This is a genomic window from Micromonospora sp. II (assembly GCF_001709195.1).
Taxonomy (GTDB): Bacteria; Actinomycetota; Actinomycetes; order Mycobacteriales; family Micromonosporaceae; genus Micromonospora; species Micromonospora chalcea.
Map to the genome: position 1 here is coordinate 1 of NZ_LYXF01000029.1, position 44,549 is coordinate 44,549.

38 protein-coding genes, 1 tRNA gene and 1 pseudogene are annotated in these 44,549 nt (G+C 73.2%); 13 read left to right on the forward strand and 27 right to left on the reverse strand.

Features of this window, described 5'->3' with window-relative positions; genetic code table 11:
• The 5 genes from A8711_RS16820 to A8711_RS16840 form a co-directional block, all read right to left on the reverse strand.
• A partial coding sequence (locus A8711_RS16820; RefSeq protein WP_069088771.1) for a penicillin-binding transpeptidase domain-containing protein occupies window positions 1-1,244 on the reverse strand: 1,244 nt, incomplete at its 3' end.
• Window positions 1,241-2,731 (reverse strand): FtsW/RodA/SpoVE family cell cycle protein, encoded by a 1,491-nt coding sequence (locus tag A8711_RS16825; protein ID WP_043327622.1) that lies wholly within the window; start codon window positions 2,729-2,731, stop codon window positions 1,241-1,243. The genes A8711_RS16820 and A8711_RS16825, both read right to left, overlap by 4 nt.
• 28 nt (window positions 2,732-2,759) lie before the next feature.
• The gene (locus tag A8711_RS16830) at window positions 2,760-4,205 is read right to left on the reverse strand and encodes a PP2C family serine/threonine-protein phosphatase (protein WP_069088772.1); all 1,446 of its coding nucleotides are present in this window, start codon (window positions 4,203-4,205) and stop codon (window positions 2,760-2,762) included.
• Window positions 4,202-4,687, reverse strand: coding sequence for an FHA domain-containing protein (locus tag A8711_RS16835; protein WP_030500489.1), 486 nt, complete (start codon window positions 4,685-4,687; stop codon window positions 4,202-4,204). Before A8711_RS16835 ends, A8711_RS16830 begins: the two co-directional genes overlap by 4 nt.
• A 6-nt stretch (window positions 4,688-4,693) precedes the next feature.
• On the reverse strand, window positions 4,694-5,482 hold the full coding sequence (locus A8711_RS16840; RefSeq protein ID WP_026267912.1) for a DUF3662 and FHA domain-containing protein: 789 nt from the start codon (window positions 5,480-5,482) through the stop codon (window positions 4,694-4,696).
• A gap of 209 nt (window positions 5,483-5,691) precedes the next feature.
• Between A8711_RS16840 and A8711_RS16845 the strand changes: the two genes are divergently transcribed.
• The 4 genes from A8711_RS16845 (at window position 5,692) to A8711_RS16860 (ending at window position 8,457) form a co-directional block, all read left to right on the forward strand.
• A tRNA-Leu gene (locus A8711_RS16845) sits at window positions 5,692-5,777 on the forward strand.
• A gap of 71 nt (window positions 5,778-5,848) precedes the next feature.
• Window positions 5,849-6,958, forward strand: a complete 1,110-nt coding sequence (locus tag A8711_RS16850; protein ID WP_051611303.1) for an NAD-dependent epimerase/dehydratase family protein — start codon at window positions 5,849-5,851, stop codon at window positions 6,956-6,958.
• On the forward strand, window positions 6,955-7,761 hold the full coding sequence (locus A8711_RS16855; RefSeq protein ID WP_069088773.1) for a WecB/TagA/CpsF family glycosyltransferase: 807 nt from the start codon (window positions 6,955-6,957) through the stop codon (window positions 7,759-7,761). Before A8711_RS16850 ends, A8711_RS16855 begins: the two co-directional genes overlap by 4 nt.
• 93 nt (window positions 7,762-7,854) lie before the next feature.
• Window positions 7,855-8,457 carry a hypothetical protein gene (locus A8711_RS16860; protein ID WP_069088774.1) on the forward strand — a complete coding sequence of 201 codons (603 nt, stop codon included), beginning with the start codon at window positions 7,855-7,857 and terminating at the stop codon, window positions 8,455-8,457.
• Here the strand turns inward: A8711_RS16860 and A8711_RS16865 are convergent.
• From A8711_RS16865 to A8711_RS16875, 3 genes are all read right to left on the reverse strand, one after another.
• Window positions 8,425-8,823, reverse strand: coding sequence for a hypothetical protein (locus A8711_RS16865; RefSeq protein WP_069088775.1), 399 nt, complete (start codon window positions 8,821-8,823; stop codon window positions 8,425-8,427). The two genes, A8711_RS16860 and A8711_RS16865, sit on opposite strands and share 33 nt — an antisense overlap.
• A 136-nt stretch (window positions 8,824-8,959) precedes the next feature.
• Window positions 8,960-9,181, reverse strand: coding sequence for a DUF397 domain-containing protein (locus A8711_RS16870; protein ID WP_043327627.1), 222 nt, complete (start codon window positions 9,179-9,181; stop codon window positions 8,960-8,962).
• A complete protein-coding gene (locus A8711_RS16875; protein WP_043327628.1) occupies window positions 9,151-10,032 on the reverse strand; it encodes a helix-turn-helix transcriptional regulator in 882 nt (293 codons plus the stop codon). Before A8711_RS16875 ends, A8711_RS16870 begins: the two co-directional genes overlap by 31 nt.
• A 610-nt stretch (window positions 10,033-10,642) precedes the next feature.
• On the opposite strand from A8711_RS16875, the gene A8711_RS16880 reads away from it, so the two are divergent.
• A complete protein-coding gene (locus A8711_RS16880; RefSeq protein ID WP_030500482.1) occupies window positions 10,643-10,930 on the forward strand; it encodes a hypothetical protein in 288 nt (95 codons plus the stop codon).
• A gap of 97 nt (window positions 10,931-11,027) precedes the next feature.
• Window positions 11,028-11,480: a hypothetical protein gene (locus tag A8711_RS16885; RefSeq protein ID WP_104112595.1), complete on the forward strand. Its 453-nt coding sequence runs from the start codon at window positions 11,028-11,030 to the stop codon at window positions 11,478-11,480.
• Between the two features lie 24 nt (window positions 11,481-11,504).
• Here the strand turns inward: A8711_RS16885 and A8711_RS16890 are convergent, their stop codons facing one another.
• Together A8711_RS16890 and A8711_RS16895 are read right to left on the reverse strand one after the other, a co-directional pair.
• A complete protein-coding gene (locus tag A8711_RS16890; protein WP_083297033.1) occupies window positions 11,505-12,350 on the reverse strand; it encodes a PASTA domain-containing protein in 846 nt (281 codons plus the stop codon).
• A gap of 98 nt (window positions 12,351-12,448) precedes the next feature.
• On the reverse strand, window positions 12,449-13,114 hold the full coding sequence (locus A8711_RS16895) for a PASTA domain-containing protein (protein WP_069088776.1): 666 nt from the start codon (window positions 13,112-13,114) through the stop codon (window positions 12,449-12,451).
• Window positions 13,115-13,218: 104 nt separating this feature from the next.
• On the opposite strand from A8711_RS16895, the pseudogene A8711_RS16900 reads away from it, so the two are divergent.
• Window positions 13,219-14,451, forward strand: a pseudogene (locus tag A8711_RS16900) (hypothetical protein); the annotation flags it as partial.
• A 478-nt stretch (window positions 14,452-14,929) separates the two neighbouring features.
• On the opposite strand, the gene A8711_RS16905 reads toward A8711_RS16900, so the two are convergent.
• Window positions 14,930-16,408, reverse strand: a complete 1,479-nt coding sequence (locus A8711_RS16905) for a hypothetical protein (RefSeq protein ID WP_043327630.1) — start codon at window positions 16,406-16,408, stop codon at window positions 14,930-14,932.
• A 252-nt stretch (window positions 16,409-16,660) separates the two neighbouring features.
• Window positions 16,661-17,242 (reverse strand): YceI family protein, encoded by a 582-nt coding sequence (locus A8711_RS16910; protein ID WP_043327631.1) that lies wholly within the window; start codon window positions 17,240-17,242, stop codon window positions 16,661-16,663.
• A 101-nt stretch (window positions 17,243-17,343) separates the two neighbouring features.
• On the opposite strand from A8711_RS16910, the gene A8711_RS16915 reads away from it, so the two are divergent.
• A complete protein-coding gene (locus tag A8711_RS16915) occupies window positions 17,344-17,835 on the forward strand; it encodes a MarR family winged helix-turn-helix transcriptional regulator (RefSeq protein ID WP_043327632.1) in 492 nt (163 codons plus the stop codon).
• 263 nt (window positions 17,836-18,098) lie between these two features.
• On the opposite strand, the gene A8711_RS16920 is transcribed toward A8711_RS16915, so the two are convergent.
• The 9 genes from A8711_RS16920 to A8711_RS16960 all read right to left on the reverse strand — a co-directional run bounded on the left by A8711_RS16920 (window position 18,099) and on the right by A8711_RS16960 (window position 32,733).
• Window positions 18,099-20,675, reverse strand: a complete 2,577-nt coding sequence (locus tag A8711_RS16920; protein ID WP_069088777.1) for a helix-turn-helix domain-containing protein — start codon at window positions 20,673-20,675, stop codon at window positions 18,099-18,101.
• A gap of 101 nt (window positions 20,676-20,776) precedes the next feature.
• Window positions 20,777-21,925, reverse strand: coding sequence for an acyl-CoA dehydrogenase family protein (locus A8711_RS16925; protein ID WP_043327634.1), 1,149 nt, complete (start codon window positions 21,923-21,925; stop codon window positions 20,777-20,779).
• Between the two features lie 118 nt (window positions 21,926-22,043).
• A complete protein-coding gene (locus A8711_RS16930) occupies window positions 22,044-23,576 on the reverse strand; it encodes an acyl-CoA carboxylase subunit beta (protein WP_069088778.1) in 1,533 nt (510 codons plus the stop codon).
• A 186-nt stretch (window positions 23,577-23,762) separates the two neighbouring features.
• A complete protein-coding gene (locus A8711_RS16935) occupies window positions 23,763-24,683 on the reverse strand; it encodes a hydroxymethylglutaryl-CoA lyase (protein ID WP_043330791.1) in 921 nt (306 codons plus the stop codon).
• A gap of 26 nt (window positions 24,684-24,709) precedes the next feature.
• On the reverse strand, window positions 24,710-26,047 hold the full coding sequence (locus tag A8711_RS16940; RefSeq protein WP_069088789.1) for an acetyl/propionyl/methylcrotonyl-CoA carboxylase subunit alpha: 1,338 nt from the start codon (window positions 26,045-26,047) through the stop codon (window positions 24,710-24,712).
• Between the two features lie 77 nt (window positions 26,048-26,124).
• Complete coding sequence (locus A8711_RS16945; protein WP_069088779.1) at window positions 26,125-26,739, reverse strand: TetR/AcrR family transcriptional regulator; 615 nt, start codon at window positions 26,737-26,739, stop codon at window positions 26,125-26,127.
• A gap of 58 nt (window positions 26,740-26,797) precedes the next feature.
• Entirely contained in the window at window positions 26,798-29,644 is a 2,847-nt protein-coding gene (locus tag A8711_RS16950) for a hypothetical protein (RefSeq protein ID WP_043327637.1), read from the reverse strand.
• Window positions 29,637-31,430 (reverse strand): HSP90 family protein, encoded by a 1,794-nt coding sequence (locus A8711_RS16955; protein ID WP_069088780.1) that lies wholly within the window; start codon window positions 31,428-31,430, stop codon window positions 29,637-29,639. The genes A8711_RS16950 and A8711_RS16955 overlap by 8 nt, the downstream gene beginning before the upstream one ends.
• Before the next feature lie 163 nt (window positions 31,431-31,593).
• Complete coding sequence (locus A8711_RS16960) at window positions 31,594-32,733, reverse strand: FAD-dependent monooxygenase (protein WP_069088781.1); 1,140 nt, start codon at window positions 32,731-32,733, stop codon at window positions 31,594-31,596.
• Window positions 32,734-32,823: 90 nt separating this feature from the next.
• Here A8711_RS16960 and A8711_RS16965 point away from each other — a divergent pair, with 90 nt between their 5' ends.
• Genes A8711_RS16965 through A8711_RS16975 form a run of 3 tightly spaced genes read left to right on the forward strand, consistent with a single transcriptional unit; the run spans window position 32,824 to window position 35,159 of the window.
• Window positions 32,824-33,423, forward strand: coding sequence for a TetR family transcriptional regulator (locus tag A8711_RS16965; RefSeq protein WP_069088782.1), 600 nt, complete (start codon window positions 32,824-32,826; stop codon window positions 33,421-33,423).
• A gap of 15 nt (window positions 33,424-33,438) precedes the next feature.
• Window positions 33,439-33,969, forward strand: coding sequence for a SigE family RNA polymerase sigma factor (locus A8711_RS16970; RefSeq protein ID WP_064448007.1), 531 nt, complete (start codon window positions 33,439-33,441; stop codon window positions 33,967-33,969).
• Window positions 33,966-35,159 (forward strand): hypothetical protein, encoded by a 1,194-nt coding sequence (locus tag A8711_RS16975; protein WP_069088783.1) that lies wholly within the window; start codon window positions 33,966-33,968, stop codon window positions 35,157-35,159. Before A8711_RS16970 ends, A8711_RS16975 begins: the two co-directional genes overlap by 4 nt.
• A 55-nt stretch (window positions 35,160-35,214) precedes the next feature.
• Here the strand turns inward: A8711_RS16975 and A8711_RS16980 are convergent, their stop codons facing one another.
• The 4 genes from A8711_RS16980 to A8711_RS16995 all read right to left on the reverse strand — a co-directional run bounded on the left by A8711_RS16980 (window position 35,215) and on the right by A8711_RS16995 (window position 39,681).
• Window positions 35,215-36,117, reverse strand: a complete 903-nt coding sequence (locus A8711_RS16980) for a sulfurtransferase (RefSeq protein ID WP_043327642.1) — start codon at window positions 36,115-36,117, stop codon at window positions 35,215-35,217.
• Between the two features lie 89 nt (window positions 36,118-36,206).
• Window positions 36,207-38,303, reverse strand: a complete 2,097-nt coding sequence (locus A8711_RS16985; protein WP_124779038.1) for a hypothetical protein — start codon at window positions 38,301-38,303, stop codon at window positions 36,207-36,209.
• 158 nt (window positions 38,304-38,461) lie between these two features.
• Window positions 38,462-38,908 carry a hypothetical protein gene (locus tag A8711_RS16990; RefSeq protein ID WP_043327643.1) on the reverse strand — a complete coding sequence of 149 codons (447 nt, stop codon included), beginning with the start codon at window positions 38,906-38,908 and terminating at the stop codon, window positions 38,462-38,464.
• A 2-nt stretch (window positions 38,909-38,910) separates the two neighbouring features.
• Entirely contained in the window at window positions 38,911-39,681 is a 771-nt protein-coding gene (locus A8711_RS16995) for an SGNH/GDSL hydrolase family protein (RefSeq protein ID WP_043327644.1), read from the reverse strand.
• Between the two features lie 254 nt (window positions 39,682-39,935).
• Between A8711_RS16995 and A8711_RS17000 the strand changes: the two genes are divergently transcribed.
• Entirely contained in the window at window positions 39,936-41,429 is a 1,494-nt protein-coding gene (locus A8711_RS17000; RefSeq protein ID WP_069088785.1) for a hypothetical protein, read from the forward strand.
• Between the two features lie 19 nt (window positions 41,430-41,448).
• Window positions 41,449-42,852, forward strand: a complete 1,404-nt coding sequence (locus A8711_RS17005; RefSeq protein WP_069088786.1) for a PQQ-like beta-propeller repeat protein — start codon at window positions 41,449-41,451, stop codon at window positions 42,850-42,852.
• On the opposite strand, the gene A8711_RS17010 is transcribed toward A8711_RS17005, so the two are convergent.
• Window positions 42,836-44,014, reverse strand: coding sequence for a WD40 repeat domain-containing protein (locus A8711_RS17010; protein WP_064448012.1), 1,179 nt, complete (start codon window positions 44,012-44,014; stop codon window positions 42,836-42,838). The two genes, A8711_RS17005 and A8711_RS17010, sit on opposite strands and share 17 nt — an antisense overlap.
• Window positions 44,011-44,541 (reverse strand): SigE family RNA polymerase sigma factor, encoded by a 531-nt coding sequence (locus A8711_RS17015; protein WP_043327648.1) that lies wholly within the window; start codon window positions 44,539-44,541, stop codon window positions 44,011-44,013. The genes A8711_RS17010 and A8711_RS17015 overlap by 4 nt, the downstream gene beginning before the upstream one ends.
• Window positions 44,542-44,549 lie beyond the last annotated feature (8 nt).

Genomic DNA, 44,549 nt, shown 5'->3' on the forward strand with positions numbered 1-44,549 from the left:
ATGTCGCGCAGGTCGGCCGCGACCTGACCGCTGATCGGGCGGCGCAGCTCGCGCGGCTGGGCGGGGTCGTAGACGGTGGTGCGGTCCGGCCCGAGCAACTGCTTGACCAGGTACGGACGCATCTGCTTGCCGTCCTTGTTCGCCACCGCGGCCGCGATCAGCGCGCCCTGCAACGGCGTCATCCGCACGTTGTTCTGGCCGATCGACGACTGGGCGAGCGCCGCCGGGTCGGTGCTGCCGTCCGGGTTCTGCATGTCGCCGGTGCGGCTGGCCGCCACCGGGAGGCCACCCTCGCCGAGCTGGCCGACGGTGAGGTCGTCCTGCTCGAAGCCGAACTGCTTGGCCTTCTCCTTCACCTTGTCCGCGCCGAGCCGCACGCCGAGCTGGGCGAAGCCGGTGTTGCAGGACTCGGTGACCGCCTCGCGCAGCGTCACCTGCGACTCGGGGCAGATCGACGGCGCGGCGTTGCGGATCGGCTGTCCGGCGCCGGGCGCGGTGTAGCTGGAGCCGGCCGGGATGCGGGTCTGCTGGCCGACGCCGTTCTCCAGCGCGGCCGCCGCCATGATGATTTTGAAGGTGGAGCCGGGCGGCAGCGTCTCGGACAGCGCCCGGTTCGCCAGCGGCCGATCCTTGTCCTTCTCCAGCGTGTTGTACGCCCGGTCCGCCTCGGTGCTGTTGTGGCTGGCCAGCGGGTTCGGGTCGAAGCTCGGCATGGAGACCAGCGCCTGCACCGCGCCGGTACGCGGGTCGATCGCGATCGCCGCGCCCTTCGTCGCGCCCACCTGGTTGTCGTTCAGCTGCTTGTACGCCGTCTCCTGGGCCCGCTTCGACAGCGTCAGCACCACGTTCCCGCCACCGGTCTCGTCACCGGTGAACATGTCCTTGATCCGGTTGGCGATCAGCGCGTCGCTGGTGCCGGCGAGGAAGTCGTTCTCCACCCGCTCGATACCGCTCGCGCTGCCGTTGACCGGCTTCCAGCCGAGCACGTGCGCGTACATCTCGCCGCCCGGGTAGGTCCGCTGGTACTTCAGCTCACCGCCGGTCTCCTTGCTGAGCGCGTACGCGGTGCCGCCGACCTCGATGTTGCCGCGCTTGCGGTCGTACTCGGCGACCTGAACCCGGCCGTTGTAGTCGCTGTTGCGGTATTCGTCGGCCTTGTAGGCCTGGATCCAGTTCAGGTTCGCGAAGAGGAGCCCGAACAGGACCATCACGACCACGCCGACGCGGCGCAGAGGGGCGTTCACGGTCGGATCACCTCCGTCGGGGCGCCGTGCAACTGCTCGGGTGGACCACCGGACGGCCGGGCCGCCGGGCCGCCACCACCGGTCACCGGTCGGCGGGCACCGTCGGAGACGCGCAGCAGCACCGCGATCAGCAGCCAGTTCGCCATCAGCGAGGAGCCACCGGCGGACAGGAACGGGGTGGTCTGGCCGGTCAGCGGGATGAGCTTGCTGATGCCGCCGACGATGACGAAGACCTGCAGGCCCAGCGTGAACGCCAGGCCACCGGCGAGCAGCTTGCCGAACGAGTCCCGCACCGCCAGCGCGGCGCGCAGGCCCCGCTCCACGATCAGCAGGTAGATCACCAGCAGCGCGGAGAGACCGAACAGGCCGATCTCCTCACCGATGCCGGCGAAGATGAAGTCGGTCTGCACCTCGGGCAGCAGCGTCGGCTGGCCGCCACCCGGACCGGCCCCGAACAGACCGCCGGTGCCGAGCGTGAGCAGGCCCTGCACCAACTGGTAACCCCGGTCGTACGGCTCGGCGAACGGGTCGAGCCAGATCTGCGCCCGGTCGTAGAAGTTCGCGAACGGGCCGCCCACGGTGCTGCCCAGCACGTACGCCAGATAGGCGCCGCCGAAGAACAGGATCAGACCGATGAGCAGCCAGCTCACCCGCTCGGTGGCGATGTAGAGCGTCACCACGAACATGCCGAAGTAGAGCAGCGAGGTGCCCAGGTCCTTCTCGAAGATCAGGACCAGGAGGCTGACCAGCCACACCACCAGCACCGGGCCGAGGTCGCGCCCGCGCGGGAAGTCGATGCCGAGCACCCGCCGGCTGGCGAGCGAGAGCACCTCACGCTTGCGCACCAGGTAGTAGGCGAAGAACGTGAGCAGGGCCAGCTTGGCGAACTCGCCCGGCTGGATGGAGAACCCGCCGAACTTGATCCACAGCTTGGCGCCGTTGATCTCGGAGAAGCGGCTGGGCAGCACCGCCGGGATCATCACCAGCACGATGCCGGCCAGGCCCAGCGTGTACGCGTACCGGGACAGCGACCGGTGGTCGCGCAGGATCGCCAGCAGCCCGGCGGCAAGCACCACGGCGGCCAGCGTCCAGGCGAGCTGCCGGCCACCGGTGCCGGCGAAGATGGCCAGGTCCTCCCGCTCCGCGGGCGCGGCCTTGGCCAGGTCGTACCGGCGCAGGAAGCCCACGCCGATGCCGTTGAGCAGGGCCACCGCCGGCAGCAGCGCCGGATCGGCGTACGGCGCCAGCCAGCGGATCACCAGGTGCAGGCCGAGGAAGACCAGCCCCAGCGCGGCGGCCGGGATCCAGAAGTCGGACGTGATCGTGTCCAGCGCCTTCGCCTCGACCATCGCCGCGTACGCCGCCACGAGCACCATGGCGAGCAGGAGCAGGGACAGCTCGGCGTTACGCCGGGACCGGGCCAGGCGTACGCCGGACTGCTCGCCCGTCGAAGCGGGCGAGGCGGCCGGTACGGCGGCTGCGGTCACGGATACGTCCTCGGGATCGAGCCGGCACTCACTGCGGCGACCGGCAACCCGCCGGATCGGCCGGCGGAACGGTGTCGGAGGGAACGGCGTCGGGCGTGGTGGTGAACGTCGGCGTCGGCGCGTCGGGGGTGGGCGTCGACGCGCCCGCGGGCGGCGTGGACGGGAGCGGGCTGCCGCTCGGCGGGGGCAGCGGGTCGGTGGTGGCCACCGGCGTCGGACTGGTCACACCGGGCGTCGGGTCGGGCGGGCAGAGCGGCTTGAGGTTCGGGTTGCCCGGGTCGTCGCTGGTCAGCTCCGCCAGCCGGCGCTCGGCGTCCGGCTCGTTGCGGGCCTGGATGCCCTGCTTCACCCGCTCCTGGGCGGCCAGCGTCAGGTCGTCGAGCCGGGCGTCGCTGCGCTCGTGCACGTTCGACAGGTCCAGCCCGGCGACCTGGCCGGGCACGCCGCGGAAGACCGCGAGCTGGCCGTCGTCGGTGGCGCCGACGTAGTACTGCCGCTGGGTGTACGTCCAGCCGCCGAACACGCCGCCGCCGACGATGACCGCGAGCGCCAGCACCATCGCGACGGTGCGCAGCGGTCGGCGGCGCCGGCCGTCGGGCTCGTCGTCGCGGTTGTCCGCCGGCTCCTCGGGGACGGGTGGCCGGGGCGCGGACAGCGCCGAGGCGCGGGCCGCCGGGGTGGAGTCGTCGGCCGAGGTCGCCATGCCGCGGTCCCGGGCGGCGGCGCCGCCCACGATCGGGGACGCCTCGACGATGTCCTGGTCGGTGGCGTCGGCGATGATCACGGTGATGTTGTCCGGGCCGCCGCCGCGCAGCGCGAGCTGCACCAGGCGTTCCACGCACCGCTGCGGGTCGGGGTACTCCCGCATGGTGTCGGCGATGGTGTCCGCGCTGACCACGCCGGAGAGCCCGTCGGAGCAGATCAGGTAGCGGTCGCCGGGCAGCACCTGCCGGACGCTGTACTCCGGGTCGATGTCGCGGCCGTCGAGCGCCCGGGTGAGCAGCGAGCGCTGGGGGTGGCTGCTCGCCTCCTCCGCGCTGATCCGGCCCTCGTCGACGAGCATCTGGACGTACGTGTCGTCCTTGGTGATCTGCGCGAACTCACCGTTGCGCAGGAGATAGGCCCGCGAGTCACCGATGTGGACCATCCCGAGCTTGCTGCCGGAGAAGAGGGTCGCGGTGAGCGTGGTGCCCATCCCCTCCAGCTGCGGGTTGGCGTCCACGGTGTCGCGGAGCTGCTGGTTGGCGGTGCCCACGGCGGAGCGGAGCGCGTCGACCAGGGCGTCACCGGGGACGTCCTCGTCGAGCGGCGCCATGGCACCGATGACGATGTTGCTGGCGACGTCACCGGCGGCCATGCCGCCCATGCCGTCGGCCACGGCGAGCAGCCGCGGTCCGGCGTAGACGGAATCCTGATTGCCGTCTCGGATCAGACCGCGGTCGCTGTGGGCCGCGTAGCGCAGGGTCAGAGTCATGGCCGTAATTCGAGGGAAGTGCGGCCGATCCGGATCGGCACGCCGAGGGGGACGGGGGTTGGTCCGGTGACCTTAGCGCGATCGAGATAGGTGCCGTTAGTCGATCCGAGGTCCTCGACGTACCACTGCCCCTCACGGGGCACCAGCCGGGCGTGTCGCGCCGAGGCGTAGTCGTCGGTGATCACCAGCGTCGAGTCCTCCGCCCGGCCGATGGTGATCTGGGCCTCGCCGAGCGTGATCCGGGTGCCGGCCAGCTGGCCGGCGGTGACCACGAGCTGGTGGGCGGCCCGGCCGCGCTTGGCCTTCGCCGGCTTCCCCGCCTGCCCGGTCGACGCGCCGATCCCCCGCGGCGCGGCCACCAGGCGGCCCGACCGGGCGCCCGCGAACAGGTCCCGGCGGATCACACCGACGACCGTGAACACGAAGATCCACAGCAGGATGAGGAACCCGAACCGGGCGACGGTGATGACGAGCTCCGGCAACGGGGATCAGCCGTCCACGCGGAAGGTCAGCGTCGTGGTGCCGAGCTGGATCATGTCGCCGGGGTTGAGGGCGACCGCCGAGACGCGCTGGCCGTTGACCATCGTGCCGTTCGTGGAGCCCAGGTCGGTCAGCACGACCTGCCCGCCGTCGAAGTCCAGCCGGGCGTGGCGTCGCGAGATGCCGACGTCGGGCAGGCGCAGGTTGGCCTGGTCGCCGCGGCCGATCACGGTCGAGCCCATCTGGAGGGGGTAGGTGCGGCCGTCGCCGGAGACCAGGCGGACGTTGCGGCCACCGCCGTGACCGGGCGGAGGGCCGTAGCCGCCGCCCTGGTCGTACGCCGGGTACGCCGGGCCGGCGTCGTAGCCGCCGGGCGCGGAGACCGGGGCGACGTCCCCGCCGGTGTAGACCTCGGCGGTGACCCTGAACATGCCGGTGTCCAGGCCCTCACCGCGCTCGACCTCGACGATCACGTCGCCGTAGACCGTCCACGCCTGCTCGCCGATGAACTCGGCCTGCGACTGCGCCAGCTCCTGGGCCAGCGCGGCAGCGTACGGCGCCAGCCGACTGTGGTCGTAGGGCGAGAGATCGATCACGTAGCGGTTGGGCACAAGGGTGCGCCCACCGGCCAGGATCGCCTTGTGCGCCTCGGCCTCCCGCTGCATGGCGTTGAGGATCTCCACGGGGTGGACCACCCCTTTGAAGACCTTGGCGAAGGCCCCCTCGACCAGGCCTTCCAGACGCTTCTCGAAGCGTTGCAGCACGCTCACCGGCTCCTCCTCGGGTCCCGAGGCAATGATGGTATCCGGACACCGCCTCCGCAGCTCACACGCCGCTCGGCCGGCTGCCGTCGGCCCGTTCGTGACCAGGCCCGCGGACGTGCTAAAGTTTCGCCCGCCACGAGCGGTGATCGTTCGTGGCGTGGCCAGTGGACAGCGTAATATGTCCCGGCACCCGTCGCAGATGGCGGGCGCGGGATGCGATATGGTGTTCCGGGTCGTGCCACGGGGATGTGGCGGAATGGCAGACGCGCACGGTTCAGGTCCGTGTGTCCGAAAGGACGTGGGGGTTCAACTCCCCCCATCCCCACCAGAACAAGGGCTCCGCAGACAGCGGGGCCCTTGCTTCGTATCGGGGCGTTTCGGACGTCACGCTATGCTCCGATGGTTTCCCTGCCTCCCACGGACCAGGAGTGGCGTGTGACTGTCGCGTTGGTGACCGGTTCCGGCGGTCTGATCGGCTCCGAGGCGGCCCGGCACTTCGCCGGACTCGGTCTCGACGTGGTCGGCATCGACAACGACATGCGGCGGTACTTCTTCGGCGAGGACGGCTCGACCGCCTGGAGCCTGGACCGGCTCGCCGCCGACCTCGGCTCCGCGTACACCCACCACGCCGTGGACATCCGCGACCGGGACGGCCTGGAGCAGGTCTTCAAGCGGTACGGCAAGGACATCGCCGTGGTGATCCACAGCGCCGCCCAGCCGAGCCACGACTGGGCCGCCAAGGAGCCGTTCACCGACTTCGACGTGAACGCCGGCGGCACGCTCAACGTGCTGGAGTACACCCGGCGGCACGCGATCGACGCGCCGTTCATCCACTGCTCCACCAACAAGGTGTACGGCGACCGGCCCAACTCGCTGCCGCTGATCGAGCTGGAGACCCGCTACGAGCTGCCCGAGGACCACCGCTGGTACGACGGCATCACCGAGGACATGTCGATCGACGAGTCGCTGCACTCGATCTTCGGCGCCTCGAAGGTCGCCTCGGACGTGATGGTCCAGGAGTACGGCCGCTACTTCGACATGAAGACCGCCTGCTTCCGGGGCGGCACGCTGACCGGCCCGGCGCACTCCGCCGCCGAGCTGCACGGCTTCCTGGCGTACCTGATGCGCTGCGTGATGGAGGGCCGGACGTACAACCTCTTCGGCTACAAGGGGAAGATGGTCCGGGACGCGATCCACTCGCACGACGTGCTCACCGCGTTCGAGGCGTTCTTCCGCGAGCCGCGCTCGGCCCAGGTCTACAACCTCGGCGGCGGCCGGCACTCGAACACCTCGCACATCGAGGCGTTCCGGATCGCCCAGGAGATCACCGGCCGCGAGGCCCGGATCAACTACGTCGAGCAGGCCCGCACCGGCGACCACCAGTGGTACGTCAGCAGCATGGCCCGCTTCGAGGAGCACTACCCGTCCTGGAAGATCACGTACGACGTGCCGATGATCCTCCGCGAGATCTACGAGGCCAACGTCGACAAGTGGGTGCCGAAGGCATGAGCGCCGGGACCAAGCGCAACGTCCTCGGCGTCGGGGTCGACGCGACCGACTACGCCCGGGCCACCGAGGCCGTGGTCTCGGCCGCGCACGAACGCCGCCCACTGGCGCTCACCGCGCTCGCCGTGCACGGCGTGATGACCGGCGTACTCGACCCGGCGCACAACGCCCGGCTCAACTCGTTCGACGTGGTCACCCCGGACGGTCAGCCGGTGCGCTGGGCGCTCAACCTGCTGCACGGCGCCGGGCTCACCGACCGCGTCTACGGGCCGGAGCTGACCCTGCGGGTGCTCGCCCGGTTCGCCGAGGAGGGGCTGCCGGTCTACCTCTACGGCTCCACCGAGGAGACGCTGTCCCGGCTGGTCCCGGCGCTGGAGCGCAAGTTCCCCGCGCTGAAGATCGCCGGGGTCGAGCCGTCCAAGTTCCGCGCCGCCACCCCGGGCGAGGACGCCGAGATCGCCGACCGGATCCGGGCCAGCGGCGCCCGCCTCGTCCTGGTCGGGCTGGGCTGCCCGCGCCAGGAGGTCTTCGCGTACGCCATGCGCCCGCTGCTGGACATGCCGCTGATGGCTGTCGGCGCGGCGTTCGACTACCACGCCGGTCTGCTGCGCAACCCGCCACCGTGGATGCAGCGCGCCGGGCTGGAGTGGTTCTGGCGCCTCGGCCTGGAGCCCAAGCGCCTGTGGCGCCGGTACGTCATCCTCAACCCGGCCTACCTGGCCCGGCTCGCCGCCCAGAAGACCGGGCTGTGGAAGGCCACCCCGCCGGCGCCGGCCACCACCCGACCGGCCACTTTCGACGTCTGACCCGCCCCGACGACCCCTACGGGCCCGGATACGGGACGAACCGGGGTGCCGTCCCGGATTCGGCGAACGTCGAAACGGGCAAGGCTGAGGGGCATGGATGACCGTCTCGCCGTACTGCTTCCCGTCGCCGCCGTCTGGCTGGCCGCCGGACTGGTCGCGGAGGGCCTGCCCGGGCTCGACCGCGCCCGCGCGCTGCGCCGGCGTACCGGATGGTTGTCCGCCCTGGTGCTGACCGGCCTCGCGCTCACCGCGGCGGTCCTCGCCGCGGGCCTGCAGAGCGCCGGCGACACCGCTGTGGACCGGGCCGCCGCCGCGCTCGGCCTCGCGGCGGCGCCGGCGGCCGTGGTGGCGGTCTGCACGGTACGGCGGGTCCGGCGGCTGCGGTCCGGCGCGGGCGCGTTCGCGGCGGCGCCGGGAACGCCCGCCCCGCACGGGCTGCGCGCGGCCGCGGCGCATCCGCTGATCGCGCTGCCGTTGCAGGCGACGGCGATCGCGGCGCTGGTGGCGGTGCTGCCGGCGGCCGGAGTCGACCTGTTCGCCGCGCCGGGCGTCGCCGGCCCGGCGATCACCGTCGGGGTGCTCGGTGTGTGCGCGATCGGAGTACGCCACGCGCTGCGGCACAACCGGCTCGCCGAGCGGGCCATGCCGGCGGCCGAGCCGGTGTCAGCGCGACCGGCTCGCGCCCTGCACGTATAGCAGTTCCAGGATCGCGCGGGTCGCCTCGAACCAGCGGTCCAGCCAGCCGGGCGGAGGCACGCTGCCCTTCGGAGGCAGCTCCATCAGCAGACCGCGCAGCAGCGGGTGGTCCACCAGGGACTCCTGCTGCTCGACCGGCCAGCCGCTCGGCGGGAAGGACGGCTCGGTCAGCGGGTTGGGGTCCAGCGACGGCAGGGACAGCGGCGTCGCGGCCTGCTCGGGCACGCCACCCTCGCGGGCCTCCTCGCCGTCGCCGGAGACCACCTCGGTGAGGACGGTGTCCCGGCGGGCGCCGCGGTACTTGCCACCGAACCGCTCGGGCTTGCCCGGGCCGCTGGTGAGGTTCTCTGAACCGATCGTCGTCATCCGTCTCGCCTGCCTCGTTCGGTTGCCGATCCGTGCGGTTCAACGAGGCGGATCGAAACTGGCGACGGGTGCGGCGTCCGGACGCGAATGGTCCCGCCCGGCGACGCTGCCGGACGGGACCACGCTGCGGTGCCGGTCAGCTCCGGCCGAACGCGCCGCCCCGGGCGCGGGCGACGAAGGTCTGCCAGTCGTCCGGAGCGAAGATCAGGGCCGGGCCTGTCTTGTCCTTCGAGTCCCGGACCCCGACCGCCCCGGTCACGTACGCGACCTCCACGCAGTTGTCGCAGTTCGGCCCGCTCTTCGAGCTCTTGAACCACGTCGCCTGCGTCAGGTCCACGGGGAACTCCTTGGTCGCCATTTCCACAGTGGCTCCTCTGCCAGTTTCGCGATATGTGCGATGGATTCCTCCGGGCGTATGGCCGCTGCTCGAATGTGATCGAAGATGAAGCTGTACTTCTGCAGTTCGTCGCTCTTCTCCAGGAAGAGCCCACCCGTGGCGTTCTCCGCGTACACGACATCGGGATCACTCGGCTCGGGGAAGCTGAGGATCGTGAAGGTGCCGTCCATGCCCGCGTGCGCGCCCACCTCGAAGGGCAGGACCTGCACTGTCACGTTCGGCAGTTCAGCCACCTCCACCAGCCGCTTGAGCTGACCACGCATCACCGCGTCGCCGCCAACCGGCCTGCTCAGCACCGCCTCATCGAGCACCACCCACAGATCGACCGGATCGTCCTGCGTCAACAACGACTGACGGCCCAATCGGACACGCACCCGTTGGTCTACTTGTTCGGCGGTGAAGTCCGGCCGGGCCGCCCGGATCATCGCGCCGGCGTACTCCTCGGTCTCCAGCAGCCCCGGCACGACCTGCTGCTCGTACGCCCGGATGGAGCTGGCCGCGGCCTCCAGGCCGACGTACGCCCCGACCAGCACCGTGCTGTACGGATGCCACCAGCCCTTCTGCCGGGCCTCACGGGCGATCTGCACCAGCTCGTCGCTCTCCGCGCCGACGACTCCGTAGATACGGAGCATGTCGCGCACGTCGCGCGGCGTGGCGGTGGTGTGGCCGGTCTCGATCCGGGAGACCTTCGACGCCGAGCACTCCAACTGCTCGGCCACCGCTTCTATGGTGATGCCCGCGGCCTCGCGCTGCCGGCGGAGTTCCGCCCCCAGCCGGCGCCGCCGGATGGTGGGGCTGCGCCGTTCGGTCACGGCATCTCCTCGGCTCGCGACTGCGTCACAGTCACCCGGCTACCTCCGGTCGGTCGCGCCCCGATTCCGCACCCACCGCGGGCGCGACCGGCGGGCGGCGGGCGAGCGTTCGCGGCAGGGGTGGTGCCGGTCGTCGACCGGCCGCGACGGGCGAAACCGGCGTCCAGTGTGACGCCCCGATACCTGACGCTTCAAGTTTCCCGTTCACGTGTCCTCCTCACCTATCCGCAAAACACGACGTGCAACTTGCATGTCGCACGTCGCTGTAGCACTCTGTCCGTATGGCACGGGTTACTCACCGTCTTCGAACGATCTCCGGGCGTGGTGACACCGCGGTCCGTGGGACGGCCGGAGGGGAGCCGTCCCGCGCCGTGCGACCTGCCCCGGAATGAAGACCCCGTCGCTGCAAGCCAGCTTGGCTGCGGCGGCGGGAGCGGTAACCGGGAGCAGCCGGGTGATGGTCGGGTGGCGGTCCGCCACCGCGGGTACGGCCCGACCAGCACCGCCAAACGACCGCCGGTCCACGAGGCAGACCCCCGTCACCGGACCGCACCGACCTCGTTCAGCCTCGCCGGTCCCGACGACCGGCCGACCCTCCCCAGGAGCCCATGTGCTTCCCCGCTCCGGTGACGTACTGCACGTGACGCGCGCGGCGAGTGTCCAGTTCTTCCGACCGATCATGTTCCGGGTGATCCGGATTCTCGACTGGCCGACCTACGACGGTTGGCTCTGGCTCGACGGCTACGAGTTGAACGCGGCGGGGGACGCGGTCAACCGGCGGTCGATCTTCGTACTCGAAGAGGGGTTGCAGCAGGTCCACGCTGCGCCGGTTCCCCGGCAGCACACCGTCCGGACGGCCCGCCGCCCGGTGGTCCGGACTCCGGTCCGGGTGGGCTGACCTCACGATTCCCGGTCGGGAGGGCGTGCCGACGCCATAGAATCGGTACGCCCACCCCGGCATGTTCCACCCGCGCGCCACGGACCCTGAACCTGGGATGGTCATGGTCAATCTGCCCGCCGCGCGGCGGCACCACCGGTCCCGTGTCGGCTATGCCCTCGGGCTGTTCGCCTTCCTCGTCGTGGCCACCGCGCTCGCGCTCGTGGTGCGGCACCCCGCCTTCTCCGCCACCCAGCAGCTCGCCGAGCCGGTACCGGCCCCGGAGATCACCGTGGCCGGTGAGGACGGCCGAGCCGCATCCGGCGAGGACGCCCGGGCGGCGGCCGGCGAGGACGACGGCTGGTCTCCCACCGACCCGTCGCAGGACGAGGACGATCCGGAGGCCGACGCGCCGCCCGCGGGCACCGGAGGCGGCGAGGGCACGCTCGCCGAGCGGCCCACCGACCCCACCGACGACCTCAGCCGGTCGCTGTTCTACTCCGGCCTGCTCGGGCTCGCCATCTCCCTCGCCGGCCTCGGGCTGGTCGGCGCCCGCCGGCGTCAGTGGTGAACGTTCCGACGCCGGTCGTGGACGTCAGGGCGTGGTGGTGGTCGCCGGGGCGGAACCCGGCGAGCTCGGGCCGGCGGTCGGCGGCGCGGGTACGGCCACCACGATGGTGACCCGGTCGTCCTCGCCCACCGGGTAGCCGGCCTCCGGATCGGTCGAGATCACCGTGCCGGCCGGCCGGTCCGACGCCCGCCGCTGCACCCGGTAGTCCACGTCCAGCCGGTCGAGCGCCGCCCGGGCGGCGGCCTCCGGCAGCCCCACAAGCGGTGGCATCGGCACCTCGACCGCCTCGGTCGTGGGTAGCGTGCTCGGCGGGGAACTGCTCGGCGCGGCGCTCGTCGGGGCGGCACTGGTCTGCGCCGAGGTGCTCGGCACCGCCGACGGCACCGTGCCCGGATCCGGGTCCCGGTCGGCGGCACGCAGCGCCAGCCACACCCCCGCCCCGATCAAGCCCAGCAGGAGCAGCGCCAGGATGCCCAGCAGGATCGGCATCCACCAGCGGCGTCCGGCCTGCTCGTCGCCGTACCACTCGCCCCCGGGCTCGGGATAGCCGGCCGGTCGCGGCGGCGGCACCCCGGCCCGGCCGGACCAGGCGCCCACCGGCTCCTGCGGTGCGGTGGCGTCCAACGGACGCCGCGACGGCCCGCCGGGCAGCGGACGGGTTGCGTCACCGCCCGCGTCCGGCGGCATCGCCCGGGTCTCGTCGCTCCCGGCGGCATTGCGCGGCATGGCGCGGGTCGCGTCGACGTCCTCTCCGCCCGAGTCGCGCGGCATCGCGCGGGTGGCGTCGGCGTCCTCCCCAGCCGGATGCCGGGGCACGGCGCGGGTCTCGTCCGCGTCACCGGCGGGAGGATCCTGACGGTCGTCGCTCATGGCACGTCCTTTCCCCACCGGGACGGGGCGCACGGCCCTCGATCGTCCACCGTAACGGGCCACCGCCAGGTCGGCCGGGATCAGCGCGCCCGCGCCGGTCAGCCAGTCGGCGACGGGGTGGCGGACGGCGACTCGGACCGGGTGTCGCCGCAGGTCAGCACCACCTGGTCGTTCCACCGCGCCGGGCTGCCCGCGACCGGCTCCTGTGCCGTGACCGGGCCCTGGCGACCAGTGCCGTAGCGGGGATAGAGCCCGGCGTCCACCAGATCGTCAGCGGCGTCGGAGCAGGACAGCGCACCCACGTCGGGCACGCTGACCGCCGGAGCCGGTCCGGTCACGAACAGGGAGACGGTGACGCCGCGCTTCACCGGCGTACCCGGCGCCGGGGAGGCGCGCTCCACCGAGCGTCCGGCGCCGGTGCCGAAGACCAGTCGCCAGCCGAGCCGGCGGTCACGCAACTCCCGGCGGGCCTGCTCGAAGTCGACGCCGACCACCTCGGGCACGGTGAGCCCGGCGGGCGTGCTCGTCCGCGTACCGGTCGGGGCCGTGGTCGCGGGAGGCGTGGTGGCCGGCGCGGACGTCGAGGCGGTGACAACCGGCGTGGCCTCGCCGGAGGCGGCCGGACGGTCCGGGTCGCCGGCCAGGATCCAGCCGGCGCTGCCCCCGATCACCGCCAGCAGAACCACTGCCAGGCCACCCCCGAGGAACAGCCGGGCCCGTCCCGGGCCGGTGCCGTCGCCGTCCGGTCGCCGCTCGTCCGTCATGTCCCCCGCCCCCGCTCATCGACGACCGTATCCACCGCTGCCAAACGGTCACGGCGTGTCGCCACGACTCGCCGCGCCGACCTCGGGACGTTACGCTCCCCGGCATGGTCAGTCGGGGCTGGGGAGGATCGACCGCCGCCGCGCTCGGCGTCGCTGCCGGCGCGGGCGCCGCGCAGCTCGGTTTCGGGTACGGGTTGGGCATCATCAACTGGGCGCCGACCGGCGCGGTACGGATCGAGGCGGCCTGGGTGGCGAGCCTCGCGTGGGCGACCTGGATCGCGGCGACCTCGGTCATAGCCGGCGCGGTCTGCGCCCAGCGCCTGCGGGGCCGGGACGACGAGTCGCAGGGCCGGCCGCCCCGGTTCGCGCTGGTGCTCGCCGCAGCTGTCGGCGCGCTCGTCACCGTACTGCTGGTGGCGGTGCCGGCGCGGGCGGCCCAGGTGCCGGACGTGTCCGCGCCGCAGACCGTCGCCGCCGCGTACGCGGGAGCCGGACTGCTTCTCGGGATGCTGCTCGCCACCTGGGCGCTGCACACCCGCGCCGCCGCCACCAACCTCATCGCCACCTCGGGCTGGCTCTGGCTGCTCGCCGTCGTGTCGGTGGTCGACGGGGTGATCGCCGGCCGTGGCCTGACCACCGCCCAACTCGGCATCTGGCAGATCAGCGCGGACCGAGGCGCGTTCTGGATCCGCGACTACTTCTACTGGCCCGGCGCGCTGCTGTCGGTGCTCTCCGCGCTCGTGATCGGCGTGCTGGCGGCCCGGCGCGCGGCCCGCGCCGCCGAGGTACGGGTCGGCGCGGCCGCCTCCGGAGCGGCCGGACCGCTGCTCGTGGCACTGGCGTACCTGCTCGCCGTACCGCGGCTCGCCGGGATCGCCGCCGAGCAGTTGTCGGCCCACCTGATCGCCCCGTACGCGGTGATCGCCGGCGTCGGCGGCTCGATGCTGACGGCCGCGCTCGCCCAGCGCGCCGAGCGTCGCGCCGCCGAGCGGGTGAGCGTCCCCCGCCAGCGCACCGGCGAGCCGGACCCGGTCGTCGGCGAGGCCGACCTGGCGACCGGCGACCTGGCGACCGGCGACCCGGCCTCGAAGGACGGGCCGTCGGAGCCGGCCGGATCCGCGTCGGACCCGTCCGGCACGTCGTCGGCGGGCAGCTCCGGTGAGCGCCCGTCGGGTGTGTCGCGCCGGCGCTCGACCGGATTGTTCGGGGCGCGGAAGGCCCGCCCGTCAGCGACAGATCCGTCAAGCCCGTCAGCGGTCGGCACGTCGGGTCCGTCGGCGGCAGATCCGTCGAGCCCGTCAGCGGTCGGCCGGCCAGCATCGGACCGGTCAGCATCGGACCGGTCAGCATCGGACCGGTCAGCGTCGGACCGGTCAGCGTCGGACCGGTCAGCGTCGGACCGGTCAGCGTCGGACCGGTCGGCGGACTGGGCGGCCGGGACGGACAAGGCACCGGACACCTCGGCCGGCACGCGTGAGGCGACGGCCGCAGCCGAGCCTGGCGTAGCCGTCGGCCGGACCGGAACGGAGAAGGGCCGTGCCACCCGTTCGGCTACCGGCCGTCGGGGTCGGGCCGTCCCGCCGCAGCGCCAGCCCGAGGCCCTGGACCACCCGCAGACCAGCCAGGACGGTCCCTCGTCACGTTCAGACAAGCCCTCGTAGTACCCCGAGGCTCCTCAGCGGTCGCCCGAATCCCGCCCACTCCCATCGATCTTGAAGTTGTGGTGCCTCCCAAACCGCCCAACAAGGGCATCCCAGGCGCCACAACTCCAAGATCGGCGAGGCGGGGGCGGGAGGGCGGGGGCGGGGGGCGGGGTTAGTCGGCGGGCCAGGTGTGTACGGGCTCGTTGCTGCGCTGGAGTTCGGCGTAGCGCTTGACCATGTGGTGCAGGGCGGCCTCGCGGTCCAGGCCGCGGTGCCGCTCGGCCGCCCACACCGTCTCGGTCTGCCAGACCGCGCCGTTGCGGCCGGTACGGCAACGGCCCTCGATCACGCCCAGCAGGCGGTCCCGCTCGGCCGGGGCGACGCCGAACCGGTCCAGCCCCTGCTCGGCCACCGGGAGCAGCGTCTCGAGGACGAGCTTGGTCACCGGTACGTCGCCGAGGCGCGGCCAGTGCAGGACCGCCTCGATGCCGCGCCGGGCGGCGGCGTGGAAGTTCTCCTCCGCCGAGCTGAACGTCAGCTGGCTCCAGATGGGACGGTCCGCCTCGGCGAGGCCGCGGGCCAGCCCGAAGTAGAAGGCCGCGTTGGCGAGCATGTCCACCACTGTCGGGCCGGCGGGCAGCACCCGGTTCTCGACCCGCAGGTGCGGGCGGTCGTTCATGATGTCGTAGACCGGCCGGTTCCAGCGGTAGACGGTGCCGTTGTGCAGCCGCAGCTCACCGAGCTGGGGCACGCCCCCGGCGTGCAGCACCTCGACCGGGTCCTCGTCCTCGCAGATCGGCAGCAGCGGCGGGAAGTAGCGGACGTTCTCCTCGAACAGGTCGAAGATCGAGGTGATCCAGCGCTCCCCGAACCACACCCGGGGGCGTACTCCCTGGGCCTTCAGCTCGTCCGGGCGGGTGTCGGTGGCCTGCTGGAACAGCGCGATCCGGGTCTCCGCCCAGAGCTGCCGGCCGTAGAGGAACGGCGAGTTGGCCCCGACGGCGACCTGGACGCCGGCGATCGCCTGGGACGCGTTCCAGTAGTCGGCGAAGCTGTCCGGCGCGACCTGCAGGTGGAACTGGAGGCTGGTGCAGGCGGCCTCCGGCGCGATCGAGTCGGTGTGCGTACGCAGCCGCTCGACGCCGTTGATGTCCAGCTCGATGTCCTCGCCCCGGGCGCCCACGATCTGGTCGTTGAGGACGCGGTACCGCTCGTTCGTGGAGAGGTTGTCGGCGACCAGGTGGCGTTCGGTGAGCGTGGGCAGGATGCCGACCATCATGATCGTCGCGTCGGACTTGGCGGCCCGCTCGTCGGCGCGGCTGAGGCTGCTGCGCAGGTCCTGCTCGTAGTCGGCGAAGCCGCTGCCCTCGATCAGCCGGGGTGAGGCGTTCAGTTCGAGGTTGAACTGCCCCAGCTCGGTCTGGAACAGCGGGTCGGCGATGTCGGCCAGGATCTGGTCGTTGCGCATGGCGGGTTCCGCGGCGGCGTCGATCAGGTTCAGCTCGATCTCCAGCCCGGTCATCGGCCGGTCGGCGTCGAAGCCGAAGTCGTCGAGCATCAGTGCGAAGACGTCCAGGCAGCGCCGGACCTTCTGCCGGTAGCGGACCCGATCCTCGCGGGAGAAGGCGCCCTGGTCGACGTCTCTGCCCATGTGTCCTCCCGACGCCGGTGCGACGGAACCGTACCGTTCCGCAACGCATTGTGAACCATTCACGTGGTGCGCGTAAGTGCGCCCCGTCCGCAGCCCGCTGTACGGGCGGCAGATCTGCACCTGTACCCCGTCGGCACCCCCACCAGCGCGGTCGGCCGGAGAACATCGGGTGACGATTCGCACCCGCTGCGCGTACACGGGAAGGGCCCGCACCGTCGGCGGACGGTGCGGGCCCCGCGGGCCTGGCCGGGCTCAGCCCTGGCGGATGGCCTCACCCTCGATCTCGATCTTGACCTTGCGGCCGACCAGGACGCCACCGGTCTCCAGCGCCACGTTCCAGGTCAGGCCGAAGTCCTCGCGGTCGATCTCGGTGGAGGCGGAGAAGCCGAAGATGTCCTGCCCGAAGGGGCTGCGGCCGACGCCCTCGAACTCGACCTCCAGCTCGACCTGACGGGTCACGCCCTTGATGGTCAGCTCGCCGACGAGCACGAACTCGTTGCCGTCGCGGGACTTCACCTCGGTGCTGCGGAACTCCAGCGTCGGGTACTGCTCGACGTCGAGGAACTCCGGGCTGCGCAGGTGCGCGTCGCGGTCCGCCTGTGCGGTGTTGATGCTGGCGGCCTGGATGCTGGCGGTGACCGTGGACTGCATCGGGTCGTCGGCGATGGTGATGGTGGCGGTCGCGTCGGCGAACTCACCGCGTACCTTGCTGACCATCATGTGCCGGGCGACGAATCCGACACGCTTGTGCGCGGCATCCAGAAGATAGGTGCCGGGGGTGGGGATGGTGAGACCCTCCCAGTCGCGGGTAGTCGCCTCGGTGCTGCTGGTCATGGTGCTCTCCTCCGGGGAAAACGGTTTAGTATCCCAACGACTGACTGAGCAACTATAGCTACAGCAATATTCCCTGTGTCAAGTGTTGCTAGGATGGTGGCGTGGACCAGAACGTGTTCGACGATCCCCGGATCACCGCCGTCGGCCTCCTCGTCGAGGCGCACGCCGGGCTCTCCGCCCGGTTCGCCGCCCAGTTCGACGAGCACGGCCTCTCCCCGGTCGAGTTCGAGGTGCTCACCCGACTCGCCCGCTCACCCAACAACCAGCTGCGGATGACCGACCTGGCGGCGCAGACCTCGCTCTCCACCAGCGGCGTGACCCGCGTGGTGGACCGGATGGAGCGGGACGGGCTGATCCGCCGGCGCGCCTGCCCGTCCGACCGCCGCAGCTCCTTCGCGGTGGTGACCGCAGCGGGCCTGAGCCGGCTGGACGCCATCCTTCCCGGCCACCTGCGGATCATCGAGCAGTGGTTCACCGGCCAGCTCGACCCGAGCCAGCTCGACGGGCTGCTGGACGGGCTGCGCCGGGTCCGGGACGCGGTCCACCCGGGCGCCACGGCCGGCAGCACCGAGCCGGACGAGGACGCCGCCTGACGGTCCACTGCCGACGGTCCACAGCTCCACCATCCGCCGATTGATACCGGCGGGTCACCGGCAGAATGACCGGCAGAACCGCTCAAACAGTCGGGCAAAAGGGCGCAAAAGCCCCCATATCTCTTGCAGCCCCTCGGTAGTCTTCCCGGAGCGGGGGGCACCGGGGGGTGCTGGCGCGAGCGTCGAGCGAGGGGCAGCACCAGGGGGCTACTTCGTTCGCGCCACCCCCGCGCCCTCCGCCTCCTGGCGCACGCAGCCGCTGGTCAGCGTGCCTTCTGACGCCGGGCCGCCAGGGAGAAGAGCAGTTCCTCCTCCTGCGGCAGCAGGCTGACGCCGGTGGCCCGCCGAGCGGCGTCCAGGCGGTCCAGCACGGCCGGGTCCCCGCTGCTGACCGCCAGCCCCACGAGCGCCTCGACCAGGTCGCGCCGGCCCGCGCCGCCCGCCGCCGCGTCGGCCGCCGCCGCGAACCACTCCACCGCCAGTTCCCGGTCCCCCCGGCGCAGCGCCACGTGCCCCTCGATCAGCCCACGCAGCGCGTCCTCGGCGCGTGCGTCCGCCACCGCGCCGGGTGGATTCAGGCTCTCCATGACCGGCGGCCGACGCTGGCCCGGCACCGCACCCGAGGGCCACAGCTCGGCGGCCGCGGCCAGCGCCTCGTCGCCCCGGCCCTGGCCGGCGAGCGCCAGCGCGACCTTGCCGACCGTCCGTCGCTGTCGGCGGGGATCGCCCAGCTCGGCGAGCGCGGTCGCCACCCGGCGGCCCTGCTCGACCGCCTCCGCGTACCGGCCCTCCAGACGGGTCAGCTCGGCCTGATCGGCCCGCGCCAGCAGGCGCAGGCGCCGGTCGCCGCACTGCGCCGCCAGGCGGTCCACGGTGGCCAGCCGCCGCCGGGCGTCGGCCAGCCGCGCCGCGCGTACGTCGTGCCAGGTGAGGTGCGACTGGGCAACGGCCATCTCGCGTACCCGGCCGTGGCGGGTGGCCGTCGCCAGCGCGGCCTCGGCCTGCTCACGGGCCTCGTCGTGCGCACCGAGCCCGCGCAGCAGCACGCAGAGAACGGACCGGGCCGACAGCTCCCCGACCACGTCACCCGCCTCGGCGAAGATGACGAGCGCGGCCCGGGCGGCCGGCAACTCCTCCGCGCCCGCGCCGTGCTCGGCGGCCAGCCGGGCCGCGCCGAGCATCGCCCAGGCCCGCAGCGTGGACCGGGTGCCGGCGGTACGCGGATCGGCCAGCAGCCGCCGCAGCCAGCGCCGGCCGGAGACGTCCCGCCCGCGCAGCCGCCACCACCGGGGCAGCGACGCGGCCAGCAGCAGCGCCGTCTCCGGCACATGCACGGCGGCGTACGCGAGGGCGGCGGTGATGTCGCTCGTCGCCTCGTCGAGCAGGCGTACCGCGCCGGACAGCTGTGCGCCCACCAGCCCGGGCGCGGTGCGGTGGACGAACCTGGCGATCACCGCGGCGTGCCGGAGCCGGATCCCGGCGGTCTCGCCCTCGACGTCGGCCTGCTCGGCCGCGAAGTCACGGACCGCGTCCAGCAACCGGAACCGGAACGGGCCGGCGCCCCGGACGCTGAGCAGGCCCAGCTCGCGCAGCCGGTCCAGCATCGGCGCCGCGTCCCACCGCTCGCCGCCACCGACGAGCAGCTCCCCGGCGAGCAGCTCCTCGGCCAGCTCGACCGACCAGCGGTTACGGAACGCGGAGAGCCGCCGCAACGCGGCCCGGTCGGCGGGCGCGAGCAGGTGGTAGCTGCTGGCCACCGCCTCGCGCAGCGTCACCGTGCCGGCCGATCGGTCGGCGGCGGGCTCCCACCCGGGATGGGCGCCGGTCAGGTCCAGCACGCGGTCGCCGTAGCGGTCGAGCAGTTCGGTGACGTCGAGGATGCGTCCCCGCGCCGCCATCAGCTCGATCGCCAGCGGCAGCCCGCCGAGGCGGCGTACCAGCGCGGCGAGCGCCGGCAGCTCGGCCGCCGTGGGTGGTTCGCGGCGGGCCTGGGCGAGGCGGGCGGCGAACAGCGCCGCAGCGGGCCAGCGATCCAGGTCGGCCCGGTCGGCGGGCGCGGCGTCCGCCGGTGGCACGTCGAGCGGCGCGACCGGGCGGACCAGCTCGCCGGGCAACCCGACCGGGCGGCGGCCGGTCACCAGCACCCGGAGATCCGGCGCGGCGGCGGTCAGGGCGCGAAGCGCCCCGGCCACCGGCTCGGGTGCCCGGTCGACCGCGTCGACGACCAGCAACGCCGGCCGGCCGTCGAGCCGGCAGGCGAGGTCGGCCAGCCGGTTCACACCGAACACCGACGCGGACGCGGCGAGCACGTCGGCGACGTCCGAGCCCTCCCCGACCAGCACCCCGCTGACACCGCCCGGGTGCCGGGCCGCCACCGCGTGCGCGACAGTGACGGCGAGCGCGGTCTTGCCGACCCCGGCGAGCCCGACCAGGCTCACCACCGGGTGGGCGTCGAGCAGACCGGACACCTCGGCCACGTCCCGGTCGCGGCCCACCAGGGGTACGGGCTGGGGCAACGCGACCGGCGCGGCCGACGGTCCGGCGGCTGCGGTGTCGGGGAGGCGGGGTCCGGGCCGGGCCGGCGTGGGCCGGGCGGTGGCGACGAACTCCCGCCGGTCGTCACCGGCCAGGCCGAGCGCGTCGGCCAGCAGGTCCACTGTGGTGCGCTGAGGGCGGACGGCCCGCCCTCGCTCCAGATCGCGGACCGTCCGCACGCCCACGCCGGCCCGGCCCGCCAGCTCGGCCTGGGTCAGGCCGGCGGCGAGCCGGTGCCCGCGCAACAGATCGGACAGACCGGTGCGACCGCCTGGGCTCCGCGCACCGTCATGATCCGGAGTCATGGGCACGAAGAGTACGGATCGACTCCGACGCTCCACAGCCCATCGTCACCCACCCGACCGTCCCCTGCCGTTATCCGACAGGACGCGGACGAGTGCGCCTCTCACATGCCGAGGTCGCGGGCGATGATCATGCGCTGCACCTCGCTGGTGCCCTCACCGATCTCCAGGATCTTGGAATCGCGCCAGAAGCGGGCCACCGGGTACTCGTTCATGAAGCCGTACCCGCCGTGGATCTGCGTCGCCTCGCGGGCGTTGTCCACCGCGACGGTGCTCGCGTGCAGCTTGGCGATCGCCGCCTGGCGCTTGAACGGCTCACCGGCGAGCATCCGCGCGGCGGCGTCGTAGTAGGCCAGCCGGGCGGTGTGCGCCTTCATCTCCATGTCCGCGATCTTGAACTGGATGGCCTGGTAGTTGCCGATCGGCTGACCGAACGCCTGGCGCTCCTTGGCGTACTTGATCGACTCGTCCACGCAGCCCTGGGCCAGGCCGACGGCGAGCGCCGCGATGGCGATCCGGCCCTCGTCCAGGATGCGCAGGAACTGGGCGAAGCCCCGGCCGCGCTCGCCGAGCAGGTTGGCCGCCGGCACCCGGCAGTCGTCGAACGTCAGCTCGTGCGTGTCCGACGCGGTCCAGCCGACCTTCGAGTAGCCGGGCGCGACGGTGAAGCCGGGCGTACCGGACGGCACGATGATCGTGGACAGCTCCTTGCCGCCGTCCGGCCGCGTACCGGTGACTGCGGTGACGGTGACCAGCGCGGTGATGTCGGTGCCGGAGTTGGTGATGAACGCCTTCGAGCCGTTGATCACCCACTCGTCGCCGTCCAGGACCGCCCGCGTCCGGGTGCCGCCCGCGTCCGACCCGGTGCCCGGCTCGGTGAGCCCGAACCCGGCCAGCGCCTCACCGCTGAGCAGCTTCGGCAACCACTGCGCCTTCTGCTCCTCGGTGCCGAACCGGTAGATCGGCATCGCGCCGAGCGACACCGCGGCCTCCAGCGTGATCGCCACGCTGGAGTCGACCCGGGCCAGCTCCTCCAGGGCCAGGCAGAGCGCGAAGTAGTCGCCGCCCATACCGCCGTGCTCCTCCGCGAACGGCAGCCCGAACAGGCCCATCTTGCCCATCTGACGGACGATCTCGTACGGGAAGGTGTGCTGCTCGTAGTGCTCGGCGATGGTGGGCGCGACCACCTCGCGGGCGAATTCCCGGACGCTCTCCCGCAGCGCCTGCTGCTCCTCGTCGAGCCGGAAGTCCATGTCGATCCTCCTGGAAAGGGCGGGCCGCCGGGCGCTCGTGACGCCGTGAGCGGCTGAAGCGTTAGGAGGGGCCCCTTTACATGCACCAGGCGTTAAGAGGGGGCCCTTCCTTACCGGGTCAGACGGGGGTGACGCCGTGGCGGCGCCGGGAGAAGTGCCGCTCCTTGCCGCGCGCGGCGGCGAACCGGCGTACCAGCTCGGCGCGCAGCTCGTGCGGCTCGACGATCGCGTCCACCACCAGCTCGCTGGCGAGGCGGACCACGTCGATGTYGCGCTCGTACTCCTCGCGCTTCGCGGCCACGAACGCGGCCCGCTCGGCCTCGTCGGAGATGGCGGCGATCTTGTTGGCGTAGACCGCGTTGACGGCGGCCTCCGCGCCCATCACCGCGATCTTCGCGGTGGGCAGCGCGATCGTGGCGTCCGGCTCGAAGCCGGGGCCGGCCATCGCGTAGAGACCCGCGCCGTACGCCTTGCGGACCACCACACAGATCTTGGGTACGGTCGCCTCGGAGATCGCCGTGATCATCTTCGCACCGTGCCTGATGATCCCCTGCTTCTCCACCGCGCTGCCGACCATGAAGCCGGGCACGTCGGACAGGAACAGCAGCGGCACGTTGAACGCGTCGCAGAGCTGCACGAACCGGGTCGCCTTGTCGGCCGAGTCGACGAAGAGCACGCCACCCTTGAACATCGAGTTGTTGCCGACCACGCCGACGACCTCGCCGTTCAGCCGGCCGAACCCGATGGTCAGCTCCTTGGCCCACAGCGCCTGGATCTCGAAGAAGCTGCCGGAGTCGAGCAGACCCTTGACGTACCGGCGCATGTCGAACGCCTGCCGCTCGCTGGCCGGCACCAGCGCGGCCAGGTCGGCCTTCTCCGGCGCGTCCACCGCGTCGGCGGCGGGCGGGTCCTGCTTCCAGTTCGACGGCAGGTACGACAGGTAGGTCCGTACCACGTCGAGCGCGTCGTTCTCGGTCTTGCAGAGGAAGTGACCGACGCCGGACTCGGCGCAGTGCACCTTGGCGCCGCCCATCGCCTCCAGCGTGGTCTTCTCGCCGGTGACCATCTCGACCATCCGGTCGGAGCCGAGGTACATGCTGGCGTTGCCGTCCACCATGGCGACCACGTCGCAGAACGCCGGGATGTACGCCCCGCCCGCCGCGCTCGGCCCGAACAGCGCGCACACCTGCGGGATCGAGCCGGAGGCGCGGACCTGGTTCCAGAAGATCTTCCCGGCGCCGCGCCGACCGGGGAACAGGTCGACCTGGTCGGTGATCCGGGCCCCGGCCGAGTCGACCAGGTAGACCATCGGCACGCCGGTCGCGTACGCCCGCTCGATGATCCGGATGATCTTCTCGACGGTACGCGCGCCCCAGCTTCCGGCCTTGACCGTGGAGTCGTTCGCCATCAGGCAGACCTGGCGGCCGTCGATGGTCGCGGTGCCGGTGACGACGCCGTCGGCGGGCAGCCCGTCGGCCATCGCGTTGGCGTAGAGCCCGTCCTCGACGAAGGAGCCCTCGTCGACCAGGTACGCCACCCGCTCCCGGGCGAACAGCTTGCCCTTCGCGGCGTTCGCCGCGTGGTACTTGTCCGCACCACCGGCGCGGGCGCGCTTGCGCAGCTGCTCCAGTGCCTCACCGTCGAGCGTCACGCCGACTCCCGTTGCCACCGCCCGCGCAGGGCGCCACCGACCTGAACGATCGTTAGGCTACCCCACCGCCGCCCTCTCCGGCGACCCGCTCCTCGCACCCCCACCCATCCACTCCGTGATCAAGGAGTTTGCGCCCTCCGCGCGACCGAATGAGGACACAAACTCCTTGATCAACGCGCGAAACGGTCAGGAGGGGAGGGGGGTCAGGCGGGTACGGGGGCCGGCCCGGAGGACGCCGGACGGGAGTTTCTTGCCCACCAGGGTCTCGGCCAGCTCGGCGGCAGCGATCAGGGCGTCCAGGTCGATGCCGGTGTCGATGCCCATGTCGTGCAGCATGTGCACCGCCTCCTCGGTGGCCAGGTTGCCGCTGGCCCCCGGCGCGTACGGGCAGCCGCCGAGGCCGCCCACGCTGGCGTCGAACTCGGTGACGCCCAACTCCATCGCGGTGAGCATGTTCGCCAGCGCGGTACCCCGGGTGTTGTGGAAGTGCAGCAGCACCGGCAGGTGGGCGTTGCGGTCCCGCACCGCCGTGACCAGCTCGCGGACGCGCCGGGGCGTACCCATGCCTGTGGTGTCGCCGAAGGCGACGCGGTCCGCGCCGTCGCGGGCGACCCGGTCCACGATCGCGGCGACCCGGCGGGGGTCCACGTCGCCCTCGTAGGGGCAGCCGAAGCTGGTCGCCACGATCACCTCGGCGGTCGCGCCCGCGCCGTGCAGCAGGTCGATCAGCTCGGCGATGTCGTCCAGCGACTCGTCGGTGGAGCGGTTGACGTTACGGCGGTTGTGCGTGTCGCTGGCCGAGACCACCACCTCGATCTCGGTGAAGCCGGCGGCCAGCGCCCGCTGCGCGCCACGGGTGTTCGGCACCAACGCGGAGTAGCGCACCCCGTCGGCCTTCTCCGCCCGCTGCCACACCTCGTCGGCGTCGGCCATCTGCGGGATCGCCCGGGGGTGGACGAAGGAGACGGCCTCGATGCGCCGCACCCCGGTACGGGACAGCGCGTCGAGCAGCCGCACCTTCGCGTCGGTGGGGATGGGCTCCTCGTTCTGGAGGCCGTCCCGGGGACCGACCTCACGGATGCTCACGGAGTCGGGGAGTTCCGCCATCAGGTTCACCTCGTTCGGGTCGAAGGTCAGCGCATCCGGGAGACGATGCCGGTGTCGTAGTCGCCGGAGAGGAACTCCGGGTTCTCCAGCAGCTCGGCGAAGAACGGCAGGTTGCACTTCGGGCCGGCGATCTCGAACTGGGCGACCGCCGCCCGGGCCCGCTCGACCGCCTCCTCGCGGGTGTCCCCGCTGACGATCAGCTTGGCCATCAGGCTGTCGTAGAACGGCGTGACCGTGTTGCCGGCGACGTAGCCGGAGTCCACCCGTACGCCGGTGCCGGCCGGCTCGTTCCAGGTGGTGATCGCGCCCGGGCCGGGCAGGAAACGCTTCGGGTCCTCGGCGTTGATCCGCAGCTCGATGGCGTGGCCGCGCGGGGCGAGCGCGTCCGGGTCGAACGTCGGCACCAGCCCGGCCGCCACCCGGAGCTGCTCCTCGACCAGGTCGACGCCGTAGACGTACTCGGTGACCGGGTGCTCGACCTGCAGCCGCGTGTTCATCTCCAGGAAGAAGAACTCCTGCGTCGAAGGATCGAGCAGACATTCCACGGTGCCCGCGTTGCGGTAGTTCACCGCCTCGCCGGCCCGTACCGCGGCGGCCAGGAAACGCTCGCGCAGCTCCGGCGAGACCGCCGGGGACGGCGACTCCTCGACCAGCTTCTGGTTGCGCCGCTGCACCGAGCACTCCCGCTCGCCGAGCGCCACCACCCGGCCGTCGGCCAGGCCGAGGATCTGCACCTCGACATGGCGTACCCGGGGGAAGTACCGCTCGATCAGCACCGAGCCGTCGCCGAACATCCGCTCCGCGAACGCGCGGACCTTGTCGTACTCGGTGCGCAGCGCCGCCTCGTCGGCGGCCACGCCCATGCCCATGCCACCGCCACCGGCGGCGGCCTTGACCATCACCGGGTAGCCGATCTCCGCGGCCGCCGCGACCGCCGCGTCCAGGTCGGCCGCCGGCTCGGTGGTGCCGGGCGCGACCGGCACCCCGGCCGCCGCCATCAGGTTCCGGGCGTTGATCTTGTCGCCCATAGCGGTGATCGCGTCCGCGCCGGGTCCGACCCAGATCAGGCCCGACCCCTCGACGGTACGGGCGAAGTCCGCGTTCTCGGACAGGAAGCCGTAGCCGGGGTGGATCGCCTGCGCGCCGGTGCTGCGGGCGGCCTCGAGGATCGCCTCGACGTTCCGGTAGCTCTGCGTCGGGTTCGCCGGGCCGACGCAGACCGCCTCATCGGCCTCGGTCACGAACGGCAGCGCGCCGTCGGCCTCCGAGTGCACAGCGATCGTCCGGATCCCGAGCCGCCTGCCGGTACGGATGATCCGGCGCGCGATCTCCCCCCGGTTGGCGACCAACAACGATTCGATCATCTTCTGCACGGACGTGACCCCTTCTCGACGCAAAGCCGGGGTCTCTTCTTAACATGCGTTAAGGTCCGGGCGGCGTGTCAGGTCGGGTCGGTGGGCGCGAGCAGGGCCGCGAGCGTCGCGCCGCGCAGCAGCTCGGCCCGGCGCCGGCGATCGACCTCGCCACCGAGGAACGGCGTCGAGTTCATCAGGCCGAACGCCGCGTGGGCGAGCACCCGGGCCGCGCCGTCCGGCAGGCCGGGGTGCAGCGCGGTCAGCACCGTCACCCACTCCTCGACGTACATCCGCTGAAGCCGGCGGATGCGCCGGCGCGGCTCGTCCGGCAGGCGGTCCAGCTCGTGCAGGTGCAGGGCGATCACCGCCGGGTTGGCCAGCGCGAACTCGACGTGGAAGTCGATCAGCGACTCCAGCGCGCCACGCGGGTCGTCCGGGTGCCCGGCGGCCCGCTCCCGCCCCCCCGCGAGCAGCCCCTCGCTGACCGGCACCAGCGCGGCGACGAGCATCGCCTCCTTGCCGGCGAAGTGGTGGTAGAGAGCCGGCCCGGTGACACCGGCCGCCGCGYCGATGTCGTCCATCGACACGCCGTGGTAGCCGCGCGCCGCGAAGAGGCCGACCGCGATCTCCAGGATCTCGTCCCGCCGGGACCGGCGCCGGGCCGTGCCCGCCGTCCCCCGTGCCTGCTGTTCCACCGCCACCGGATCAGCCTAGACCTCGGCGTCGATCTAGAGCAGCCGCGGTTACCCGGCAGTCGCCTCAGTCCTCCTCGATGCCGTGCTCGGCGCGGACCGTCGCCGCCTCGGCCGGCCGGCCCTGGTCGTCGAGCGCGCGGGCCAGCAGCCAGGCGGCATGCGCGGCGGGCCGGGAGCCGGTGGGCAGACCACCCAGCACCGGACGCAGCAGCCCTTCGGCCTGCTCCGGCCGGCCGTCGCGCAGCAGCAGCTCGCCGGTCAGCACCTCGACCTGCGCCGCCTCGCCGAACGCCTCGATCGACCGGAGCCGCCCCGGCACACCCTCCAGCCGGTCCAGCGCGGCGGTGAGCCGGTCCTCGCCGATCAGCACCCGGGCGACCGCGTCGGCGGCCATCGCCCGCTCGTACGTGACCACGGGCGGCTCGTCGGGCTGACCGGAGACCGCGGCCGCCGCGGCGTCCACCCCCTCGATCGCGGCCACCGCGGCCGGCAGGTCACCGGACCAGTGCAGGGCGAGGAGTTCCCGCCGCCGGGCCCGCAACTCGTCCACCTGGAATCCGGCCAGCCGCCACGCGCTGGCCGCCGCCGCGAACCGCTGCGCGGCCAGCGCGTCCCGGTCGGCGTCGTAGAGCAGGCCGCCGGACTCCTCCAGCACCTGCGCCCGGCGGGGAAGATTGTCCGGCCCGTCCAGGTTCTCCGCCAACGTGTCGAGCACCGCGAGCGCCAGATCCGTCTCACCGAGCCCCGCGTAGATCCCCGACAGCATGTGCCGGCACCGGTCCGCCTCCGCCTGCGCGCCGGCCCGGTCCAGCCCGAGCACCGCCTCCTCGGCCACCTCGGCGGCCTCGGCCAGCCGGCCGGCCATCCGGTACGCCTCGGCCAGCTCCCAGCGCAGCAGCGCGTCGCCCTCCAGCCCCTGCTCGACGCAGAGCGTGACCGCCTCGGCCAGATCGTCCACCGCCTCGCCGGCCCGGTCGGCGGCCAGCAACGCCCGGCCCCGGGTCACCCGCAGCGGCAGGTGGGCGCCGGCCGGGGCGACAGTCAGCGCCTCGTCGCAGGCGGCCACCGCGTCGGCCGGATCGTCGGTGGAGCGGGCGTACGCCAGGCAGGCGCTGGTCAGCATCTCGGCGTCGCCCAGCTCGCCGGCCAGCCGGCGGGACCGTGCCGCCGCGTCCCGGAACTCCTCGGCCCGCTCCAACTGCTCCAGCACGTGCGTGCGGTGCAGCGCGACCCGCCCGGCCAGCCACGGATCGGCGTCCGCCTCCGCGTCGGCGCGGTCGAGCGCGTCGAGCGCCTCCGCCCACCGCTCCCGGTGCACGTGGGCGAGCGCGAGCCGGTCCCAACCGGCGGCCCGATCCCGCGGTTCGCCGTGCGCGGCCAGGTACGCGGCCGACTCCCGGGCCAGCGTCAGCCCCTCGTCCGCGCTCTCCTCGGTCATGCTCAGCAGCACACCGAGCCGCCCGGCCACCACCTGCGCCCGCAGCGGGTCCGGCACCTCCCGCCACGCGGCCAGCGCCTCCCGGTTGACAGCGGTCGCCACCGCCACGCCGTCGTCGTCCTCCTGGGACAACTCGCCCGCCCGCAGCTCCAGCCGCCACGCCCGGGTGGCCGGCGGCAGGTCGGCGTCGCCGTACCGCTCGTCGTACGCGCGCAGTACGGTGCCCAGCCCCTCCCGGCAGTTGGTGCGCCAGCACTCCTCGGCCAGCGCCAGCAGCTCGTCGGCGCCGGCGTCGGCGGGCACGCTGACCGGCGGCTCGGTCGTCGCCCGGTCGTCCGGCGCGGTACGCGGCGCGGGCACCACCGGGCGGCGCACGCTGGCGGAGAGCGGCAGGTGCTCGCCCTCCGGCCCGGCCACCAGCTTCCGGGCGATCAACGCGGACTGGTGCGTGGTGCCGTTACGCGCGTCGAAGCGCCCGGCCAGCCCGGTGGCCGTACCGGCCAGCTCGTCGGCGAGCGCGCCCACCGGCACGTCGGCGGCCGGCCGGTCACCGGAGGCGCGACGGTGCACAGTCAGCTCGGCCGGCACCTGACGCAGCGCCGCCGACGCGGCGGCCGCGAAGTGCATCGCGGCGGCCGGGGTGGGTGCCCGGTCCAGCCAGTCCAGGTGCCGCTCGACCAGCTCCAGCGCGCGGGCCTCGTTGCCGGTCGCGGTGCAGAACTCGATGTGCTCGGCGACGTCCCACAGGTTGGCCAGGTGCCCACGCAGCCGCCGGTACGCCTCCCGGTGCGCGTCCCGCGCGGCGTCGCCCCGGCCGGTCTCGCGGTAGGGCGTGAGCAGCGCGGTGAGGATCCCCTGCGGCTGCTCGCTGCAGGTCAGCCGGCCGGCGAGCACCGGCTCGGCGAGGGCCACCGCCTCCTCGTGCCGGCCCAGCCGGACCAGGTGCGCGACCTGCGTGGTCGGGTCGCAGCCGGCGCAGTCGGAGAGCGTGTCGCGGGGCGTGGTCATCCACTTGCGGTACCACTGCTCCGCCGCGTCCTCATCGCCCACGTGCGCGGCGACCAGGTAGCGGTGCTTGTGGACCGCCTGCAACGAGTGCCCGGCGTCGCGGTAGCGCCGCTCCATGTCGTCGAGCACCGCGTACGTCCGGTCCAGCGGCAGCTCCGGGAACTTCACCATGGCGTTGACCATGTACTTGAAGGCCCAGAGCAGCTGGTGCGTGTAGCCCTGGTGGTAGGGCTGCGGATCCTTGTCGTACTCGGACAGGCACCAGGAGAACGTGACGAACGACTTCGCCGGTTCGCCGCCGTAGACGTACGCGGTGGTGCCGGTGACCCGGGCGGCGAAGGCGAGGTGCCGGTCGTCGCCCGCGTCGGCGCGGCGCAGCAGTTGTTCCAGCGCGGCGATCTGCCCCGGGCCGTACGGCATGGTCTCGATCTCGTGGTGCATGCGCCAGAGGTCGTCGTCAGTCACGGGTCACTCCCGGTACGGCCCGGCCGAGCAGGCCGAGGAAGGAACTGTTCAGCAGCGCGGCGTCGGCCGCCCGGATCGGGTGGTGCCCGAGCAGCAGGGCCTGCCCGTAGAGCGCCTCGACGGCCAGCCCGACCAGCTCCGGGTCGGCGAGCGTGGTCACCCGGCGGACCAGCGGGTTGCGGTGGTTGAGCACGAGTTGCGGGCGGTCCGGCGGGGCGGAGGCGGCGAGCGCGTCGAGCACGCCGCCCCACAGCTCGTCGGCCTTGTCCCGGCTGGCGGCGAGCTGGTCGTGGAACGCGGCCGAGCGGGACACCAGGTAGAGCGCGGGCAGCGAGACCGGGTCGTACGCCCGGATGACGACCTCGCAGCCGAGCCGTTCCAGCGCCCGCTGCGCGCCGGTCAGGAACGGCCGCAGGGCCAGCTCGGTCGCCGGGTCGAGGATCTCGAACCGGGTGGTGAGGTCACTCGGCTCCAGCCGTTCGATGAGCACCGATCGATCCACTGTGGGCAATCGCTCGATCAGCTCGGTGTCGTACGTGTAGCCGCCGTTCACCACCGCCAGGTCCTGCGCGGCGGCCACGGCGGCGAGCTGGCGGAACTCGTCCAGGCCGGCGGCGTACCGGAGCACGCCGTGGCGCTGCCGGAACTCGGCGAGCGTCATCGTGCCCACGTTGGTGTCCATCGGCCACCACTGGTCGACCAGCCGCAGCATCTCGTCGTCGTGCATCGCGAGCGCCTTGACGCCGAGGTGGTGCACCTGGAGGAACTCGCCGAGCCGGCGCGGGTCGTGCTTGGCCAGCCGCACCAGCCAGCCCCGGATCTGGTCGCCGAGCGCCTCCCGGACGGAGGTGAGCAACGCGTCCTCGTAGAGCGCCTCGCGGCTCGCGGTCGGGCGCAGCTCGCTCGCGTCGACCACGCAGTGGGCGAAGAAGGCCCACTCGGGCAGCAGCCCGTCGGCGTGCTCGCTGAGCAGCATCCGCTTGAGGTAGACCCGGTGCCCGGCGCGGGCGGCCGGGTTCACCGCGGCGGGCAGGATGAACGCCACTCCGGTGAGGCCGGCCTCGGGCACCGACAGCGGCACCACGTCGAACGGGACGAACCCGAGCAGCTCCTGCGCGTACCGCTGGAGCCCGGCGCGGTCGACCGGCGCGCCGGGCGTGGTGGGCCACGGCGGCGGCCCGGCGGTGGTCGGCGTGTCGCCGACCCGGACGTCGACCGGCAGCAGGCTGCCGTAGAGGCGGGCCAGCTCGGTGACGGTGGGTACGCCGAGCCACTGGTCGGCGTCGCGCCGGGGCACCAGCGTCACTGTGGTGCCGGGCTCGTCGCGGGCCTGCTCCGGCTCGGCGAGCCGCACCGCGTACCGGCCGTCGGACCAGCCCGTCCAGAGCACCGTGGGCTCGTCGGCGTGCCGGGTGACCACCCGGATCTCGTCGGCGACCAGGAAGCAGGAGAGCAGCCCGATGCCGAACTGGCCGAGGAACTCGTGCCGGGAGAAGCCCAGCTCGTCGCGTTTGGAGCTGCGGCCGATGGTGGCGAGCAGCTCGTGCACCTGCGCCTCGGTCAGGCCGATGCCGGTGTCGTGCACGCGCAGGGTGCCGTCGCCGGTCAGCTCCGGCGGCTCGATGCGTACCCGGGCCGGGGCGTTCGGCTCGGTGGACCGGCGCGCGGTGATCGCGTCGACGGCGTTCTGGAGCAGCTCGCGCACGTAGACGCGCGGGCTGCCGTACAGGTGGTGACTGAGCAGGTCGACCACGCCACGGAGGTCCACCTGGAAGGTGCGGTCCAATCGCGCTCCCGGTTCGGATTTCGGCGCTCACCGTACCGGTCAGCGCCGACAGTGTCCGACCCGTTTCATCCCTCCCCCGCCCGCCCACCTCCTCGCTGATCTTGCACTTTCCGCCCGGTCGAAGGCGCACAAAAAGGACCCGTCGAGGGCCCGAACTGCAAGATCAGCGGGGTGGGGGTTCGAAGCCGGCGAGGCGGGTTGCGATTCGGGCGCGCATCGGGGGGAGGGTGGAGACCGCCTGGAGCAGGAGGTTTCGCAACGGGCGGAGTGGGGGTGGGGCGGCGGCTAGGCGGGTCAGGGTGGCGGCGAAGCCGAGCACCTCCTCGGCGCGGGGGCGGCGGTCGGCCGCGTACCCGTCGAGGGCCCGCGGACCGGCGGCGAGCGCGTCGCCGAGCGCGACCGCGTCGCGCAGGCCGAGATTCATCCCCTGCCCGCCGGCCGGGCTGTGCACGTGCGCCGCGTCCCCGGCGAGCAGCACCGGCCCGGCACGGTAGGTGCTCGCGATCCGGTGGTGGATCCGGAACCGGGACGACCAGTCCATCCCGGTGACCCGGTCCGGCCGGCGCGCCGGACCGCGCTCGTCGAGCAGCGCCTGGAAGTGGTGCGCCTGCGGGTCGCGCGGCGCGTCCGCCACCGCGGCGACCAGCCGCACCGTGCCGTCGGGCAGCGGCGCCCAGACCAGCGGGCCCCGCCGGGACAGGAAGAGGCTCACCTGGTCGCGCGGCAACGCGCTGTCCACCCGGACGTCGGCGAGCAGGAACGACTCCCCGGGGTCGGCCGGGCCGCCGAAGCCGATGCCGGCGAGTTCGCGGACCCGGCTGTGCATCCCGTCCGCGCCGACGATCCAGCGCGCCCGGACCGCGCGGCCGCCGTCGAAGCGCGCGAGAGCGCCGTCGCCGTCGAGGTCCAGGCCGGTCATCTCGTACGGCCGCAGCACGCGCCCGCCGAGCGCGGCGAGCCGGTCGGTGAGCACCGCCTCGGTCTCCGCCTGCGAGATCAGCAGCGCGTACGGGTAGCGCGACGGCAACCGGTCGAAGGGGACGGTGAGCAGCACCCGGTCCCGGTCGCGGACGCTGAACCGGGCCGAGCGCAGCCCTCGGGCGGCCAGCGGCGCGGCGACAGCGATCCGGTCCAGCACTTCGAGGGTGCCGGCGTGCACGACGGCGGCGCGCGACGTGACGGGCGGCTCGGCGAGCCGGTCGACGACGGTCGCGGCAACCCCGTGCCCGGCCAGCGTCACGGCCACCGCCAGGCCGGTCGGCCCGGCGCCCACCACGAGGACGTCGGTGCGTTCGGGCAGCATCGCTCCCACCTCCGGCTCGGTCAACAACTGTTTGCCAACACATGTTGACTTCACAGTAGAGGCGATGTCAACACGTGTTGGCCTACAGTCGTGGACGTGACCGAACCCGCCACCCGAACCCGCCGCTCGGACGCCACCCGGGCGGCCATCCTGCGCGCCGCCCGGGAACGCTTCGCCGCCGACGGCTACGACCGGGCCACCATCCGGGCCATCGCCGCCGACGCCCACATCGACCCGTCGATGGTGATGCGCTACTACGGCAGCAAGGAGGGACTCTTCGCCGCGGCGGCCGAGTTCGACCTGCGCCTGCCCGACCTGGCCGAGGTGCCGCCGGACCGGCTCGGCGAGACACTGACCCGGCACTTCGTACGCCGCTGGGAGGCGGACGGGACACTCGTCGCCCTGCTCCGGGCCGCCGCCACCAACCCCGGCGCGGCCGAACGGATGCGCGGCATCTTCGCCGGCCAGCTCGCCACCGCTGTGGCCCGGTCGAGCGTCGACCCGGCGACCGCCGAGCGGCGGGCCGGTCTGGTGGCCAGCCAGATCCTCGGACTGGCCCTCACCCGGTACGTCGTCCGGCTGCCACCCGTGGTGGACCTCGACCCGGAGGAACTGACCGCCTGGGTCGGCCCGACGATTCAGCGCTACCTGACCCAACCTTTGCCCCCGTCCCGCGCGTCTGGCCGGTGACGGAGGAGGAGCCGGATGGGGCGTGACTCGGACGACGGGCGGGCGGACTACCTCGCCTTCGTCGAGTCGCACCAGCACCGGCTGCTGCGCGCCGCATACCTGATCTGCGGCAACCGGCACCAGGCCGAGGACCTGCTCCAGGACGCGCTGCTCAAGCTGGCGCTGCGCTGGCCGTCGGTGCGCGACGGCGACCCGGCCGCGTACGTGCGCGCCATCCTCTACCGCGACGCCGTGTCCTGGTGGCGACGCCGGCGGCGGGAGTGGCTCAGCGCGTACCCGCCGGAGCGGCCGGACACGGACGGCGACCCCGCGTTGCGGCTCACCGTGCGCGCCGCGCTGGACCGGCTGCCGCCACGCCAGCGGGCCGTCGTGGTGCTGCGCTACTTCGAGGACCTGACCGAGGTCGCCACCGCCGAGGCGCTCGGCGTCACGGTCGGCACCGTCAAGAGCCAGTGCCACGACGCGCTGCGCCGGCTGCGCGACGTGGTGCCCGCCCCCGGCCGGTCCGGCGACGGCCTGGCCGCCGGAAGCGAGGTGAACCCGTGAACGAGACGGAACTGAACCGGCTGCTGACCCGGGCCACCGAGGAGATCCACCCGACCCGGCCGGCCGCCGCCGGATGGGAACGGGCCGGGCGGGTCCGTCGTGCCCGCCGCGCCGCCGGGGCCGCCGCCGTCGCCGTGGTCCTGGTCGGCGGCGGTACGACAGCGCTCCTGCACCGCTCCGGCCCGCCCCCCGCGGCGCCACCCCGCCCGGCGGTGACCTCGGCCCCCAACGCGCCGGTCGTGCAGCGGCCCCCGGACCGGCTCGGCGAGGCGGGCGACCCGCTCGGCCGGCTCGGCGACCGGGTCGGCGCCGACCTCTCCGACCGCCCGGTGAGCCGGGCGCTGGCGCTGTACCAGCCGGTCGACCCGGCCACCGGCGAGGCGGGCACGGTCCGGGTGCTGGGTGACGACGGCATCGTCCGGGAACTCGACGTGGTCACGCTCGCGCCCACCCGCGACGCCGAGGGCAACGAGGCCACTCCGCTCAAGCCGGGCAGCCTGTCGCCGGACGGCCGGACCGCCGCGTTCGCGCAGACCGGCGAGGTGGTGGTGGTCGACCTGACCGACGCCGAGGTGCGTCGCTATCCGCTCGCGGGCTACCTGGAACACGTGGTCTGGGCCGGTGACCGGCTGATCGTCGGGGACAACGACACCGCGTACGAGCTGGACCGGCGCACCGGAGCGGCGCCGAAGCTGACAGTCGACCCGTGGACACTCGTCGTACCCGAGCCGGCCCGGTCCGGCGACCTGCTCACAGTGGGCGGCTGGTCCGGGGACGGCGGCCTGGCCGTACGCCGGTTCCCCGCCTCCGGCGGCGCGCCGGACCGGCGGCCGGTGACCACCGGCGCGCTTCCCCCCGGCTACCGGCTGGACGAGGTGTACGGGCGGGGCTGGCAGCGCGGCGACCGGATCGGCCAGGCCGGATGGACCACCACCGCCAGTGGCGCCGGCACGATGAGCGGGGGCGAGGGCGTGGCGGTGCTGGACGCCCGCACCGGCGCGGTGACGCGCCTGCTCGACCTGGGCCGGGAGGGCCGGGCCAAGGCGTGCTGCGAGGTGTACGGCTGGACCGCCGACGGCGGCCTGCTGTTCCGCTACGACGCCGGGCTGGCCCGCTGGCGGCCGGAGACCGGCGCTGTCGACCTGGTGGCGGCCGACGTCCCCGGGAGCCTGTCGATCGCCGCCCGCTGACGGGTCCGGAACGCGGCCGGTCCCGCCGCGGTGACGGCGGGACCGGCCGGGACGCTCAGCGGGTCAGGCCGCCGGGCTGGTCGCCCTTCACGACGGGAGCCCGGACCAGGTTGCCCCACTCGGTCCACGAACCGTCGTAGTTGCGCACCTGCGGGAAGCCGAGCAGGTGGTGCAGCACGAACCAGGTGTGGCTGGACCGCTCGCCGATCCGGCAGTACGCCACCACGTCGTCGGACGGGCTCAGACCGAGCTGGTCGGCGTAGATGGCGCGCAGCTCGTCGGCGGACTTGAACGTGCCGTCGTCGTTCGCGGCGGACTTCCACGGCTTGCTCACCGCGCCCGGGATGTGCCCGCCGCGCAGCGCGCCCTCCTGCGGGTAGTCCGGCATGTGCAGCATCTCGCCGGTGTACTCGCCCGGCGACCGCACGTCCACCAGCGGCCGACCGGCCGCCACGTGCGCCATGACCTGCTCCCGGTACGCGCGGATCGGCGCGTCGTTGCGCTCCGGCACCGGGTACGAGGCGCGGGGCCGGCTCACCTTGTCCCGGGTCAGCTCCCGCCCCTCGGCGATCCACTTCTGCCGGCCGCCGTCGAGCAGCCGTACGTCCGGGTGACCGAAGAGGGTGAAGACCCAGAGGGCGTACGCGGCCCACCAGTTGAAGTTGTCGCCGTAGAAGACGACCGTGTCGTCCCGCCCGATGCCCTTGGCCGCGCACAGCTCGGCGAAGCTCGCGGCGTCCAGGTAGTCGCGGGTGACCTGGTCGTTGAGTTCGGTGTGCCAGTCGACCTTGACGGCGCCGGGGATGTGGCCGGTGTCGTAGAGGAGCACGTCCTCGTCGGACTCGACCACCACGAGCCCCTCGTCGCCCAGGTGCTCGGCCAGCCATTCGGTGGTGACCAGGCGCTGCGGGTCGGCGTACGACTGGAGATCAGGATGCGGATCGCTCGGCACAGGCATGATCCCCAAGGTACGCCGGATCGCGGGCCACGGATGTGACACCGGCCCCACCGCCTCGGAAAGGTGGTGGGGCCGGCGCGGTCAGGTGCTCAGCCCTCGGCCACCAGGAACGTCCAGACCTGCTCGGGCGAGCGGGTGCCGTCCGCGGTGACCCCGACGACAGTGAGCGTGTGCGTCCCGCCCTCGGTGGGCGTCCAGCTCACCGTCGCCCGGCTGCCGGTCTCGACACGCTGCTCGACGCCGTCGTCGAACCGGTAGAGGAAGGCCACCGTCGTGGTGAGTTGCGACGTGAACCGGAACTCGCCCGGCTGGCCCGGACCGCCCATGGGCACGTCCGTCCGGTACGGGTCGGCGGTGACGGCGGGGCGCAGGTCCCGCACCCGGAAGGACAAGGTCGCCGGCTCCGACACGGTGCCGTCCCCGCTCACGCTGCGCACGACCAGGTTGACCACGCCCGCCTCGGTCGGCGCCCAGGTGACAGACGCGGTGCCGTCGGCCTGCGCGGCCACCACCTGCTGTTCCTCGCCGGTGAACTGGTAGCGGTAGCTGACCGTGCCGGGCAGGCGGGGGGTGAAGGTGAAGACGCCCGGAATGCCCTGCCCACCGCTGGGGATGGGCAGGTAGACGGTGGCCGAGACCTTCGGCGCGGTCGGCAGGCTGAACTGCCGGCTGCTGGTGGCCTCCACACCGTCGGCCGTGACGCTGGTGACGGTGAGGGTGCGGGAGCCGCCCCGGGTCGCGGTGACGGTGATCGCGGCGGAGCCGTCCGCCGCCGCGTCCACCGTCTGCTCGGGGTCGCCGTCGAGGGCGTAGCGGTAGCGCACCACGCCGTCCATCTGCGGACGCAGCTGGAACGTGGCAGGCACCCCGATCTCACTCAGCCGTCCCTCCACGACCGGCGACACGTCCGAGGCGCGGAACGTGTACTCGGTGGTCGCCGAGCGGTTGCCGACCGCGTCGAGGCTCCACACCCGCAGGGTGTTCGGGCCGCTGTCCGGGGTGAGCGTGACGGTGGCCGTGCCGCCCGTCCGGTCCGCGTCGATCGTCTTCTCGACGCCGGAGTCCAGCGAGTAGCCGTACCGCACCACGTCGGCGGCGCCGTTGGCGGTGAAGGTGAACTCGCCGGGCAGAGCCGGGTACCACCCGTCGTCGTCGGGGAAGTCGGTCGACGTCACGACGGGCGGCGTGGCCGGCCCCCGGACGTCGAGGCGGAAGTAGCAGACCGGGCTCCACTCGCCGGTGGCCCGGCTGTCCGCCGCCCGCATCTGCCAGGCGTACGTCCGGTCGTGCTCGAACGGCGACGGATAGATGGTGTCGTAGCGGCCGACGGCCCGCTCGCCGTCGCGCGCGTAGTCGGTCTGCTCGATCCGCGCCTCCGGCTGGTCGACCGGCCAGGCCGCGAAGGAGACGGTGAGCTGGTCCGTGCCGCCGCTGTCGGTGCGGTCCCGGTCGTGCACCACTCCGGAGGGGACGGGGTAGCGGATCACCTGGTACGGCTCGGTGGTGGTGCACGCCGTGCCGGTCTCGCTCCGCAGGTCGGTCGGCACGCCGGGGCGGAAGTTGTAGTCGATCGAGATGCCGACCTTGCTGGCGTACTTCCGGGCCAGTGCCGGGTCCCGCTCGGCGTCGGCGGGCAGCCGCAGCGAGAGAGTCAGCGTCGACCGGCCCTCGGCGAGCGCCTGGCGCAGCCCGTCGACCGCGTCGAACTCCACCCGGGGCGCCGGGCAGACGGTCTGGTCGGTGAGCTGGCGGCTGTCGACCAGCCCCAGGTCGGCCGGGGGGTTCCGCCAGCTCGACCGGGCGGTGTAGGCGGCGGTACGCCGCAGCTCGACCACGGGACGGCTGGTGCAGTCGCCGCCTGCCGTCTCCTTCACGTCGAGGACTGCGGACTCGATGTCCGCTCCCCGGTAGCGGGAGATGTCGAACGTGAAGTAGGCGCGCGACGTGTGCGGGCGGCCTTTCCCGTCCTTCCACGTGCCGACCGGCACGTCCCCGGACCGGTCGATGTCGACCGTGGTGGGCGAGTGCGAGTCGGTCCAGGCCCACGAGGTGTTCGTCTCGTAGCGGATGTCGTACGCGGCTGCCGGCGCCGCGGTGGCAGCCACCGTTCCGGCCGCGACCACCATCGACAGCGCGGCGGCGAGCACGCCTCGCCGGGCGGTTCGACGTGGATTTCTGTCAGGCATGAGGGTCATCCCTCATCCACCTTTCCCCGATTTCGCCCCGTACTCGATCGACGGGGGTAGCGGATGCTATCCAGTGGGGCGGACATCGGGCGATCCCGATAAGCGGGCAACCGGACACATCGGACGAACGGCGGTGAAGGTCGAGCCGTGCGGCGGGGTCAGGCGCGGCGGTGCACCAGGCGGCCGGCGACCACTGTGGCCAGGCAGGCGCCGTCCGGGCCGAACACGGCGAGGTCGGCCCGCCCGCCGGTCACCAGTGCTGGCGGCCGCACGCCGGGCAGCACCGCCACGTCGTTGCGGGCCGCGGCAGCCCGCAGCGCCGGGTCGGCCACGTGCTCCTCGACCACCGCGGCGACGCCGAGCCGGAACAGCGCGTGCACCCGCTCGCGCGGCGTGGGCGCCGGGGGCAGCGGACCGTCGTGCACGAGCGCCGGCCCGAGCGTGCCGGCCCACCGCCGCACCCGCATCCCGGGGTACGCGCCGGGAAGCTCGTCCGTCGGCACGATCGCCTCGACCCGGTCACCGGCGACCACGACGGCCAGCCCGGCTCGGGGCGGGTCGTCGGCTGTCAGCCGCAGCAGGTCGGCGGCGTGGACGGTACGCACACTCAGTCGCGCTCGACCGGCCCGAGCACCGGCCGCTTGGCGGTGACGAAGTCGCCGGAGGACCGCCCGGTCAGCCGGCGCCTGATCCACGGCGCCAGGTGCTTGCCGGCCCAGCGCAGGTCGGCGGCGCGCGCGGCGAGCCACGGGCTGGGCGCCGGGTGCGGCGGGACCAGCAGCCACTCCTCGTCGCAGCCGACGCCGAGCGCGGTGAGCACCTGGGCGGCGACCCGGCGGTGGCCCGCCGCCGACAGGTGAATCCGGTCGGTGCTCCAGAGCAGCGGGTTGAGGTAGGTGTCGTCGGAGTACAGGTCGACCAGGATCGCGCCGTGCCGCTCGGCCACCTCGCCGACCACCCGGTTGAGCAGCGTCACGCGCGGGGCCATCAGCCGCTGGCCGGGCAGCCGGGACATCACGTCGGCGAACCGGAACAGCACCACGTCGCTGCCGCCGGAGCGCAGCCGCTGCACGACCGAGTCGAAGCGGGGGACGAACGCGTCCGGGTCGAAGGTGCGGCGCAGCACGTCGTTGCCGCCGGCCGCGAAGCTGATCAGGTCGGGCTTCATGGCCAGCGCGGACGGCACCTGCTCGGCCACCACGTTCGGGAACAGCCGGCCCCGGATGGCCAGGTTGGCGTAGCCGAAGTCGGGCCCGGCCTCGACGGCGAGACGGGTGGCGACCAGATCGGCCCAGCCCCGGTAGCTGCCGTCCGGATACGCGTCGTCCATGCCTTCGGTGAAGCTGTCGCCCACCGCCACGTAGCTGCGCCAGCGCACGGTGCCTCCCTCAGACGTCCCGGCAGAAGTGCGTCGCACAGTCTGTCACCGCGCGGGCCGCTCCCGCTGGCCCTGGACGCCGGACGTGGCGGATGTCTCGACGTCCTGTTCACGACAACCACCACCGGGGACAAAAGCCCCGACCCGTCCAGGCGGGGCAGAATCCGTCGTCCGGACCGGGGATGATGGCTGCCGTCATCCGGCCGCGCGAAACCGTCCGGCCGGTCCCGCATCCGGCACGAGCGAGGAACCACATGACGCAGGGGCACCCACCGGCGGCAGGTTGGCCACCGCCCGGCAACGCCGACCCCCGGTACGGCGGACCGCCGCCGCCCGCGCAGCCGGTGCCGTGGGGTACGCCGCCCCCGCCGCCGAAGTCCCGCCGTGGGCTCTGGATCGGGCTCGCGGCGGGCGCGCTCGCGCTGGCGGTCTGCGCCGGCACGGCGGTCGGCGTCGGGCTGGGCCTGCGCGGCGACGACGAGGACGGCTCCGCGCCGAAGGCGGCAGCCGGCGCGAACGGTGTCACCGTCACCGACGCCGAGCTGACCGCCCTGCTCGACCGGCACAGCAAGGCGCTGGCGGCGAAGGACCTGGACGGCTACCTGGCCGCGTTCGACCCGGCCCGCAAGGAACTGATCGCCGGGCAGACCCAGCTGTTCCGTAACCTGGGCAAACTGCCGCTGTCGGTGGCCCGCTACGAGACGATCGAGAAGCAGGGCCGCGTCAGCGACGCCTTCGGGCAGGGCGTCACGTTCCAGCTCGACGTCTCCTTCGTGCACCAGTTGGACGGCTTCGACCTGGCGCCGGTCGCCGAGTGGTACCGCTGGACGATCGTCCGCGCCGGCAAGGACGCGCCGATCCAGGTCACCGCCGTCACCGGCGCGCCGGCCGGCGGCAACGGCGACTCGAAAACCGTCTACTACCCCGGGCCGTGGGACAAGTGGCGGGACATCCATGTCGAGCGGACCCCGTACGCCCTGATCATCACCGATGCGGCCCGGGCGGCCGTGGCGAGGCGGTACGCCCCGGCCGTCGACAAGGCGGTGACGAGCAACCTGGCCGTGTGGCGGGCCAACGCGCCGCCCGAGCCGGTGTCGGACAAGTTCGTCGTCACGCTCGCCGCCGGCAAGGACGAGATGACCTCGCTCTACCGGATCGGCACCGAGAAGGCCACCGAGGCGGGCTACTCGGTGGGCATGGTCGCGGCCGAGCGCAAGGACGGCAGGAACACGATCGGCGGCACCCGCATCGTGGTGGACACCGGAGATCGTTACTTCACCCGCTCCGGCGGCGACAACGACGCCCACATGGTGTTGCGGCACGAGATCGCGCACTCGCTGATGACGCCCCGCACCGACCCGGCCGCCGTGGACGAGTTCAGCAAGCTCGACGAGTGGGTGGTCGAGGGGTTCGCCGAGTACATCGCCTTCCACGGCCGCCCGCTGGCCGCCAGCGAGCGCACCGCGCCCGCCCTGCAACTGGTCCGCGACGGCGGGAACGGCTGGAACGGCACGCTGCCCAGCAACGCCGACTGGCAGAAGAGCGGCCTGCTGACCTTCCACTACTGGCTCGGGCACACCGCGATGACGCACCTCGCCGAGAAGCACGGTGAGCCGAAGCTGTTCCGCTTCGTCGAGGCCGTCTACGCCGGCGCCCCGACCGACCGCGCCGCCCGGGACGTGCTCGGCGTGTCGCTCGACGAGTTCCAGGCCGGCTGGGCCGACTACGTCCGCGAACTGGCGGGCTGACGGAAACGGGAGACGACCGATGACGTATCAGCACCAGCAGTACCCGCCGCCCGCGTACCCACCGGTGGACCGGCCGGGTCCGGGCGGTGCGCCGCCGGCGGCGCCGAAGCGGCGCGGGCGCGTCGCGTTGCTGGTGGCCGGTGGGCTGGTGGCCGTGCTCGCGGTCGCGGCCGGCACCGCCTACGGCGTGTCCCGGCTGGTCGGCGGCGGTGACGACGGCGGGAGGAAGCTGCGTGCCGCGTGGGTGCTCGACTTCCCGGAGCTGCAGCGCAACGGCCTGAAGACGTACGACGGGCAGGACATGTTCGGCGCCTGGCTGGCCGGTGACGCGGTGGTCCGGGCGCAGCCGGACGGGATCATCGCCTACCGGCTCGGCGACGGCGGCCAGGCGTGGGGCGTGCCCGCGCCGCAGGGGGCCTCGCTGTGCGCGGCCGCGCAGACCCTCGCCGACGGGCGGGGTGTGGTGGCGCTCGGCACGGCCGACTCGTGCGACACGCTCGTCGGGTTCGACGCGGCCGCCGGCACGCAGGCGTGGCGGGTGACGTTCCCTGTGGAACGCCGGACGGGCCGGTCCGAGACCGTCGCGCCCGACCTGTCGGTGGCCGCCGGGCAGGTGGTCGTCCGCAGCGGCGGGAACGTCCTCGGCTACTCGCTGGCCGACGGCAGGCGGCTGTGGCAGACCGACGCCGACCGGCTGCTGCCCGGCCGCGACTGCCGCCTGACCGACGCGCAGGCCGCCGGGGACCAGGCCGTCGTCACCACGCTCTGCGACGGCGACCGGGGCGCGCTGCTCGGCCTGGACCCGGCCACCGGCAAGCCGCGCTGGAAGCAGGACCTGCCCGCCGCGCAGCAGAGCGACGGGGTGCTCAGCGTCGACCCGCTGGTCAGCCGGCCCGGCCTGAACACCGAGACGTTCGTCGCGCGCGACGCCACCGGCAAGGAGCGGGCCGCGTTCGGCAATCCCGTCGACGGTACGCGGTTCAGCGACCTGCCGGTCAACCGTTCCAACACGGTGAGCGGGCCGGCGGTCCGGCCGTACCTGGCCGACGCGGACACGCTCTACCTGCCGACCGAGCCCTCTCCGGTGGGCGACAAGATGCGCCAGGCCAACCAGGTGGTGGCGATCGACCTGGCCACCGGGAAGCGGCGCTGGGTGTCGGCCGGGCACACCGACAGCGAGGTGGAACTCGTCCGCCTCGACGGGCAGGGCGTGCTGGCGTGGGAGGTGGGCGACCGGCGGGATCTCGCCCCACGGCTGGTCCGGATCGACCCCGCCACCGGGACGGTGAGCGTGGTGGCCGAGGCGCCGCTGTCGGCCGGCACCGAGGGCAGCGACGCGAAGGTGCTGGAGCGCGACGGCACAGTGGTGCTGGTGCCGTGGAAGCAGGTCACGGCGGACGCGGCGATCACGGTCCTGCGGTGATGATCTGCATGTCCCGCAGCGCCGAGGGCTCCGCCCGCTCCGTGATCTTCTTGCCGTTCGCATCCACCAGGACCACCGTGTAGCGGTCACCGCTGCGCACCCGGACCACCATCGACCCGTCCGGCTGGAAGAAGACCTGCCGCAGTTGACGTCCCTCCAGCGGCAGCGACACCTCCGCGCCGGTCCGGGTGTCGAGCACGGCGTTGACCAGTAGCTCCCGTGCCGCGTCCCCGTACGTGCCGTTCCGGTCGATCCGCAGGAGCGCGACCCGCCGGCCGTCCGGGGAGAGACTGGACAGGTCGAAGGAGACGTACCGGCTGCCCTTGGTGCCCAGGCCCGGCACCGTCCGGCGCGCCCTGCCGTTCCGGTCGGTGAGGACGATCGTGCCGTCGGAGCCGTCGGCGAACGCCAGCGTCCCGTCCGCCGCGAACACGGCGTGACAGCCGTCGAGGCCGGTCACCCTGGTGAACTTCCCGGAGGAGACGTCGAGCACGCCGGTGGCCGGGTCGTCGCCGCCAGCGTTCAGACGCACGACGAGCTGTTGCGAGTTCGGCAGCCAGACGGGTGACCAGCAGACGTCGTCGACGCCGTCCCGGAGCTTGCGCCGCCCCGAGCCGTCGATGGCCGACACCCACACCGCACCGGTCGTCTCGACCCAGGCGACCCTCTGTCCGTCGGGTGACACCGAGACGTTTACCTGCGCCGGCCCGTACGGGAGACCGAGCAGGCGGACCGGGTCGTCGCCCGGACGCCAGGACTGAAGCCGGACGGTGCTCGTCGGGGACGGGGCGTTCGCCAGGTCGGACGGGCCGTAGACGAGCCGCCCGAAGGTCGCGTCACCGTTCGGCCCCCCGCCTGTGGTTTCGCTGGGACTGGTCGACGGCGTGCTCGACGGCTCGGCGGACGGGGTCGGGGTGGGCTCGACCGGCGGGGCGGTGACTGTGACCGACGGCCCGGCCGGCACGGGCGTCTGGCTGTTCGGCCGGATCGCCAGTGCCGTTCCGGTCGCGGCGGCCAGCACCACCAGCACGGCGGCAGAAGTGGCGGCCGCCCGCTGGAGGCCGAGCCGCCGCGAGGTACGCAGTGCCCGGTCCCGCAGGTCGACCGGGGTGACCTCCTCGGCCAGATCGGCCAGGTCGAAACGCAGTCGGTCCTGGTTCATCGGGCGGTTCCTTCCGTGACGTACAGCTCGGCGAGCTCCGGTGCCACGCTGCGCAGCTTCGCCAGCGCCTTCGAGGTCTGGCTCTTGACGGTGCCGACTGTCACACCGAGCAGGTCGGCGGCCTCGGTCTCGGTGCGGTCCTCGAAGAACCGCAGAACCAGCACGGCCCGCTGTTTGGGAGAGAGCCGGGCCAGCGCGGCCCGGAGGGTCAGCCGGAGCGTGGTCTGCTGGGCGTGGTCGGGGGCCGAGTCGCCTCCGCGCGGCTCGGGCACGTCGCCCGGCATCGACTCGGCCACCCGGCGGCGCCGCCACCAGGAGACCTGCAGGTGGTACATGACCTTCCGGGTGTACGCCTCCGCGTTGCCGGTCTCGTGCAACCGATTCCAGGCACGGTGCGTACGAGCCAGCGCGGACTGGACGAGGTCCTCGGCCAGATGCTGGTCGCCGGTCAGCAGGTAGGCGGAGCGCAGCAGCGCGGGCGTACGAGTTCGGACGAACAGGTCGAACTCAGTCAGGAGAAGATCCACACGAGCCG

Excerpts from the sequence above, each read along its gene's own strand:
- A8711_RS16830 (WP_069088772.1), bottom strand. The coding sequence starts at position 4,205 with ATGACTCTGACCCTGCGCTACGCGGCCCACAGCGACCGCGGTCTGATC.
- A8711_RS16850 (WP_051611303.1), top strand. The coding sequence starts at position 5,849 with ATGGTTTCCCTGCCTCCCACGGACCAGGAGTGGCGTGTGACTGTCGCG.
- A8711_RS16855 (WP_069088773.1), top strand. The coding sequence starts at position 6,955 with ATGAGCGCCGGGACCAAGCGCAACGTCCTCGGCGTCGGGGTCGACGCG.
- A8711_RS16860 (WP_069088774.1), top strand. The coding sequence starts at position 7,855 with ATGGATGACCGTCTCGCCGTACTGCTTCCCGTCGCCGCCGTCTGGCTG.
- A8711_RS16865 (WP_069088775.1), bottom strand. The coding sequence starts at position 8,823 with ATGACGACGATCGGTTCAGAGAACCTCACCAGCGGCCCGGGCAAGCCC.
- A8711_RS16870 (WP_043327627.1), bottom strand. The coding sequence starts at position 9,181 with ATGGCGACCAAGGAGTTCCCCGTGGACCTGACGCAGGCGACGTGGTTC.
- A8711_RS16885 (WP_104112595.1), top strand. The coding sequence starts at position 11,028 with ATGGTCATGGTCAATCTGCCCGCCGCGCGGCGGCACCACCGGTCCCGT.
- A8711_RS16890 (WP_083297033.1), bottom strand. The coding sequence starts at position 12,350 with ATGAGCGACGACCGTCAGGATCCTCCCGCCGGTGACGCGGACGAGACC.
- A8711_RS16895 (WP_069088776.1), bottom strand. The coding sequence starts at position 13,114 with ATGACGGACGAGCGGCGACCGGACGGCGACGGCACCGGCCCGGGACGG.
- A8711_RS16905 (WP_043327630.1), bottom strand. The coding sequence starts at position 16,408 with ATGGGCAGAGACGTCGACCAGGGCGCCTTCTCCCGCGAGGATCGGGTC.
- A8711_RS16910 (WP_043327631.1), bottom strand. The coding sequence starts at position 17,242 with ATGACCAGCAGCACCGAGGCGACTACCCGCGACTGGGAGGGTCTCACC.
- A8711_RS16920 (WP_069088777.1), bottom strand. The coding sequence starts at position 20,675 with ATGACTCCGGATCATGACGGTGCGCGGAGCCCAGGCGGTCGCACCGGT.
- A8711_RS16925 (WP_043327634.1), bottom strand. The coding sequence starts at position 21,925 with ATGGACTTCCGGCTCGACGAGGAGCAGCAGGCGCTGCGGGAGAGCGTC.
- A8711_RS16935 (WP_043330791.1), bottom strand. The coding sequence starts at position 24,683 with ATGGCGGAACTCCCCGACTCCGTGAGCATCCGTGAGGTCGGTCCCCGG.
- A8711_RS16940 (WP_069088789.1), bottom strand. The coding sequence starts at position 26,047 with ATGATCGAATCGTTGTTGGTCGCCAACCGGGGGGAGATCGCGCGCCGG.
- A8711_RS16960 (WP_069088781.1), bottom strand. The coding sequence starts at position 32,733 with ATGCTGCCCGAACGCACCGACGTCCTCGTGGTGGGCGCCGGGCCGACC.
- A8711_RS16970 (WP_064448007.1), top strand. The coding sequence starts at position 33,439 with ATGGGGCGTGACTCGGACGACGGGCGGGCGGACTACCTCGCCTTCGTC.
- A8711_RS16980 (WP_043327642.1), bottom strand. The coding sequence starts at position 36,117 with ATGCCTGTGCCGAGCGATCCGCATCCTGATCTCCAGTCGTACGCCGAC.
- A8711_RS16985 (WP_124779038.1), bottom strand. The coding sequence starts at position 38,303 with ATGCCTGACAGAAATCCACGTCGAACCGCCCGGCGAGGCGTGCTCGCC.
- A8711_RS17000 (WP_069088785.1), top strand. The coding sequence starts at position 39,936 with ATGACGCAGGGGCACCCACCGGCGGCAGGTTGGCCACCGCCCGGCAAC.
- A8711_RS17005 (WP_069088786.1), top strand. The coding sequence starts at position 41,449 with ATGACGTATCAGCACCAGCAGTACCCGCCGCCCGCGTACCCACCGGTG.
- A8711_RS17010 (WP_064448012.1), bottom strand. The coding sequence starts at position 44,014 with ATGAACCAGGACCGACTGCGTTTCGACCTGGCCGATCTGGCCGAGGAG.